Raw genomic sequence first — 57198 nt, 5'->3', positions numbered from 1 at the left:
CCTTGTACGACAGCACGGGCAGGTCCTCGATGCAGTGGCCCGCCGTGACGAGGTACTGCTTGCCGGACGAGTCGCTGGCGCCGTAACCGACCGAGCAGACATAGCCGTTGAACGACATCTCGTCGCCCGGGCTGACCACGGCCTGGGTGCTGAGCTTCTGCTGGTCCTCCACCACTCGGACGGCGTCGCCGTGGGCACGGGCGGCCTTGAGGAACGACGTGGCCGCCGCGCTCCTGGCGTCGTTGACCTCCACCGTGACGGTGTCGGAGGCGAGATCCACCGACCAGGCGTTGACGCCGGCCGGAGCCTGCTTGAGCGCCTTGGCGTCCAGCTCGGCCTTGATCCGGTCGAGCGCGGTCTGTCCGTGGTCGGCCACACGCGGGGTCAGACCGGAGTCCTCGATGCGCTGCTCGGCCTTGGCGCCGGTCGCGTTGACGACGAGCGTGCCCGCCTTGTCGAAGAAGGCGCCGTCCGTCGGGACGCCGCTCTTGTCCAGCGCGGCGAGTCTGTCCTGCTGCGCCGCCTGGCGGTCGAGCCGCGCGGCGGCCGCCTGCTCGCTGACCCCGAGGGTGGTGGCCAGGGCCTTGACCATCGCCGGATCGTAGCGGTCGGCGGACCGACCGGCGGCCTGAGCGCCGGAGGCGGCGGTGACGGCGAGGAGAGCGCCGACGGCCGTGGCTGCGAGAATGTTCCGCGATATTCGCACGGTATTCCTTCCGTTCACAGAGCGGACGGCCGTGCATGGGGGGAGTGCGCTGGCCCGGAAAAGCCGATCGCACAGGGTGGCCGCCGTCTGGCGGTGCCGGGTTTCCCCGGCGCCGCAACGGAACTCTGACGCATTTTCATTGGCCGGTTCAAGAGCATCCGTTGCCAAACATTCAACAGAGTTACCACTCGCTGTTGAAAATCGGCGAAGAATTCTCGGCAAAGTCATTTCATGCGCGGAGATTGAGCGATTGGTCCTGGTGGCCCGGATGGTCCGGTTCCCGGGCATGGCCGCGCCCCCTTCCCGGGAGGAAGGGGGCGCGGTCGCCGCCGGCTCACCCGGCGGGGCACTTCTCGCGGTCCGGTACGGCCTCGGCCGCGGACCGGAGTTCACCCCGCGCGGTGCGGCTGACCCGGTCGTTCAGGACTGGGGGCGGCTGCCGTGGTTGGCGCCGTTCTTGCGACGTGCCTTCTTCTTACGGCGACGCTTCGATGACATGCCGTCTCCTTTCCGGTGGTGCGTGAGCTGATTCACCGGACGCCGGGCGCCTCGCGGTGCCCCGCGTCCGGTCATCACCGTACCCCTTACGCCGTCGCGATGCGGTCGGTGCCCGCCCATTCAACGGACCGGCGGGCGGTGGGGCCGGCGGCGCCGCTGTGCCGTTCCTCCGGAAGTGTGAAAAGCCGATCTTTAATCCCGCTGCTCTGTCGGTCGGCCCGGCCCGCGGCCCGGACACCGCCATGATGGAGGGACGGGGGAAAAGCGGTGGGAAGGGAGCAGGATGACGGCCCTTCAGGTATCAGTCGTCGTGCCGTGTTTCAACGAGGCGGAGGTGATCGAGACCTTCCACGCCGCACTGCTCCAGGCCATGGAACCCACCCGCCAGACGTTCGAGATCTGCTACGTGGACGACGGCAGCGGCGACCGGACGAGAGAGCTGCTGAGCCGGCTCGCCGCGGCGGACGGGCGTGTCCGGTATCTCGCCTTCAGCCGGAATTTCGGCAAGGAAGCGGCCATGCTCGCCGGGCTGCGGATGTCCGCGGGAGGCGCGGTGATCCTCATGGACGCCGACCTCCAGCACCCGCCCGAACTCCTTCCCCGCATGATCGAGCTGCACCGGCACGGCTACGACCAGGTGATCGCCCGGCGGGACCGTACGGGCGAGGGCGCGCTGCGCTCCGTACTCAGCCGCACCTACTACCGGGTGGTACGGCACTGCGTGGACGTCGAAGTCATCGACGGATCAGGGGATTTCCGGCTGCTGTCCCGGCGCGCGGTGGACAGCGTGCTCGCACTGCCCGAGAGCAACCGCTTCTCCAAGGGCATCTTCTCCTGGATCGGCTTCGACACGATCGGCTTCACCTACCGGAGCCGTGAACGGGCGGCCGGGGCGTCGAAGTGGGGCGGCAGAAGGCTGCTCAACTACGGAATCGACGGAGTGCTCTCCTTCAACAGCCGTCCGCTGCGTCTGGCCATCCACGCCGGCCTCTGGTTCGTCCTGTCGGCGCTCGCCTACGCGCTGTGGATCATCGTGGACGTCGCGCTGAACGGAGCCGCCGTCCCCGGCTACGCGACCCTGCTGACGGCCGTCGTCGCACTCGCCGGAATCCAGCTCGCCACACTCGGTGTCGTCGGCGAATACGTGGGGCGCATCTACCACGAGACCAAACACCGGCCGCACTACGTGGTCCGGGAGACCGAAGCGTCCCGTCCGTCGCTCCCGCTCCGGCCGGTGACACCACGCCTCGGCGGGCTGAGGGCACTCGGAGCGGGCCGCGCCCGAGGCGGCGCTTTCCGCCGGCGCCGGACGCCCGCGCGTACCCGTACCCTGCGGCAGTTCGCCTTCTTCGTGTCCGTCGGATTCGTCAACACGGCCGTCTATCTGCTGGTCTACGCCTCGCTGAACACGTCGGTCCCGTACCTGGCAGCCCACTGTCTGGGCTATCTGGTGAGCGTGGTGGTGTCCTTCTTCCTCAACACGTACATCACCTGCCGGACCAGGCCGACCTGGCGCGCCTTCCTGCGCTATCCGCTCTCCAGCGTCTTCAATCTCGTCGCCGCCGGCGGCCTTCTCTACCTCGGCGTCAGCGCGCTCGGCATGGACAAGAACCTCGCCGCCGTGGCCGCCGGGGTTCTCGTCACCCCCTTCTCGTTCCTGCTCGCCCGCTGGGCCATCACCTCCGGTGCGCTCGCCGCCGCTCCGGCCGCCGGGGCCGCCCCGGACCGTCCCGTACAGCCGGCGGACGAATCCGATGCCGTCTGAGCGGCGGGCGCGGGACCGGACGGCGTCCTGGCCGGCGGCGCTCGCGCTCCTGCCGCTCGGCCTGCTGGGTGCGGCCGCGTGGTACGGGCGCTGGGTACGCCCTGGCGCGGACGACTGGTGCTTCCTGCCCGTGGTGCGTGACGAAGGTGTCTCCGGGCTGGTGGGGAAGTTCTACCTCACGGACAACGGACGGATCGCCAACGGTGTGCTGACCGGCCTCTACGCGAAGTTCGGCGTCGCGGGGCACCAGTGGTACGCGCTGATCAGCGCCGTGCTCGTGCTGGGCGTGCTGTGGGCCGTGACCGTCGCGGCGCTGGACAGGGCCCGGCTGACAGCCCCGCGCGGGGTACCGCTGCTCGTGGCGGCCATGGTCGCCGCGGTGTTCCTCCTCGCGACGCCCAACACGTACAAGACGTTCTACTGGCCCGCCTCGTCCGTCTCGCACACCGTCGCTCCCGCGCTCGCCTGCGCGGCGCTGATCCCCCTGCTGCGGGCCCGCTCACGGGCGGCCGGGAAGTGGGCCGTGGCGGCGGTGTTCGTGGCGGGAGCGGTGACGGGCACCCTCTCCGAAGGCGTCTCGGTCGTCGTGTGCGTGACCCTCGTGTGCGCCCTCGCGGTCGGCCACCTGCTTCTCACCGGGCGCCGCAGGGCCCACGTACGGATCTGGTGCGCGGCCGGCGTGCTCGGCACCGCGGCCGGCGCTCTCGTGCTCCTGACCTCCCCCGGCTCACGGATCCGCCGCGAACGCTACGGGGCGCGGGGCGCGTCCCTGCTCGCGCCGGAGTCGCTGGCCGAATCCCTGCGTGCCTTCGCACACATCCTCGCCACCCTGCTCACCACCTGGCAGTACCTGGGTGCGGTCGCCGCGGGCCTGCTGCTCGGCCTGCTCGCCCGGGGAGCCGACGGCCGTCCGCCGGCCGGACCCCCGCGCCGGGCCCTGCTGTTCGGGGCCGGCGTCCTCGCCCTGCTGGTCTCCGGCTGGCTCTGCACTCTCCTGGCCCACCCCGTCTTCGGCGCCGAGGTGGCGGGCGTCAGCCGGACGTGGAACGACTACCTCCTGCTGTACATCGCGCTGCTCGTCGGCGCCGGCGCCGTGCTCGGCGGGGTGCCGCGCCGGCGGGAGCGGCGTACGGCAGCGCTGCGGGCGACCGGCGCCGTGGTGTGCGGTGTCGTGTGCGTGGCCCTCGCCGTCCCCCTGGTCCGCCTGGGAGGGGAGATGCGGACGAGGGCGCACGACTGGGACCGCCAGGACCGGTGGCTGCGGTCCCGTGCGGCGCTCGGCGCGCGGGTCCTCCCGTACCGGCCGCTGCCGATCAGCGGGATGGGGGAGCCGTTCGCCGACCACGGGCGCAAGGAGTGGCCGGCGAAGTGTGTCGCGCGCTACTACCGGATCGACCGGATCACGGACGCCACGCGACACCCCGACCGGGCCCCCGCGCGCCCGTGAACACAACGACCGAGCCGCGAACACAACGATCAATAAGAGCGCTACCTGCGCAAGAGTGACCCGGCTCACTTCCTTCGGCGAGAGTCTGTGCGCGTGCGGGTCCGGTCGTTCAGTGAACGCCCTTCCCCGAATCACCGACTTCCGTGGGAAGGCGACACCACCGAACATGAAGACCGAAGAAGTGCAGTCCACCCTGGGCACACTGCCGCTCCTGCTGATAGCGGGGGTCGCCGTTCTGGCCCTGTTGTTCCTCATCATCAGGGTGAGGATCCATCCGCTGATCGTCCTGCCGCTGGTGAGTCTGGCGACCGCGTTCGCCGCGCGCGTACCCACGGACGAGATAGTCGACGTCCTGATCGACGGGTTCGGCGGGACCCTGGGCGAAGTCGCCCTGCTGGTCGGATTCGGTGTGATGTTCGCCCGGATCGTCGAGATCAGCGGCGGTGCCCAGGCCCTGTCCGACACCATGATCCGGCTGTTCGGCGAGAAACGGGCGCCCCTGGCTCTGGGGGTGGCGTCGCTGCTGTTCGGCTTCCCCATCTTCTTCGACGCGGCGATGATGGTCATGCTGCCCATCGTCTTCGCGGTGGCCCGGCGCCTCGGTGGCGGTGTGCTGCGCTACGCGCTGCCCGCCGCTGCGGCGCTGTCGACGGCGCACATCTTCCTGCCGCCGCATCCGGGCGCGGTGGCGGCCACGGTCTTCCTCGGCGCTGATGTCGGCCTCGTGGTGCTGCTGGGTGTGCTCATCGCCGGCCCCACCTGGTACATATCGGGCTATCTGTACGGGATCTGGATCGGCGGCCGGATCGTCCTGCCGGTGCCCGAACTCCTCACCGGAGGACCGCGGAAGGAATCCGACGGCGACACCGACGACACCGTCCCGCCGAAGGCGACGACCGTCCTGCTCCTGCTGCTGCTCCCGCTCGCACTGATCTTCCTCAACACCGGCCTGCGTACGGCGGTGGACACCGGGGCGCTGGCCGGGGACCTCGGGTGGGTCGACGTGCTGCGCGTGCTGGGCAGCACCCCGGTGGCCCTGCTGATCACCGTGATCACCGCGTCGTACGTGCTCGGCACCCGGCGCGGACGCGGCAGGGACTTCCTGGAGGACCTGTACGACAACGCCCTCAAACCGATCGCGCCGGTCATCCTGATCACCGGGGCCGGCGGCATGTTCGGCAGTGTGCTGGTGACCAGCGGCATCGGCGACGCGCTGGCGGACACCCTGCGCGACACCGGACTGCCCCTGATCGCCTCGACGTTCGTCGTCGCCGCGATCCTGCGGATCGCGCTGGGCACCGCCACCGTCGCCATCACCACCTCGGCCGGGCTGCTCAGCGCCTCGGTCCTCGCGGCCGGACTCAATCCCGTGCAGACGGCCGCGACGGTGCTCGCCCTGGCCGGCGGTTCGGCGGTCGTTCCGCATGTCAACGACGCCAGCTTCTGGCTCTTCGGCAAGCTGCTCGGGATGGACATCCCCACCACGTTCCGCACCTGGACGGTGATCAAGACGCTGATCGGTGTGGTCGGATTCCTCTTCTCGTGGGTCGTCTTCGCCCTGGCCTCCTGAGCCGGGCGAGGGGGCTCACGACATCAGTCCGAGCCGGGACAGGATCTCCGCGGTGGCCCTGTCCTGCTCGGCCAGATAGTCGGCGAACCGGTCGCCGGTCAGGAACGCGTCGCTCCAGCCGTGCCTGGCCAGCTCCGTCCGCCACCGCGCCGACCGGCGCATCCGGTCCAGCGCGTCGGTCCAGCGCTCGCGCTCACGGGCGCTGATCCCCGGCGGCGCCACGATGCCCCGCCAGTTGGCGAAGACCAGATCGATACCGGACGCCTTCAGCGTGGGCACCTCCTCCAGGACGCCCACCGGCTCCGTACCGGTCACCGCGAGGACCCGCAACTGGCCCGCCGCGACCTGGTCGAGGAACTCCCCGTACCCGCTGGCACCGAACGTCACACTGCCGTCCATGACAGCGGTCAACAGCTCGCCGCCGCCCTCGTACGCGCGGTAGCCGACCGACCGGGGATCGATCCCGACGGCCTTGGCGAGCCGCATCGGCAGCAGATGGTCGGGCCCGCCGGGTGACGAGCCACCGCCGACCGTCACCTTCTCCGGGTCCGCCCGCCACGCCTTCACCAGCGCGCCGATCGAGGTGTACGGGGAGTCCCGCGCCACGACGACGGCGCCCGCCTCCTCGATCAGCCGGGCGATCGGTGTGGTCTGAGCCAGTGTCACCCGCGAACCCGAGACGTACGAAGCCCCGACGGTCCCGAGCCCCATCTGCATGGCCAGCGCGCCGTTGCCCCGTTCGTCGACCACACGCTGAAGGCCGACGGTGCCTCCGGCGCCCGGCAGATTGAACACCTGGACGCCCGGCGCGATCCCGGTCTCCTCCATCACCCGGGCCACCGTCCGCGCGGTGGTGTCGTACCCGCCGCCGGGAGCGTTCGGAGCCATGATGCGCGGCTCGGCCGCCCAACCGCCGCTCCCGGCCGACCGGTCCCACGGCGCCTCCGCGCAGCCGGCCACGGTGAGTATCGGGACGATGACCAGCAGACTCAGCAACGCGGTGATCCGAACCGTCACCATCCGCCCCTTTCGTTTCCGGATCCCCGGCGCCATGATTGTCCGACGCGGCGGGCATCGCCGTGTCCTTGTGCTGTCGGAGAAGATTGAATCCATTGTGTTCGCGAGATTCCGCCGGCTGACCCTGGCGGGTGAGCTGCTCGTCCTCCAACTCGCCCTCATCGTGGTGGTCGTGGCGGCCGTGGGCGCGGTCTCGCTGGCACAGTCCGAAGCCACCTTCGACCGGGTCGAGGGGCGCCGGGTGACGGCGCTCGCCGAGCAGCTGGCCTGGAATCCGCTGGTCCGCGGCAGACTCGGGAAGCCCGCTCCCGGCGAGGTGCTCGCCCCGCTGGTGCACAGTACACAGGCCCAGTCCGGAGTGACATCGGTGACCGTGGCCGACGCCGAGGGACGGGCCGTCGCCTCCACCGACCCCACCCTGGTCGGCACACCGCTGCCGCTCGTGGACGGCCGGACCGCCGACGACCGCAGCGGATGGTCCGGCCATATCCGGGTCGGCGGAGCCCAGGAACTGGCGGCGCGGGCCCCGGTCCTCGGCGCCTCACCGGCGGACCGGGGCAGCCACCTCGGCACGGTGATGATCGGTGTCGCCGCGCCGACGGTCTGGCAGCGGCTGGCCGGAGCCTCCTCGTACCTGGTGCTCTATCTGGGGATCGCCGTCGTCCTCGGGGTCCTCGGCTCGTGGTTGCTGGCCCGGCGCATCAAACGACAGACTCTCGGCATGGAGCCACGCGAGATCGCCGGCCTCGCCGAGCACCGGGAAGCCATGCTCTACGGCATCGCCGAGGGCGTGATCGCCCTCGATCCGGCGCTGCGCGTCACGCTGGTGAACGAGGTGGGGCGACGGCTGCTGGACCTGCCCGAGCGCTGCGTCGGCATGAGCCTGACGGAGCTGGGCATCGAGGAACGCCTCTACGACGTGCTGGCGGGCAAGGACGGGCAGGGCGGCAAGGGTGTCCCGACCGGCAAGAGCGGTTCCGCCGGCCGGAGGGAGGGCCCCGGCACCGCCGGGCGGGACGCGGGCGACGCGATCGCCATCCGGGGCGGCCGGGTGCTGGTGATGAACCGGATGACCGTCGTCAAGGACGGCCGCTCCCTCGGCTCGGTGACCACGCTGCGGGACCGTACCGAACTGGCCAGGCTCGAACGCGAACTGGGCTCCTTCCGCTCCACCACCGAACTGCTCCGCGCGCAGGCGCACGAGTTCGCCAATCAGCTCCACATCATCTCCGGGCTGACCCAGATGGACGAGCCCGAGGAGGTGCTGCGCTACATCCGCGTGCTCAGCGGCCACCGCAAGTCGCTGGGCCTCCAGGTGACCAGCCGGATCGACGACACCGCCGTCGCCGCCCTGGTGATGGCCAAGTCCTCTCTGGCCGCCGAGCGCAAGGTGCGGTTGCGGCTCTCCGAGCGCACGGCGCTGCCGAGGCTGGGGCCCGCTGACTCCGCCGATGTGGCGACGGTGACCGGGAACCTCGTGGACAACGCCATCGACGCCGCAGCCGAGGGGGGCGGGGACGAGGCATGGGTGGAGGTGGAGTTGCGCCACGACGCCTCCGGCGTGGAGATCGTGGTGCGGGACTCGGGTCCCGGGGTGGCGCCGGGACTGGCCCACGAGGTCTTCGCCCGCGGCTTCACCACCAAGGCCGCCCGCGGCGGCGAACGCGGTATCGGACTGGCGCTCACCCAACTGGTCGGCACCCGACGCGGCGGTGAGGTGGCGGTCACCAACACCGACGACGGCGCGGTGTTCACCGCGCACATGCCCGTGGGGCGACTCGCCCACGAGACGATGGAGGCGGTCCGGTGATCGACGTGCTCGTGGTCGACGACGACTTCATGGTCTCGCGGATCAACAGCGGCTTCGTCGGCCGGTGCGAGGGCTTCCGCGTCGTCGGCGAGGCGAACTCCGGGGAGCAGGCGCTCGCGCGGATCGCGGAACGCGCCCCGGACCTGGTGCTGCTCGACCTCTATCTCCCCGATGTCTTCGGACTCGATGTCATCAGCCGGCTCCGGGCGACGGGGCACACCTGCGACTTCCTGGTGGTCAGCGCGGCGCGCGAGCTGGAGACGGTGCGCGGCGCCGTACGCCACGGGGTCGTCGACTACCTTCTGAAACCGTTCGACTTCGACGACCTGCGGGTCCGGCTGGAGCAGTACGCGGCGCAGCGGGCGAGCCTGGACAACGCCGTCATCAGCGGGCAGCGGGACGTCGACCGGCTGCTGACCCGTCCCGGTACGGCGGCACCGGCGGCGGCTCCCGCCGTACCCAAGGGCATGAGCCCCGAGACGGCGGACCTCGTCGTCCGCGCCCTGCGCGACACCGAGGGAACCCTCTCCGCCCGTGAGTGCGCCGTTCTCATCGGCGTCTCCCGGGTCAGCGCGCGCCGCTATCTGGAGCACCTCACCGTCACCGGCGACGTCGACGTCTCCTTGCGCTACGGCGTGGCCGGCCGCCCGGAACGCCGCTACCGCTGGCTGCCCGCCGAGCGCGCCGGGAGCCGGCCCCGGCGCTGAGGCCCCGCCGCCCGACACGGACGAGTACGGAACCTCCATACGAAGAATGTATCGACGAACACGTTCGTCACGGACTTGTCTCTGACGAACGCGTTCGTTACGGTGGGAGGCATGGATCCCCACACCGAACCGCGCAGCCGTCGGGAGCGCCCCGCGAAGCCGGCCCTGAGCCGGGCCGTGATCGTGGCCACCGCCATGGAGATCACCCGGGCCGAGGGCCTGCGGAAAGTCACCATGCGACGGCTGGCGCGCGAGCTGGACACCGGCCCGGCGTCGCTCTACGTCTACGTCAGCAACACCGCCGCACTGCACGCGGCGATCCTCGACGAATTCCTGGGGACGGTCGAGGCCCCGGCCGAGGGGGAGTGGCAGGAGCGGTTGGAAGGGCTGCTCACCGCCTACACCTCCGTACTCCTCGCCCACCCGGGACTGGCCGCTTCGGCACTGGTGGCCCGCCCCGGCGGGCCGCGCTATCTGGCCCTGCTCGAAAGGCTGCTGGGGCTGCTGGACGAGGGCGGGGTGCCCGGCGGACGGGCCGCCTGGGGTGTGGACACCCTGATGCTGCACGCGACCGCGACGGCCGCCGAGCACGCGGGCCGGGACGGCACGGACGGCGAGCGGGAGGACTGGGACGCCCTGGCCCACGCCATCGACACGGTGGACGAGCGCACCCACCCGCGTATCGCGGCCCTCGGCGCCGACCTGATGTCCGGCGCCCCGCACGAGCGGCTGTCCTGGGGCTTCCGCACCCTGATCAACGGCATCGCGCGCACCCCGAACCCGTTCGCCGCCCCGGACGACGACGCGGCCGTCGCGGACCGCTGAACACCACATCCGGCCCGCCGGGCCGGTCCGACACGTCACGGAGAAGCACCATGAACACACACCATCGCATCGCCGTCGTGGGCGCCGGTCTCGGCGGCCTGACACTCGCCCGGGTCCTGCACGTCAACGGCATCGAAGCGGCCGTCTACGACCAGGAGGCGTCCCGGGACGTGCGCCACCAGGGCGGCATGCTCGACATCCACGAGGAATCGGGCCAGGCGGCCCTGAGCGCCGCCGGTCTCCTGGCGGACTTCCGCCGGCTGGTGCTGCCCGGAGGACAGGCCACACGGGTCCTCGACCAACACGCCGAGGTCCGCATGGCCCAGGAGGACGACGGCACGGGCACCCGCCCCGAGGTCGAACGGGGGCAGCTGCGCGACCTGCTGCTCGACGCGCTGCCCGAGGGCACCGTCCGGTGGGGCGCCAAGGCCGCCGGGGTCCGTACCCTCGACGACGGCCGCCACGAGGTGACCCTCGCCGACGGCGCCGTGTTCACCGCCGACCTGCTGGTCGGCGCGGACGGAGCCTGGTCGAGGGTGCGCCCGCTGGTCTCGGACGCCCTCCCGACGTACACCGGCTTCTCGATGGTAGAGGTGAACCTCCGGGACGCGGACACCCGCCACCCCGCCAGCGCCTCGGTCGTCGGCGGCGGGGTCCTCTTCGCACTCGGCGCGGGCAAGGGCTTCCTCGCCCACCGCGAGTCCGACGGCTGCCTGCACACCTACGCCACGCTCGAAGTCCCGGAGAACTGGGTCACCACCATCGACTTCAGCGACACCGCGACCGCCAAGGAAGCCGTGCTGGCGCTCTTTCCCGACTGGGACCCGAGCCTGCGGGCGCTGGTGGCCGACGCGGACGGCGCCCTCGTGCCGCGCGCGATCCACGCGCTGCCCGTCGGCCACCGCTGGGAGCGCGTGCCCGGTGTCACACTGCTCGGGGACGCCGCCCACCTGATGTCCCCCTTCGCCGGGGAGGGCGCCAACCTCGCGATGATCGACGCGGCCGATCTCGGCCTGGCCCTGGCCGCCTCCCCCGACGGCACCGAGGGCGCGCTGGCCGCGTACGAGCGGGGAATGTTCCCGCGCGCCGAGGCGGCCGCCGCCGACTCCGCCGCCGGACTCGCCCTGTGCTTCGCCGACGACGCGCCCCGGGGGCTGCTGGAGATGTTCGCCTCGGCGTGAGCGTCAGTGCGCCGTCACACCGCTCACCTCGTTCACGGCCTTCGGCAGTGTCACCGACGCCGACCGCTCACCGGAGGCGAGGTCGATCGCCAGCAGCTTCCTGTGCGCGGGATCCGACACGTACGCGGTGGTGTCCCGTACGAACAGCGCCGGGCGCGGCTGCTGCCAGTCCAGCGGCTCCTGCCAGGAGCCGAGGGCCGCGATCCGCCGGGTGACCTTGCCCGTCGACGGGTCGATGACATGGATCCTGCCGTCGGTCCCGAGGACGAGCGCCTCACCGTGCGGGCCCCGCGCGAGCGAGCGGAAGGTGTAGCTGGTGCCGAGGTCGATCAGCCGCAGCCTGCCCGTCACCGTGTCGATCAGCGACACCTGCTCGGGGCGCTCCAGCTCCGCGTCCTTGTCCTTCTTGTAGTCGCCCAGCACGACCGGCGAGGCGTCGGAACCGGCCTGGTTGCCGATCCTGCCGTACGCGTCGGGGCTGCTGACCTTCTTGACGGCGCCGTCCCGGTAGATCAGGGCTCCGTCCTCGCAGCCGATGACCACCGCTTCGTCGCGTGCGGTGGCCTCGCCGTGCACCCCGGGGCACTCCTCGCTGCGGACGATCTCCTCGCGGTCCTTGTCCAGCACGGTGATGCCGACCCGCTTCTCCTCCGTGCCGAGCGTCGTCAGGAGTTCTCCGTCGGCCAGCTGGATGGCCACGCCGTGATGCGCGTGGGCGGAGGAGTACGTCTCGGCCTGCGGCTTCGTGTCACCGAGGTCCTTCGGATCGAAGACGGTGACCTCGCCCGTGCCGTCGGCGAAGAGCACCGTACGGCCCGCGTGGCGCACGACGTGGCCCGGCTTGGCGCCCTTGAACTCGACGTCCGTGAGCCGCCGCCCCACCGCGTCCATGACACGGAAGCCGGTGGCGGTGGAGACCATCACATGGCGGTCGTCGCCCGCCGGGTTGACCCGGTTGAACCCGGCCAGCGGTATGTCCTCGGCGACCTTCAGCGTCGTGCCGTCCAGGACGTACAGACCGCCGTCGTACGTGGTGACGATCGGGTTCTCCACCGGCGGCGCCGAGGGGGCCGTCGACCCGCCCGCCTTCGTGGCCGAGGGCTCCGACCGCGCGCCGCCGCACGCGGTGAGCGCGGCGGAGCCCGCCAGCAGCAGGGCGATGGCGGCGGCTGTTCTGGGGCGTGTCATGTTCTTCCTCATGTGTTGTTCCTTTCGACGCCGACGCGCGGCGCGTTGTCCGGAGCGGTCGCTCACGACCGGCGAGGTGCTGGTTCCTCGGGGATCAGGCCCGCGGTGATGGACCTGGTGTTGGCGCGCATCATGTCCAGATAGGTGGCGGCTCCTTCGCCTTCGGCGGTGAGGGACTCGGAGAACAGCGGCACGACGGCGACATCGAGGCCGCTTTCACGTTTGAGCACCTGGGCCAGCCGGTCCGGTTGCGAGGCATCCGCGAAGACCGCCCGGACGCCTGCCTTCTCGACGGCGTCGGCCAGCGATTTCAGATCCGAAGCGCTGGGTGACGCCAGGGTGGTCCCGCTCGGGATCACGGCACCGACGACGCGGAATCCGAACCGCTGCGCCAGATAGCCGAAGACATGGTGATTGGTCACCAACTGCCGCTTGTCCGGCGGTATCCGGTCGAATTCCTTCCGCATCCAGCTGGTGAGTTCCGTGACCTCGGCGGAGTACGCCGCGGCGTTCTTCCGGACGGCCGCCGCGTCGACGCCGGCGATCCGCTCGACGACCTGTTCCGCGATGAGATCGACCGCCTCGGCGACCCGTTCGGGATCGGTCCAGAAGTGCGGGTCCAGGGCGTCCGCGTTCTCGCCCGCCCCGTACCCGAGCGGGTCGACGCCCTCGGCGACGGCCAGGGTGGCGACGCCCGCCGCCCGTGCGGCCTCCACCGGGCGCAGTACGTTCTCCTCCAGGCCGAGCCCGTTGTACACGACGAGGTCGGCCCGTTCCACGGAGGCGGCCTGGGGCGCGGAGATACCGAAGGAGTGCGGATCGGCGTTGGGACGCATCAGGACCGTCACCGCGGCCTCGTCACCGACGACGCGCCGGGTGATGTCACCGAGGATGTTCGTGGTGACCACCACGCTGGGACGGCCGCGCTCCTGCCCGGCGCAGCCGCTCACCCCCAGGACGAGCAGGGCGCAGAGCGACGGCAGCAGCAACGACCGGGCGAGCGCGGAGCGCAGCGGTACGGACCGGGGCGGCGCGGGCCGGCGGGGGTTCGTCATCGTCCGGTCTCCACCATGTACGTGGGCGCGAAGTCGAGCGGGAAGGTACGGGCGAGCCGGAGGTCGTCGTTGTAGTCGATCTCGTAGACCTTCCGCGCGGCGGCGTCATTGACGTACGCGCGGCCGGTGTCGACCTCGATGACGGCGGACGCCGCCCCCTTCGCGGAGAGCAGGGGCACCCGGGCGGTGCGCGCGCCGGTGCCGGTGTCGTACGCGGCGAGCGCGCCGTCCGCGCCGAGCACGAGCAGGGGCGCGCCCTCGCCCGCAGTGTTGACGGCGACGACCGGACCCGTCTCCACCCGGGTCCAGGCGCGGTCGGTGACATCGAGGACCCAGACGGCGTCCTCGCCCGACGGGGCCACGACGGTGGTGCCGCCCGCGCGGTGGCGCAGGTCCACGGCGCGCTCCGAGGCGCTCACCCGGGAGCCGTAGGGGATCTTCTCGGCACGGAACGTGCCCTTCTCCTCGGTGACCAGCAGGGCCCCGTCGGCACATCCGAAGACCACGCCCCGGCGGGTCACGGCTTCGCCCCGGGCGTCGGCGCACGGTTCGTCGAGCACCGCCACATCCGCTCCCTCCCTGCTCAGCACCTGTACGGAGTCGTGATCGGCTCCTGCGGCGGCGACCAGGAGATGTTCCCGATAGGGGACGACCGCTCCTCGCCCCGCGCCGTCCAGGACCCGGCCACGGCCCACGGCGCCGTTCTCCAACTCCGCACGGTCGAGCAGCAGGGCGGTGCCGGTCCCGGAGGAGAGCGCGGTCAGGGCCGGATCGCCGTGGACATGGGCGTCGGCCGTCGCGTCGGCCGTGCCGACGTCACGGATCGTGGTCCGGTAGTAGTGCACATGGTCGCCGTGGTCCACCGTCCAGGCCCCGCTGTCGAGGACGCGGGTCGCGCCGGAGGTGCCGAGGTAGGCGAACCTGCCGTCGGTGCGCAGCTCTTGAACGCCCTCGGCGCGCTTCAGCGGCGTCACCTTCTCACCGATCAGGTCCAGCACGCCGACCGCGCCGGTGTCCGCGTCCGCCAGTACGAGCCGGGACTGCTGTTCCGAGGTCTCCTCGGCTCCCTCGACATAACCGTGCGGGGCGGCCGTGCCGCTCGACCGCGCCTTCGGGTCCGCCCGGTCGGCGCCGTCGCCGCTCCCGCATCCGGTCAGCAGCGCGGGGCCGAGGAGAAGGGCGCAGGACAGCACCGTCAGGGTGCGGGTTCTGCCAGGTGCGCGGGGCACGGGGGGTGTTGGCGATGTCATGACGGATGTCCGTATTCCAGGTGAGGGCGGTCGGTGCCGGGGGCGGGCGTCGCGGAGCGCGCCAACCGGTCGCGGAGACCGGCCGCCAGAGTCGAGAGGGTGAACTGAAGGAGAGCGGTCGCGGCGATGGTCGCTCCGGCGGCCGTGTGGAGGTGCCAGGAGAGCAGCAGCCCGAGGAAGGTCGCGCTCATTCCCAGACCGGCGGCCCCGGCCATGATCACCGGAATGCGACGGGCCCACGGCAGCACGGCGGCCGGGGGAGCGATCAGCAGGCCGAAGACCAGCAGGGTGCCCACGATGTGGAAGGACGCGACGATCGCCAGGGTGAGCAGGCAGAGCAGCGCCGTGTGCGCGGCCCGCGGCCTCAGCCCCAGGGTGTGCGCCTTGCGCTCGTCGAAGGCCAGGGCGACGAACGACCGGTGCCCCGCTACGGATACGGCCAGCGCGACACACGCCGCGATCCCGAGGTGGGCGAGATCGACCGGACGTACGGCGAGCACCTCGCCGAAGAGGAAACCGGTCAGGTCGACGGCGAACGACTGCGAGCGGGAGACGATGATCACGCCCAGCGACAGCATTCCCACGAAGAGCAGCCCGATACTGGTGTCCTGCGACAGCCGGGGCGACCGGCCGACCACACTGACGCCCAGCGCCATGACGGCCGCGCTCACCGCCGCGCCCACCAGCAGATTCGCCCCGAGGAGCGAGGCCAGGGCGATACCGGGAAGCATGCCGTGGGACATGGCGTCGCCGAAGAACGCCATACCGCGCAGCACCACCCAGGTGCCGGCGAGGGCGCAGATCAGCGCCACCAGCATGCCGCTCCACAGGGCCCGTTGAACAAAAGCCACCTCGAAGGGGCCCGTCAGCCATTCCATGAGGCCGCACTCTATAATGAAAATGATTATCAAAACAACAAGGAGAGTGGGAGGCGATCGTGTGAACCCCGGACAAGTGGTGCTCGGCGAGGTGTCGGCCGGCTATGCCAACCGTGTGGTGCTCAGACAACTCACCACGCGCATACCGGCGTTCACCACCACCGCGGTGGTGGGGCCGAACGGCTCGGGCAAATCCACCCTGCTCGGCGTGCTGGCCGGGGTGATCCCGGTGACCGGGGGAACGGTGACGCACCGGACCGGCCGCCGCCCGGCGTTCGTGGTGCAGCGGAGCAAGGCGGCCGACGCGCTGCCGCTCACCGCGCGGGAGACCGTGGCGATGGGGAGATGGGGACATCTCGGACCGTGGAAGCGGCTCTCCCGTGACGACCGGACGAAGGTGGGGGAGTGCATGGAGAGGCTCGGCGTCAGCGCCCTCGCCCACCGGCAGCTGGGCGAGCTGTCCGGCGGCCAGCGTCAACGCGTCCTGGTCGCGCAGGGGTTGGCGCAGGAAGCGGACCTGCTGCTGCTCGACGAGCCCACCACAGGGCTGGACGCGACGGCCCGGAGCCTGATCGCCGATGTGCTCGCCGAGATCACCGCGGACGGGGTCACGGTCGTCCAGGCGACCCACGACCTGGACGCGGCGTCGACGGCGGGGCACGTCCTGCTGCTCCGCGAGGGGGTGTTGTGCGACGCGGGGACACCGGACACGGTGCTGGGCGACCGGCCCGCCGAGCGGCTCCACACCCCGGCCGGGCCCGGATGAACGGCGGACGGCCCCGCCGGGCCGGCGCCTGCCTCGCGCCCGCCGCCGGGAGAACGGGCGCGAGGCAGGCCCCGGCCCGTATCACCCCGGCGCGGCCGTGGTCCCGGCGGTGGTCCTGCCGGGCGCTTCGAGCGGAGCCAGGCCCTGGGCCCGGAGCTGGCGGGCCTCCGCCGCCTCGATACGAGCCGCCTGGGACGGCGTGATGACGTCGCACACCCAGTCCCAGTGCAGCGCCACCAGATCGCCGGGCGCGAGACCAGGGATCAGCGACCGGCCGTCCCGCGACCAGCGCACGGACTCCTGGCGCGGCCGGCCCGGAACCAGATGGGCGCCCGTCCAGCTCAGGGCCCGGCACTCGACGGTGGCCGACTCACCGTGCACCGAACGGACCCGCCCGGTACGGATACGGCACCGGTCGAGGACGGAGAGCGCCGTCGGATGGGCCGAGGCCCGCAGCAGACCGGCCCACGGATACACGTCGAAGACCTGGAAACTGTGGTGGGCCAGGGCCCGGTCCGACGCCTCGCGCCAGGTGCCGCCCAGCTGGCCCCGGAACCGGTCGCGCATCCGGGCCAGCAGATCGGCGGGGTCGGTCAGGTCGAGCAGCTCGTTGCCGATCCAGTACGCCTCGACCACCCGCTCGTCCAGGGGGTCGGGGATGCCGGCGCTCTCGGCGAGCAGTTCGAGATAACACCACGCACCCTCGAACCTCCGGGCATGGCCCTCGATGGCCGCCGTCGCCTCCGCGCGGAACAGGGCGGAGGCGTCGGCGGGCCCGCAGTAGCCCAGTTCGTTGGGCGGATAGGCGTACCGCGCGAAGAGGACCGCGCCGCGCTCGCTCATTCAGCAGATCCTCGGAAGCTGTTCCCCGACCGGCAGGCCGACCACCCGGGAGCCGCCCAGACCGGTCCTGGCGACCACCATGCCCGGATGCTCCGGCACACACGTGCCGATCCGGCGCGCCCCGCGCCCCAGCGGATGGCCCGTCATGGCGGCGAGGACCCGTTCGGCGGCGTCGGCCGGCACGATGGCGATCAGCTTGCCCTCGTTCGCCACCTGGAGCGGGTCGAGCCCCAGCAGGCTGCACGCGTCCCGCACCGTTTCCGGTACGGGCAGCTCCCGCTCGATCAGCTCGACACCGACCCCCGAGGCGGTGGCGATCTCGTTGAGCGAGGCCGCCACGCCTCCGCGGGTGGGATCGCGCAGCACATGTACGTCGGCGCCGGTCGCGATCATCGCGGCGACCAGCCCGTGCAGCGGCGCGGTGTCGCTCTCCACCGTCGTGCCGAACTCCAGGCCCTCCCGGCAGCTCATCACCGCCACGCCGTGCACCCCGATGTCGCCGCTGACCAGCACGGCGTCACCGGGCCGCGCGCGACGCGGGCCGATGTCGACACCGTCGGGGATCACACCGATCCCCGAGGTGTTGACAAACACACCGTCCCCGCTGCCGCTGTCGACGACCTTGGTGTCACCGGTGACCAGCCGGACCCCGGCCGCCCGCGCCGCCGCGCCCATATCCTGGGCGATCCGACCGAGGTCGCCCAGCGCGGTCCCCTCCTGGAGGATGAACGCGCAGGACAGATAGAGCGGTACGGCACCCGACATCGCCAGGTCGTTGACCGTCCCGTTCACCGCCAGGTCACCGGTGGAGCCGCCCGGGAAGAACATCGGCTTGACCACGAACGAGTCCGTGGAGAAGGCGAGTCGGGTGCCCTCGCCGACGGTGAGCACGGCGGAGTCGCCCAACTCCGAGGCCGCCGCCGAGCCGTACGCCGGGAGGAAGAGGTGCTCGACCAGCTCGGCCGACATCGCGCCGCCGCCCCCGTGGCCCATCACCACCGTCGGGGTCTCGCGCAGCGGTACGGGGCAGACCCAGCTCTCGAAGTCCAGCTCGACGCCCCGGACGGGGGAGGGCTGAGCCGTCGTCCCGGCCGTCTCGGTCATCTCTGTCACATCAGTCACTTCGGTCACTTCGCATCGACCAGTTCCAGTCGGCGGTACGTGTAGTAAGCGGCGCACGCCCCCTCGGAGGAGACCATCGTGGCGCCGAGCGGATTCCTCGGTGTGCACTCCTTGCCGAACGCGGCGCACGCGTGCGGCTTGATCAGGCCCTGGAGGACCTCGCCCGACCGGCACAGCGACGACTCGGCCGTCCGGATCGCCGCCACGTCGAACCGGCGCTCGGCGTCGAACTCCGCGTATTTCCCGGCCAGTCGCCATCCACTGAGCGGGATCGTCCCGATGCCGCGCCAGGTCCGGTCGGTGACCTCGAACACGTCCCGCAGCATCTCCATGGCGGGCAGGTTCCCCTCGGCCCGCACGGCGCGCGGATAGGCGTTCTCCATCTCGTACCGGCCCTCTTCGAGCTGGAGAACGGTCCTGCGAACGCCCTCCAGGATGTCGAGCGGCTCGAAACCGGTGACCACGATGGGCACGCGGTACCGCTGCGCCAGCGCCGGGTACTGGGCGGTCCCCATCACACTGCACACATGCCCCGCCGCCAGGAACGCCTGGACGCGACAGGTGGGGGACTCCATGATGGCCGCGATCGCGGGCGGAACGAGGACGTGCGAGACGAGCAGCGAGAAGTTGCGCACTCCGAGGCGCCGGGCCTGATACACCGTCATGGCGTTGGCGGGAGCGGTCGTCTCGAAGCCGATTCCGAAGAAGACGACTTCCCTGTCCGGGTTCTCCCGGGCCAGTTTCAGCGCGTCGAGCGGCGAGTACACGACCCGTACGTCACCGCCCGCGCTCTTCACGGAGAACAGGTCCTGCCCACTGCCCGGCACCCGCAGCATGTCGCCGAAGGAACAGAAGATGACACCGGGGCGTGCGGCGATGGCCAGCGCCCGGTCGATGATCTCCAGTGGGGTCACACAGACCGGGCAGCCGGGACCGTGGATCAACTCGATCTGCTCCGGGAGCAGTTGGTCGATCCCGTGCCGGATGATCGAGTGTGTCTGGCCGCCGCAGACCTCCATCATCGCCATCGGCCGGGTCGTGGCCGCGTGGATCTGGTCGAGCAGCCGCTCGGCCAGCTGGGGGTCGCTGAATTCGTCCAGATACTTCACAGGTCCGCTCCTTCCACCGAGTCCCGCTGCCTCGCCGCCAGTTCGAAGCCGTCCCCGAACTCCTCCTCCAGAAGCCCGAGCCTCTCGAAGTTGGCCAGGGTCTCCAGGGCGGATGCCTCGTCGAGCCGCTGGATGGCGAAGCCGACATGGACGACGACGTATTCACCGACCACCGCGTCGGGGACGTACTGGAGACAGACCTCCTTGCGCACACCCCCGAAGTCGACCTCCGCCATCACGGCGCCGTCGACCTCGGCGGTACGCAGGACGCGTCCCGGGACTGCCAGACACATGGTGCCTTCCTTCTCTGCGGGGGTTGAGCCGCTCTCGGTCTCGGGTCGTCAGCCGCCGGACGCCGCGATCAGCAGCTGTCCGAAGGCGAGGCCGCCGTCGTTGGGCGGCAGCAGACGGGGGCGCAGCACGGTGAACTCCCGCTCCGTCAGGGCGCGGTGAGTCGATTCGAGGAGTACGGCGTTCTGGAAGACCCCGCCGCCCAGCGCCACCACACCGAGTCCGGTGCGCTCCCGGCACCTTTCGGCGAGATCGGCGGTGAGGCCGGCGACGGCCGTGTGGAATCGCGCGGAGACCAGCTCCGGCGCGATCCCCGCCCGTACGTCGGAGACCACCGAGCGGACCACCGGCCCCGCGTCGGCGAGGAACGGCTCGCCCGCGCCCGCACTCTCCCGTACGGCGAAGGCGTAGGCGTTCCCGGCGGGCTCCGGCGGCGCCGCGCGCGCCAGGGCCTCCAGCGCGATCGCCGCCTCCGCCTCGTACGCCACCTCGTGCCGGACGCCCGCCAGCGACGCCACCGCGTCGAAGAGGCGGCCCATGCTGGAGGTCGGAACGCAGCCGAAGTCCGTCGCGAACTGATGCGCCAGCACGGAGCGTTCGGCCGCGGGGCAGGCGGCCACCGGCGGCAGGTCCTCGTCCCAGCCGAGACCGGCGGCGCGCAGCTGGGCGAGCGCCATCCGGTACGGCCGGCGCACACTCGCGTCCCCGCCGGCCAGCGGCACATACGCCAGGTGCGCCGCCCGCTGGTACGACTTGTAGCCCGCGATCAGCACCTCGCCGCCCCACACCGCGCCGTCGGTGCCGTGACCCGTGCCGTCGAAGGCGAAGCCGATGACGCTTTCCCCAGCGCCGAGGCCGTGCTCGCCCATCACGGAGGCGATGTGCGCGTGATGGTGCTGCACGGTGCGCACGGCCCGGCCCCTGGCGTGGGTACGGGCCCAGGTGCCGGAGCGGTAACCCGGGTGCCGGTCGGCCACGAGCTGTTCGGGGGTGACGCCGGTCAGCAGCGAGAGATGGTCCGCCGTACGGGTCAGCGCCTCCACCGTGGACAGGTCGTCCAGGTCGCCGATGTGCTGGCTGACCCAGGCGTAGCCGCCCTCGCCCAGGGCGCAGGTGTTCTTCAGGTCGGCGCCCGCAGCGAGCAGCGGCGGGATCTCGAAGGGCAGCGCGAGGGGCAGCGGCGCGTAACCGCGCGATCTGCGTACGGGCAGTTCGGCGCCGGAGGCGAAGCGGCTCACCGAGTCGTCGCACGGCACCTGGATCGTCCGGTCGTGCCGCAGCCAGGCGTCGGCCAGTGGAGCGAGTTCGGCCAGCGCCTCGGCGTCGCCGGTGACGATCGGCTCGCCGGAGCGGTTGCCGGAGGTCATCACGAGTGCGTCGGGGCCCGGCGCGTCACCGTCGAGACCGAGGAGGAGGACGTGCAACGGGGTGTACGGGAGCATCAGTCCGAGATCCGGACTCCCGGGCGCCACGGCGTCCGCGACACCCGCGCCGGGCGCGAGGACACGGCGGTTCAGCAGCACGATCGGCTTTCGGGCCCCGGTCAGCAGCGCTCTCTCGTCCTCCGTCATGGTCACCAGCTCCTCGGCCGCGCCGAGGTCCGCCACCATCACGGCGAACGGCTTGCCGCCCCGCCCCTTGCGCCGCCGCAGCCGGCTGACGGCGGCCTCGTCGCGGGCGTCGCAGGCCAGGTGGTAGCCGCCGAGTCCCTTGACCGCGACGATCCGGCCCGCGGCGAGGAGGCGTCGCGCGGCGCCCAGCGCCTCCTCGCCGTACAGCGGCGGACCGCCGTCCCCGGCGACCAGTTCGAGCCGCGGACCGCAGGCGTGGCAGGCGATCGGCTGGGCGTGGAAGCGCCGGTCGCGCGGGTCGCCGTACTCCGCCCGGCACTCCGCGCACATCGCGAACGCCGCCATGGTGGTCTGCGCGCGGTCGTAGGGCAGACCGGTGACGATCGTGAACCGGGGGCCGCAGTGGGTGCAGGTGATGAAGGGGTGGCGATGCCGGCGGTCGCCCGGGTCGCGCAGCTCCGCCAGGCAGTCCTGGCAGGTCGCGATGTCGGGGGAGACCAGGGTGCGGGCCCGGTCGCCCCCGCTGGACTCCTCGATGGTGAACCCGGCCCCGCCGAGGGGCGGTTGATCCGTCTCCGTCACGGATTCCACCACCGCGAGCGGGGGCGGCCCCGAGCGCAGCCGGCGGCCGAACTCCGTGACCGCGTCCGCGTCGCCCTCCACCTCCGCGATCACTCCGGCGGCCGTGTTGGCGACCGAACCGGTCAGGGACAGCTCGGCGGCCGTGACATACACGAACGGCCGGAACCCCACGCCCTGGACGACCCCGCACACCTCGAACCTGCGACGGACCCGGCGCTCCCGCGGGGCCCGGCCCGCCTCTTCGGGAGCCCGGTCCGCCTCCGCGCGGGCGCCGCTGCCCATTATCTCCAGCCCCGACAGCGCCTCGGCCGCCTTCGCCTCGTCGATGATCTCCATGGCGAAGCCCATGTGGAGCAGGACCCAGTCCCCGGCGGCCGGAGGCGCGTCGAGCATGCCGATGTTGATACGGCGCCGGGCGCCCTCCACATCGACCAGGGCGAGCTGGTCCGCGTACCCCGGCACGATCTCCACGACGCGTCCGGGAATGCCGAGACACATGATCAGGTCCTCCGGGGCGGGTCGGGCGCGGACATGAGGGCGGGGTCGGGCTCCTGGGACGGGGCGGCCGGCAGTCGGTGGAGCAGCGCGCGCACCGCCGCCACCGCCCGGGGAACGGCCGCGGCGACCGCCTCGCTCAGACCGATGCCCTCCTCGACGCCGGCGGGGGTGCAGCCCACCAGGTGAGTCAGCGGAAGGCTACCGCCCAGATGATCCAGATTTGCCAGCACCGCGACCGGATTCATGCCGTGTGCGTCGAATTCACCCGTACCGAGGTCATCGGGGCCGATCTCCAGCACCGTCAGCTCACCCGGCGGCCCGCCGCCCGGGTAGGCGTCCACCAGCACCAGCGCGTCGTACCCGTCGAGCAGGTCGTACGCGAGGTGCATGCCCCGGATGCCGTAGTCGACGATCCGGACACCGGCCGGGAGCGGCTCCCCGGCACCGGCGGCGAGCCCGCGCACCACCTCCGGTCCGAATCCGTCGTCGCCGAGGAACAGATTGCCGATGCCCGCGACGAGTACGCCTCCCGCACGCTGCCCCTCCGCGGGCCGACCGTGCGCAGCACGGCCCGTCGAGCGCTCGTCCCACTCGTCCCGCGCGCTCACATGGAGCGGATCTTGAGGTACCGGCGGATGTCGGGGATCGACCGCACGCCGACGGCGACGGCGACCGCCACCAGCAATGCGGCCACACCCGTGGTGATCAGTCCGAGGGATCTCACGATGGGTTCTCCTTCCGGAACTCCGGTGTGTCGGGGATGTCCTGGCCGGTGCCCTCGATGGGCAGCGGTTCCAGCTCGTCGGGGGCGAAGTAGAAGTAGCGGCCGTACCAGTCGTGCAGATCGGCCGCCGGGTCGTCGAGGAGTACGAGAGCGACGTGCACGCCACCGTCCACGTCCGAGAGCACGGCCGTCACCCGCGCCACTCTGCCGGCGAAGAACAGGTCCTGCGCGTCGGCGCGACGCGCCGGGTGGACGCGTACGAGACTGCCCTTGGCGACGTGGACCCCGTCGATCACCACGGAGTCGGTCCCCGGCGACACGGCGGCGTCGGCCGCCGGGTCCCACCAGGGAGCCCCGCCGGTGTCGAAGGCGGCGGGAGCGGCGTCCCGCAGATCACCGACCGGGCCCGGCGGGGCCGCCGGGCCCGCGACGGCGGCCGGGGCGTGCGGATCCCGCAGCAGACCGTGCAGCCGTCGCAGATCCTCCGGCTCCATCGCGTCGCAGCGGTCGATGATCTCCCGGGCGCGCGGATCGGTCGCCCGGGCCTCGGCCTTCTCCTGGTCCGTCATCGTCATCACCCGGAGCGTCAGGATCTCGTCGATCTCGGTGGAGTCGAACAGATCGCCCGCGCTCTGCTCGGCGATCTCCGGGTGGTCGTAGAGGATGATCGGCGCGCCGATGACGGTGTCCGTGGAGCCCTTCGGGCCGGCCAGCACCGGCCAGCACCGGCGCTGTTCGCACCGCGCCGCCGCCGCGGCCGCCTCGTCCGGGGGCTCGCGCAGGGAGACGAACCCGGCGCCGTGGGCCTGAAGGATCACATGCGTGCCGATCAGCGAGGCGCGGATCGCCGCGTCCTTGTCGGCCGCCGTCGCGGTGTGTTCGTTCTCCACCGAGACCGTCAGGCGCAGGAAGGCGCCGTCCCGTTCCGTACGGGTACGGATACGCACCGCCAGTGGCTCGCGGCGCCGTACCACGCAGCCGACCGTCACGCCGCGCGTGTCCGTGAGCCACTCGGTCTCCTCGCCCCCGGGGACCACACGGTGGCGATCGGTGGGGCCCGTCAGCGGGACCGGTCCCGGATCGATCTCCCGCTCCACCGCCTCGTCCCAGCTGAGGAACGTCACCCCGTCCACGGTGAGTTGAGCGACGGCCGGGTGGCGGCCGTCCTCGTCGCACCGCCGCACCTCGCGCGTCTGGTGCTGGAGAAAACGCAGCCGCACCGTCACGTCCGCGGTGTCCGCCGTCCCTTCGGGCACGGACAGCAGACACTGCACGGCCATGCCCGGCTCCTCCGCGAAGCTGGTGGGCGCGGCCGAGGGCGGACCGAGCACACCGAACTGCCAGCGGGACCGGTTCTTGGCGGAGCCCGCGCGGTACGGGTAGAGCAAGTAGCCCTCGTAGAGCACCGCGTCGGCGATCTCCCGCACATGGTCGAGCCCCACCGCTGTCGTCCGGGTCACCGCGCCACCTCGTCGAGATCGTCGGCCGCGGCACCGGTGTCCGCGCCCGCCAGCAAGGTCCCCACCGTCTCGTCCCAGCTGATCAGCCCGTGCCGCTCGCGGTACCCGGCGAACCGCGCGAGCACATCGTGATCCAGCCTGATCCAGCCGGAGTGCGGGTAGTGGTACGCGATCAGCCGCCGCCACACCGCGACCGGCAGCTCGTAGCGCGCCTCCCGGTCCCACGGCACCTGCCGTACCCCGAAGCCCGTGCGGCCACCGCCCTTGGTGAAGACGGTGCCGGAGAACAGCAGACTGACCGGCACCGTTCCGTCCGGCCCGAGCGCGTGCAGATAGCGGGAGCCCACCACGTCGAAGTCGTAGGTGCACGGCAGTGCGAGGTCGACCTCGGTGGCGCCGGTGAACCCCTGCACGGTGGTGTTGCACTGCATCCACAGGAACGGCCGCAGTGTGTCCGACCACCGCTCCCGGCCCCCGAACAGCCCCCGCAGGGACTCCTGTTCGGCCTGGTCGTAGGGGCGGCGCTGGGGTTCGATACGGACCTGGCAGCGCAGCACGATGGCGTGGACCGGCTCGCCGGAACCGTCCTCGACACGTAGCCGCGCGGTCAGCTGCGGGGCCGCGCTGTACGGCTCGGCGACGATGTCGCACACGGAGAACTCCGGGCCGGGCGCCGCGGTGCCGCTCACGAGGCGCCCTCCGGGGCCGCCGGTCGCGCGCCCGCCGGCCCGGTCCGGAGTTCCGGCCGTTCGTCTCGGGCCGCCGGCCTGCTGCGCGCCCTGACCCGCTCGAAGAACGCGTCCATCGCCGCGTGCGCCTCCCGGCCGCCGTCGAAGCCGCGCCACACCGTGCGCAGCCGGCCGACCAGTTCGTAGCAGACATCGATCGGCACCAGATGGCACGAGACCGCACGCTCGCGCCCGCCCCCCTCCGTACGGCGCACGAGCAGTGCCTCCACATCGGGCCTGACCACCGCCAGTTCGGGGGCGGCGGCCACCAGATCGGCCCAGGCGTCGAGCGGCAGCTCCGACTCCGTCGCCCCGGCAGGGCCGGGGTAGAACGCGACGGTGCGGTCCTGGACGGAGTTGCGGAACAGGAAGGCCAGCCCCACCGGGATCTGCAACTCGTCCCAGCACCGCGCGTCGAGCGCGGGCCCGTCGAAGGCCAGATACCGGTCGGGCACCGCGCGGTAGCGCAGTCGCGCCCCGTCGTCGGTGAACAGCAGATAGCAGGCCCGGCAGCAGCACATCAGGCTGCGGCTCTCCAGATTCACCACGTGCTGGTGTTCCGCGCCGGTCGCGGCGGCGCACATCTCGCACCGCTCGCCGGTCACCGGGGCGGGACGGTTGCGGGTGACCCGCAGCAGTGTCGCTGCGGGTGAGCCGGAGCGGCCCGCCGGCGCGCTCATGTCGCGACCACCGGTACGGACGGTACGGCCACCGAGACCGAGGCGCCGTCCGCCAGTACGGGCAGCGGGTCCAGATGCGCGGCGCCCGCTTCGGCGTCCAGACAGGCGCCCGCCCGCCGTACGTCGTAGTGCGCGCGGCAGGCCGAACACCGCAGCACACCGTCCCCCGAACCGCCGCCCAGCCTACGGGCCAGGGTTGCGCCCCGCATCGGCTCCTCGCACCGGGCGCACCGGTCGTGGAAGACGAACAGTTCGGCGCCGATCCGGCAGGCCACCAGGGGGAAGCCGCCGACGGTCAGCCGCTCGACCCCGCCCGATTCCAGGCCCAGCAGGGCCGGCACCGGCTGCCAGGCCGCTCCCGCCTCGCCGCCGTCGGCCTCGGCGCCGGCGGCCGGACCCGCCTCGTGCAGCCGGGCGAACAGCGAGTCCACCGGCACCAGCGGCCCCGTCGCCCCGGCCACCGGAGTCGCGGCCTCCACCTCGATCGCGCTGATCTCCGGGGCCGCCGCCTCGACCGCGCCCCGCACCGCGAGGGTGAGCGTCGCCGAGGAGGACGGGCACCCGTCGCAACTGCCCAGCAGCCGCAGCCGCACCACCCCGTCGTCGGTGACCCCGAGCAGCTCCACATCACCACCGTGCGAGCCGAGATACGGCCGTACGCTCTCCAGCGCGTGCTCGACCCGGGTTTCCACACCGTACGGATGCAGCCCGTGCACCAGCAGCACACTGGCCACCAGATCGTCGCCGGCGAGGGCGGCCAGCAGGGTGTCGTCCAGCACCTTGTGCTCATGGACGAGATCGAGCAGCCTTTCGAGTCCCGCCCCGTAGAAGTCGGTGACGAGCCTGACCAGCTCCTCGCTGCGTTCGCGCGCCACCGCGCCGCCCGCCGCGCTCGCGTTGATCAGGGTGTCGATCCGCTCCCCGGTGGCCCGCCAGGTCTCGGACCCGGCGGGCTCACGCGTCTGTCGCTCCGTCATGTCATTCACTGCCGGCGGACTGCGTGGGCGAGTGCAGCAGCTCCAGTTTCCTGCCCTCACCGAGATACATATGCACACCGCAGGGCAGACAGGGGTCGAAGCTGCGCACGGTCCGCATGATGTCGATGCCCTTGAAGTTCTCCCGGTCGTTCTCCTCGAAGATCGGCTGGCCCTGCACCGCGTCCTCGTAGGGCCCGGGGGTTCCGTAGGTGTCGCGCGGGCTCGCGTTCCACGGGGTGGGCGGGTACGGGTGGTAGTTGGCGATCTTGCCGTCCCTGATCACCATGTGGTGCGAGAGCACACCGCGTACGGCCTCGGTGAACCCGCAGCCGACCCCCTCCTCCGGCACTTCGAACTTCTCCCAGGTCCTGGTCCGGCCGGCCCGGATCTCCACCAGCGCCTTCTCGGCGAAGTGCAGCGCGCAGGCCGCCGCGTACGCCTGGAAGTAACTGCGCGCCCGGTTGCGCTCGATGGTGTTGCTCCAGCGCGGGACGTGCCACTCCAGCTCGACCGGGCCCTTGGTGGCGGTCTTCGGGAGGTTGATCTTCACACTGCTGCCGGTGGCCTTGATGTAGCCGATGTCGACCAGGCCCGCCAGCGCGGTGGTCCACAGCCGGGCGAGCGGCCCGCCGCCGGTGTCGAGCGCCAGATAGTCCTTGCCGTCGAACCAGCGGGGCGACATCACCCAGCTGTACTTGTCGCCCAGATCCCGCTTCTGCGGCTGGGGGTTGGTGTGCTGGTTCCACGGGTGCCGCCGGTCGACCGGATTGCCGAGCGGGTCGTGGGTCACGAAGGTCTCCTGCTCGTCCCAGTCGTTGTAGTACGACGAGCCGAGCAGGATGCGGATGCCCAGGTTGATCTTCACCAGGTCGGTGGTGACGAGCTTGCCGTCCACGACGACGCCCGGGGTGACGTACATCTTCCGGCCCCAGTCGGTCATGTCCTTGTAGGCGAAGTTGCAGTGCTCCGGGTCCTGGAAGGAGCCCCAGCAGCCCAGCAGGATACGGCGGTTGCCGACCTGCTCGTAGCCGGGCAGCGCCTCGTAGAAGAAGTCGAAGAGGTCGTCGTGCATGGGCACGACCTTCTTCATGAACTCCACATAGCGCTGGAGACGGGTGATGTAGTCCGTCATGAGCTGGATGGTGGCCACGGTGCCCACACCGCCGGGGTAGAGCGTGGAGGGGTGGACGTGCCGCCCCTCCATCAGGCAGAACATCTCCCGGGTGAGCCGGCTGACCTGGAGGGCCTCGCGGTAGAACTCGCCGGTGAACGGGTTCAGCGAGCGCATGATGTCGCCGATGGTCCGGTAGCCGTGGGCGTCGGCGTGCGGCGAAGGGGTGCGATTGGCCTGTTCGAGGACGCCGGGGTTGGTCTCGGCGACCATCTTCTCGCAGTAGTCGACCCCGACCAGGTTCTCCTGGAAGATGTTGTGGTCGAACATGTACTCGGCGGCCTCGCCGAGGTTCACGATCCACTCGGCGATGTGTGGCGGCTTCACTCCGTACGCCATGTTCTGCGCGTAGCAGGAGCAGGTGGCGTGGTTGTCACCGCAGATGCCGCAGATCCGGCTGGTGATGAAGTGGGCGTCGCGCGGGTCCTTGCCCTTCATGAAGACCGAGTAGCCGCGGAAGATCGAGCTGGTGCTGTGGCACTCGGCCACGATCCTCTGCTTGAAATCGATCTTCGTGTAGATGCCCAGACTCCCGACGATACGGGTGATGGGATCCCACGCCATCTCGACCAGTTCGTCTTTTCCCTGGCTCGTCGTCGTCATGAGGCCGCCTCTTCTTTCCGGTCAGGTCGGTGCGTCACCAGGTACGGGTGGCGCCGCTGGTCAGCTGTTTGCCGCGCCTGCGCCATTTGGGTTCGCGATCGAGGGTGTGCGTGGTGATGTGGCGAAGGCGCCGCATCGTCGATCCGTACAGCCCGACGGCGTTCGTGGAGAGCTTTCCGCCCGGCGGCTCGTCCATGAACGGCATGAACTTGTCGGGGAATCCGGGCATGGTGCAGCCGATGCAGATTCCGCCGACGTTCGGGCAGCCGCCGATTCCGTTCATCCAGCCGCGCTTGGGCACATTGCATTTCACGGTCGGTCCCCAGCAGCCCAGCTTGACGATGCACTCGGGCGTGCCGTACTCCGTCGCGAAGTCGCCCTGCTCGTAGTAGCCGGCCCGGTCGCACCCCTCGTGCACCGTTTTGCCGAACAGCCAGGTGGGGCGCAGCTCCTCGTCGAGAGGGATCATCGGGGCCTGGTCGGTGGCCATGTAGAGCAGATAGGTCAGCGTCTCCGACAGGTTGTCCGGCTGAATGGGGCAGCCGGGCACACACACGATCGGGATTCCGGCCTTGGACTTCCAGTCCCAGCCCAGATAGTCCGGCACCCCCATGGCGCCGGTGGGGTTGCCCGCCATGGCGTGGATGCCGCCGTACGTGGCGCAGGTGCCGACGGCGACGATCGCGGTGGCTTTCGGCGCCAGCCGGTCGAGCCACTCGCTGGTGGTCATCGGCTGGCCGGTCGCCGGGTCGTTGCCGAAGCCCGACCAGTACCCCTCGTCGTGCAGCTTCTCGTTCGGGATCGATCCCTCGACGACCAGCACGAACGGGTCCAGCTCCCCCCGGTCGGCCTTGAAGAACCATGCGAGGAAGTCGTCGGCCCCGCCGGTCGGTCCGCACTCGAAGTCGATCAGCGGCCAGTGCATGGCGATCCGCGGCAGACCGGGCAGGGCACCGAGCGCGATCTCCTCGATGCTGGGCTGGGTCGCGGCGGTGAGTGCGACGGAATCCCCGTCGCAGCTCAGTCCGGCGTTGATCCACAGCACATGGATGAGTGTGTCCTCGGCTTTTATCGCTGCTTCTGTCGGCATAGTCCGCGGCCTTTCGGGATCGAACCGCCCGATACCAGTGGGTGTGCGCGTGGTGTCACTCGCATTGCTACCATCTAGAATCCGCCGGGAATTTCTGTCAACACGAGTTTTCCGTGCGGCGGTCGATTTCCCCCTCGGACGGCCGGGGCCACACGGGTGAGTACGGAGAGTCGGCAGTAAATGCATGAATTATCAATTACCCAGAGCGTTGTCGACGCGGTGTGCGAGCGCGCTGCCGGGAGACCCGTACACGCCGTCAGAATCCGGGTGGGAATGCTGACCGCCGTGGTGCCCGACTCGATGCGTTTCTGCTTCGATCTGACCACCGCGGGCACGGTCGCCGAAGGCGCGCTGCTGGAGATCGACCGGCCGCCGGGAACAGGACACTGCCGGGCGTGTGCGACGGACTTCGACCTGACCGATCTTGTATTGCTTTGTCCGTGCGGCAGCGCCGACGTGGACATCACGTCGGGGCGGGAGTTGCAGATCGTCTCGATGAGAGTGGGCTGACCACATGTGCGGTACCTGCGGTTGCGACGACGGGAGCGGTGCCGGTGGCGGCGGGACGAGAATCGCCGTCCCGCACGGACACCCGCACGGCCACGGCCGGATTCACGACGGGGACGGCCACGGCCATGGCCACGGTCACGGTCACGAACCCAGCCACGGTCACGACGACATCCCGGGCCGCTCACCGGCCGGTGCGGACGGCAGTGGGGAGACGCTCACCCTCGAACAGAAGGTCCTGGGCAAGAACGAGGAGCTGGCCGCCCGCAACCGCTCCTGGCTCGCCGCGCGGGACATCGTGCTGGTGAACCTGATGAGTTCGCCCGGCGCCGGCAAGACCACCCTCCTGGAGCGCACCATCAGGGACTTCGCCGGTCACCGCCCGGTGGCCGTCATCGAGGGCGACCAGGAGACGATGCTCGACGCCGAGCGGATCGAACGGGCCGGCAGCGCCGTCGTCCAGGTCAACACCGGCGCGGGGTGCCACCTCGACGCGGAGATGGTGCGGGGCGCGCTGACCACCCTGGACCCGCCGGACGGATCGCTGATCCTGGTCGAGAACGTGGGAAACCTGGTCTGCCCCGCCCTCTTCGACCTCGGCGAACGCAGCCGGACCGTGATCATCTCGGTCACCGAGGGAACGGACAAGCCGCTCAAGTACCCGTACATGTTCGCCGCGGCTGACCTGGTGATCATCAACAAGGTCGACCTGCTGCCGTACGTCGACTTCGACGTCGAGCAGTGCGAGAAGTACGCCCGCTCCGTCAACCCGGACGTGCGGGTGCTGACCGTTTCCGCGACCACCGGCGAGGGGATGCGGGCCTGGTACGACTGGGTGGCCGGGCGGCGGAACGATCCGGTCCCCCGGCCACCGGTCGGCTCCGTCTGACGGCGCGGGCCGGGTCAGCCGCCGCCGGGCGCCGGGCGGGGCGTCGCGTACCGGGTCCAGTAGAGCCCGGGCTGCATCTGCTCGTCGCAGCCGATGAGACCGAGCCGGGGATGCTGCTCCGTGCGGACGTCCCAGCGGGGCGGCAGCGGACGATCGTCCTGGTAGAGGCACCTGTTCCCCCGGCCCGCGATCCGCCATGCCGCGCGTTTCCAGGTGGCGCTCCTCCACGGCCGAGGCGTCCACCGCTGCGCGGCGCGCGACGGGGAGCAGCGGGTCAGTCCGGCGCCCCCGGACAGCTCGGTCAGACAGTGGCTCCCGTGGAGCAGCGAGCGGATCGTGCCGTCGCTCCTGATGTCCCAACGCTGCGCGCGGGTCCCGTCGCAGCCGTTGATCCGTACGGCCCCGTCCTTCGCCCGCGCGGTCACCGCCTCAAGGCACTGCTCGGGCGCGCGGTCGCCGAACGCGGTGGTCCTTCCGATGTCCGCCATGATCTCGCCCGGCCGGGGAGCGCGGTGGGTCTGCCGGTACTGGCGGTGGATCCACTTCGCGGAATCGGGCGGCAGCCGCCCCTTGTAGACGCCTGCCGCGGCGCAGCCGCTCCCGTGGCGGCAGGCGGCTCCGGCGATGTACCGCCTGACCGCCGCCTCCTTGGGCGGAACCTGTCCCTGGGGGAGGTTCGGCCTCAGCGACGACATCGTGTAGCCGAGATAGGCGGAGACGGGGATTCCCGCCAGATATCCCGCTCGCCTGATGTATCGCGCCCCGATGCCGTGGTCGCTGTGGTCGACCCCCCCGCTCAGGCCGTAGGCGAAGGAGGCGTTGTCGTGGTCGAGCGTGAGGATGCGCTGGGCCCTGTCCTGCCGGGCCAGGTCGGACAGGGTCGTCACGAGCTGTTCGGCGGTGAAGGTCTCCCGGCTCCCGAAAAGCGGGATGCGCTCGCGGACCCCGCGGAACAGCTTGAGCATGCTGTTCTCGCCCTGTCCCCGGGGCAGCCCGTCGTGCACGCCCAGGAACAGCAGCCGTACGGCGGGCCCCGAGGGGCGGTCGAGGGTGAACGATCTGATGGCGCGGCCGTTCACCCGTACCGTGCCCTCCGTCCAGCGGTCGGGCGCGCCGGCCAGTGACGCGTACGCCGCGCGGACGCCCTGTTCCCGTTTCTCGACATAGTCCAGAGCGACCCGTCGCGGTGTCTTCCCGTCGTCGCCCGCCGTGAGGTACACGGTGGTGACCTGGCAGCCGGCCCGGATGGTCGCGCCGATCTCCGGGTCGAGGAAGTAGAGGTCGTCGTCGGGGTGCGCGACACCCACCAGGGTGCGGCGGCACTCGGGCGGCTCCGCCCCCGGCGAGGCGGCGACCGCCTGCGCGTCCGCCGCGCCCGGCCTCGTGGTGGGGGCGTCCCGCTCACCGGGCGAGCAGGACATCCCGGCGAGGGCGCACAGCGCCAGCGCGCCGGCCACAGCCCACCGGTATCCGGGAGGGGCCGCCCTTCCGGTGTGTCGGTGACTCACGGAACCGTCCCCTCCTCCCGGCCCCGGCACCGATGGGCGGGGCGCCGGACGGGCGCCGCCGGGGCAGTGGGGTCCAGTTCATACGCGGCGGGCACGTCGCGCACGCCGTCGGGGCCGGGTGGGGGAGGGGCGTCATGGCCCCGTCACTCGTGGACGGCCACCAACCGGCCGATCACCTCGCCGCGTTCGAGCCTGCCGATGCCGTCGGCGATGTCGTCGAAGCCGATGCGCGTGACGCGGGACGTCACCTTGCCGGCGGCGACGAGGTCGAGCACGGCGCGGCAGTCCTCGGCCGTGCCCGCCTGCGAGCCGATGAGCGTGACCTGATTGAGCGTGAGGGTCTGGAGGTTGACGGTCCCCTCACTGACCCCCAGCCCCACCTGGACGACCCGCCCGTCGCGCCGTACGGTCTCCACCGCCGCCGCGGTGGTGGTGCCGAACCCGGCGAAGTCCACGATCACATCGAGCCGCTCACCGGCGAACGCGGTGATGTCCGTCGCCACGTCAGCCGCGCCGAGTTCGCGCGCGAAGGCGTGCACCTTCTCGTTCTTCTCCGCCACGTAGACCTCGGCACCCACCGCCAGCGCCACCTGGGCGCCCAGCGAGCCGAGCCCGCCGAAGCCGATGACGCCGACCTTGGTGCCCGAGGTCACCGCGCCCTGCACGACCATCGCGTGGTACGAGGTGAGCCCGGCGTCGGTCGCCGCGGCGGCCTGGTCCCAGGCGATGCCGTCCGGCAGGGGGATCACGAGGTCCTCGCGCACCGCGACCTTCGGCTGGAAGCCGCCGTCGGAGGAGGTGCCGGGCCCCTCGATGGCCGCCGGGACCACGACGCGGTCGCCCACGGCGAAGCGCGTGACGCCGGGGCCCGCGGCCGCGACGACGCCCGCGATCTCATGGCCCAGGGTGATCGGGCGGTAGGGGAGGAGCGAGGTCAGGGTGCCGTCCAGGAAACCGACATCGCTGTGGCACAGGCCCGCCGCCCTCACCTCGATGACGATCGAGCCCGGCCCCGCGTCGGGCTCCGGGATCTCGTTGCGGGTGAGGGGCTTTCCGACCTCGGTGAACTGCCATGCCTTCATTGCGGTTCAGTCTTTCTTTGCGTGCTCAGCGGGCGTCGTGCTTGGCGGCGGCCGAGAAGCTGGGGCGATGTCCGTCGGACCGAGGGCCGGGAAGGCGTCGCCTTCGGGACGGCGGACACTGTTGACCTGATGCGCGACCGGGCCCGTACGACCCCGCGCACGGAATAATGGTACTCGGTTCCGAAAAGATTCGGCCAAGGAGGATCGGTCCGTATGAGCGAAGCCGGACGAGGGCGGGGGCGGCCCCCCGTCTCCTCACGGGAGGAGGTCGAGGCGGTGGCCGTCGGTCTGTTCCTGGAGCACGGGTACGCCGGTACGAGCCTCGCGGCGATCACGGGAGCGGCCGGGGTCAGCAGGACGACGTTCTTCCGCTACTTCCCGTCGAAGTCGGGCATCATCTGGTCGGCGTTCGAGGAGCACACGGCCAGACTGCGCGGGTTGCTGGCGGCGGCGGGTACGGACGCGGACGAGCCGGTCATGACGGTGGTCCGGTCCTGTGTGGTCGAGGCGCTGCGCGCCTCCGTGGACGACCGGGGGATCTGGATGAAGCGGTTCGTCATCCTCGACGAGTCGCCCGAACTGCGCGCGGAGGAGTCGGCGCAGTGGATCAGCTGGGCCGAGGCGGTCGCCGCGTACGTGGCGGCACGTCTGGGCAGTGACAGGGACGCTCTGCGACCCGCGAGTATCGGCGGCGCGGTCCAGGCGGCTTTCCTCGCCACACTGCGCGGCTGGAAGGACTCCTCGGCCCCGGCGCCCGAACTGATCCGTGCTCTGGACAGCGAGCTGGCGGCGCTGTGCGAGGTGCTCCAGAGGTGGATCGACCAGGAGTGAGGAGCCACCGGCCGTCCGGCGCCTCCCCGCAGGCCCGCTGCCGCCGGGGAGGTGACGGGGGCCGTGCCTACCGCACGGAGTACGAGTGCGCGCCCGCCAGCCCGCCGGCGTCGGCGATCAGGTACTCCTCGCGGATCGGCGTCCCCGCGAACCAGGACTCCAGGATCTCCCTGGTCCCGGCGGCGTAGCGGGCCTGGGCGGAGAGCGAGGAGCCGGAGATGTGCGGGGTCATCCCGTGGTGCGGCATGGTCCGCCAGGGGTGGTCGGCGGGAGCGGGCTGCGGGTACCAGACGTCGCCCGCGTAGCCGGCGAGCCTGCCGGAACGCAGCGCGCGTACGACGGCGTCACGCTCCACGATCTTCGCGCGGGCGGTGTTGATCAGATAGGCGCCCCGCTTCATCCCGCCGATCAGCTTGTCGTCGAACATCCCCTCCGTCTCGGGGTGCAGCGGCGCGTGGATGGTGACGATGTCGCAGTGCGGCACCATGTCGGCGGCGTCGGCGTGGAACGTCAGACCGAGTTCGCGCTCCACCGGCTCCGGGAGCCGGTGCCGGTCCGTGTAATGGAGCGTGACGTCGAACGGGGCGAGGCGGCGCAGGACGGCCAGCCCGATCCGGCCCGCCGCGACCGTACCGAAGTGCATGCCCTCGATGTCGTAGGAGCGGGCCACGCAGTCGGCGATGTTCCAGCCGCCGTCCAGCACGACCTGGTGCGAGGGAAGGTAGTTGCGCACGAGGGACAGCGTCATCATCACCACGTGCTCGGCCACGCTGATGCTGTTGCAGTACGTGACCTCGGCGACGGTGACGCCGTGCGCGATGGCGGCTTCGAGGTCGACGTGGTCGGAGCCGATCCCGGCGGTGACGGCGAGTTTGAGGTTCCTGGCCGCCGCGATCCGTTCGGGAGTGAGGTACGCGGGCCAGAAGGGCTGGGAGATCACGATGTCGGCGTCCGGCAGCTCACGGTCGAAGACCGAGTCGGCGCCCTCCTTGTCGGAGGTCACGACCAGCGTGTGACCGAGGCCCTCCAGGAAGCGGCGCAGGCCCAGCTCGCCGGAGACACTGCCGAGCAGCTGACCGGGGGTGAAGTCGGTGCCGCTCGGGGTGGGCGTGGTCTGCCCGCCGGGGTAGTGGTCGATGCGGGGCAGGTCGTCGCGGGCGTACGACGTCGGATATCCGTCGGTCGGGTCGTCGTACAGAACGCAGAGCACTTTGGCCATGGTCACGGCTCCTCATCCGTCGAAGGTGACGCCCACGCTCCTCGCGGCCGATCGGTACGGTCGAAGCGACGGCGGCTGTCCACGCACGCCCGCGCCCCTCGACCTGCCGGTGCGCGACTCGCCTGCCGGCCCTGCCCGTGCAGGTGGGAAGTGAGCAGCTGGTCCGGGGCGTCCCGGACCGGCCCGGCTTTCCGCGCCGCGTCCGGCGGGGCCCCGGCCGGTAGCGAGCGAGGCTCGTGGCCGCCACCACCGGTTCCACCCTAGGTCCGTGCGCCGGTCCCCGCATCGGCACCACCCGGTGGCGCCCAGCATCCCGGGGGGCCACGCGACATGTCCCGGTCCCTCCACGTGATGCGCCCGGCGCCCCGGGGTGCGACGTTGGAAGCCGGTCGGGACGGCCGAGCCTCGGATCCGGCACGCCGGCCGGGCGTCCAAGCGGGCGGGTGCTGCCGCGCCCGGCCGGTTCCGTCAGTCCCCGCGCAGAGAGACCGGTGCCCGTCATGTCGTTCGTCACCGTCGGCCAGGAGAACACGAACTCCATCGACATCCACTACGAGGACCACGGCACCGGCCGGCCGGTCGTTCTCATCCACGGCTACCCCCTCGACGGCCACTCGTGGGAGAAGCAGGAACGCGTCCTCCTGGAAGCCGGGTACCGCGTCATCACCTACGACCGCCGCGGCTTCGGCCGATCCAGCCAGCCGGCCATCGGCTACGACTACGACACCTTCGCCGCCGACCTCGACGCCCTGCTCACCCACCTGGACCTGCCCGAGGTGGTCCTCGTCGGCTTCTCCATGGGGACCGGAGAGGTCACCCGCTACCTGGGCACCTACGGATCCGGCCGGGTCGCCAAGGCGGTGCTCCTGGGCGCCATCCCGCCGTTCCTGCTCAAGACCGACGACAATCCCGAAGGTGTCGACCGGTCCGTCTTCGACGGCATCAAGGAAGCCGTCGTCGCCGACCGGCCCGCCTACTTCAAGGACTTCCTCGACAATTTCTACAACGTGGACCAGTACGCGGGTACCCGCATCAGCGACCAGGCGTGGAACGCCAGCTTCAACACGGCCGTCGCCGCGTCCGCCACCGCCGCCCACGCCTGCGTGGACGCCTGGCTCACCGACTTCCGCGCCGACCTGCCCAGGATCGACGTTCCGACTCTCCTCCTCCACGGGAACGCGGACCGCATCCTGCCCTACGAGAGCACCGCCGAGCGGCTGCCGGGGCTGATCGAGGACCTGACCTTCGTCACGGTCGAAGGCGGCCCGCACAACATCGCCTGGACCCATCCGGAAGTGGTCAACAGCGCGCTCCTGGAGTTTCTGGCGAAGTAGGGCATCCGGGCGCCGCTTCTCCCTTCGTCGCCGGCGCCCGGCGGCACACCGCGGCTCTCGTGGCGGTGTGCCGCGAAAGCCCGGGGGCGTGCGGTGCCAGGCGGTCGCGAAGCCGGCGGATGCCCGCGTGCGGGAGCACCAGCCGGTCCCGCTGTGAAAACGGATACGATAAGGCCGAAAATCCCGTTCGGATACGCGCCCGAACAAGATCCGGCCGAGAGGTGACCGCGCCATGGCGTCGGAGGTTCAGCCCGTTCCGGGCAGTCCTGCCTGGTGGGCAGGGCGGGCGCCCGCCCCCGAGTACCGGAGAGGACGTCCTCCGATGGACGCCGGGCGGATCATCGACACCGCCCTGAAGCTCATCGACGAGGTCGGAATCCAGGCGCTGACCCTGCGCATGCTCGCGGATGCCCTGAACTCGGGCACGGCCACGCTCTACCGGCACTTCAAGGGCAAGGACGAACTCCTTGCCCTCGTCGCGGACAGGGTTCTGGGCGAAGTCAGCGTCCGGCCCGAAGAGTTGGAGGGTCTGTCCTGGCGGGAAGCGGCGACCGTGTCTGCGGAGGCGTTCTACGGCACGCTGCGACGGCATCCCCACGCGCTTCCCCTGCTGGCGGCCCAGGTTCCTGTCGGCCCCAACGGGCTGCGCGGCAGGGAACGGCTCATCACACTCTTCCTGAGCCACGGGTTCTCCGTCGGCCTGGCCGCCCGCGCCTTCACGGCCATCGGGCACTACGTGATCGGCTTCGCCATCCAGCAGCACGGCCCCGGGACACCGGGCCCCGACGACCACGTGCATCTGCGGAACTACTACAACTCCCTTGATCCGGACGTCTATCCGAGCACGACGGCTGCGTCCCACAGCTTGACCTCCGTACCCGCGCACGAGGAGTTCCGGTTCGGTTTGGACCTGCTCCTCGACGGGCTGGAACGGGCCGGGCTCACCTTGTCGCGGGAGCCCGGAGAAGTCGTGGGGCGCTGAGCCGAGCGGCATGGTGGTCTCCGGCGTCCGCACGTCCCGCGCGGGTGGGACGACCCGGTCGGACGCGCCCCGCCTCACCTCGGGGTGACGGCTTCGGTCGCGGCGGCGAAGGCGGCCGTCCAGTCGGTGGTGATGATGCCGCCGATGTATCCGTCCGGCCGGATCAGGATCAGAGTGTCGCGGTCGACGCCGTAGACGCCGGTCAGCAGGCCGGTGTCGTCGGTGATGCGGCCATGGTCGATTCCGTGCCCGCCGTGCCCGCCGTGCCCGCCGTGCCCGCCGTGCCCGCCGTGGACGGCGTGGCGGCGCAGTTCGGCGCCCGCGGCCGGCCATGTCAGGTCGGGCAGGGCCTCGATGGCGTCGGGGCCGAAGGCGAGCAGGGTGAAGTGTGGTCCTTGGCAGATGTCGAAGAGACGCCTGGTGCCGCCGGCTGCGGTGCACGGGGCGTCCGGCGCCCGGTCACCCACGTGCAGGGTCCTGGTGGCCGGAGCGTCGACGGGGGCGAGCGGGCCGCCGTGGTAGGTGAGCCCGAGCTGCCGCTCCTCGTCTCCGCGCTTCAGGCCGGCGACACGGTGCTCGGTGAGGCTCTGGTACAGCTCGCTGGACCTGCCGAGGACGCCGGCGGCGATCGGGAGCCGTTCGGCCTCGTAGCTGTCGAGCAGGCTGTCCGGCGCGCCGGCGATCACCTGGCCGAGCTTCCAGCCCAGGTTGTAGGCGTCCTGCACACCGGTGTTGAGGCCCTGAGCGCCGGCCGGTGTGTGCACATGGGCGGCGTCGCCCGCCAGGAAGACCCGCCCCTGACGGTAGTGCTCGACGAGTCGGACGTTGGGCCGGAACACCGAAGTCCAGGTGACGTCGCGGAGCTTGAGGCCGGTGAGCGTGTGGAACCGGTCGGCCAGCGCGGCATGGTCGAGGTTCGGCGTGTCGTCGGGCTTCAGCCGGATCATCACCTGGAACTGATCGGAGTGCGGCAGCGGGCACGCTCCCGCGGACGCGCGGGGCCACATGTGCCATCGGTCGCGGGACAGCCCGTCGATCGCGCAGTCGATGATGAGGGTCTTGTCGGAGTCGTCGGTCTCCCCGGCGAAACCGAGGCCGGTGGCCACCCGCACGGCGCTCGCGCCGCCGTCGGCACCGACGAGGTAGCTGCCGCGTACCCGCTCGCCGGAGGAGAGTGTCGCCGTGACACCGTCGGCGTCCTGCTCGAATCCTTCCAGGGCGACCCCGTACTCGATACGCAGTCCCAGGCGTTCGAGCAGGCGGTGCAGGATGGCGTCGGTGCGGTGCTGCGGCAGCAGCAGGATGTTCGGGTAGGGGACGTCCGGGGACGGCTTGTTCCGTCGCCGCATCCTCCACGGCGCGGTGACGGGTCCGAGATGGAGTCCCGCGAGGGGGTAGGGGCCGCCCTCTGCCCGCGCCTCGGGAAGCACACCGAGATCCTCGAGGATTTCCTGGGTACGAGGTTGGATCCCCTTGGCGCGGGAGCCCGCGAAGGAGTGCGGCGCCTTGTCGACGACGCGGACGCGGAGGCCGCGGCGCAGCAGGTCGGCCGCAAGGGTGGAGCCTGTCGGGCCGGCTCCGGCGATGAGGACGTCGATGTCCTGGGGTTCTGTCATGGCGATCGACCTCAATCGATTCTCGGAGCGTGAGGTGCCCGCCCCGACTGGACCGTGCCCGCTCCGGGAGACCGGGCGTCGCCCCGCCTCCCCGGTATCGGCTACGACGTATCCGATAATGTTGGCTACAAGGTAACCGTCTACCGAGGGCGGGGCAAGCCCGGCGGGTCGGGGACCTGGGACGGCGCAGATCCGGACCCCGTCTTTGTCTAGGTCCCTGCCCCCGTTCCCGTCCCCTTCCGTGCCTCCGTCTCCACCGCCGCGTCCTGATGGATCCGCAGAAGGTAGGTGTCCATGATCCATCCGTGCCGTTCGCGGGCTTCGCCGCGCGCCCGGCTGATCCGGTCGCGGACCTCGTCCAGCGGCCCGGCGATGAGGATCTCGTCCGGTGTACCGATGTAGGCGCCCCAGTAGATCCAGGTGTCCGCCCCCGCGATATGCCGGAACGACTCGTGGGCGTCGAGCATGACGACGATGTCGCCGTCGTCGTTCGGGAGGCTCTCGGCGAGGCGTCGTCCGGGAGTGATGTGGACGGACCCGCCGATCCGGTTGAGGTTGACGCGGTGCCGCGCGGCCAGTGCGGAGACGCTGCTGATGCCGGGGATCACCTCGTGGTCGAACGCCACCGTGCCACGGGCCTTGATGTCTTCGAGGATGCCGAGGGTGCTGTCGTACAGCGAGGGGTCGCCCCACACCAGGAACGCCCCGCACTGTCCCGGAGCCAGCTCCTCGCGGATCAGCCGCTCGCAGACGTCGGCGCGCCGGCGGCGCCAGTCGAGCACGGCCGTCGTGTATCCGGCCCGTTCGTCCCGGGTTCGGTCGCGCCAGGGATCGTCGGCCTCGACGACGCGGTACGGCCCCGGCAGGTGCTCGTCGAGGATGTCCCGCCGCAACCGTGTCAGGTCGGACTTCTCCCGGCCTTTGCCGAGTACGAAGAAGACGTCGGCCCGGCGCATCGCCTTCACGGCGGCCAGCGTCACATGGTCGGGGTCACCGGCGCCGATGCCGATGACCAGCAGGTGCCGTAGTTCGGTGGTCATGTGGGGTCGGTCTCCTCGTGTGGGTGCTGCCGGGGCGGGGCCGGGCCGGTGCGGCCCCGGCCGGGCCGGCCGGACGCGGTGAGGTGTCCGGCCGGCCCGCCCGCTGGTCAGGAGTGCTCGGCGCCCGCCAGTTCGGCGCGGATCTCCCGGGCGGCGCTGACCAGGTTCTCCAGGGAGGCCCGCGTCTCGGGCCAGCCGCGGGTCTTCAGGCCGCAGTCCGGGTTGACCCACAGCCGCTCGGCCGGGATGGCCTCCAGCCCCTTGCGCAGCAGGGACGCGGCCTCCTCGGCGCTCGGCACGCGCGGGGAGTGGATGTCGTAGACGCCGGGTCCGGCTTCGCGCGGGTAGCCGTGCTCGGCCAGTTCCCTGGCGACCTGCATGTGCGAACGGGCCGCCTCCAGGCTGATGACATCGGCGTCCAGGTCGTCGATGGCCTGGACGATGTCCCCGAACTCCGCGTAGCACATGTGGGTGTGGATCTGGGTGGCGGGACGTACTCCACCGGTGGTGAGCCGGAACGACTCGGTCGCCCAGGCCAGGTAGGCGGCGCGGTCGGCGGCGCGCAGCGGCAACGTCTCGCGCAGGGCCGGTTCGTCGACCTGGATGACCGAGGTGCCCGCGGCCTCGAGATCGCCCACCTCGTCGCGCAGCGCGAGCGCCACCTGGCGCGCCGTGTCACCGAGCGGCTGGTCGTCGCGGACGAAGGACCAGGCGAGCATGGTGACGGGGCCGGTGAGCATGCCCTTGACGGGGCGTTCGGTCAGCGACTGCGCGTACGTGGTCCAGCGCACCGTCATCGGCCCGGGGCGGGAGATGTCCCCGGCGAGCACCGGGGGCCTGACGTAGCGGGTGCCGTAGGACTGGACCCAGCCGTGCCGGGTGGCGAGGTAGCCGGTGAGCTGCTCGGCGAAGTACTGTACCATGTCGTTGCGTTCGGGTTCGCCGTGGACCAGGACGTCGATGCCGGCCTTCTCCTGGAAGGAGAGGACCTCCCGGATCTCGTCCCTGATCCGCTCCTCGTACCCGGCGACATCGATCCGCCCCTTGCGCAGGTCGGACCGGGCGGCGCGCACTTCGGCGGTCTGCGGGAACGAGCCGATCGTCGTCACCGGCAGCACCGGGAGTCCGAGGTGCGCGCGCTGGGCGGCGGTCCGCTGGGTGTACGGCTGCGTGCGCCGGCCGTCCGCGTCGGTGACGGCGGCGGTCCGGGCCCTGACCGCGGGATCGTGGGTCAGTACGGATCCGGCCCGGGACGCCAAATCGGCCCGGTTCGCGGCGAGTTCGGCCGCGACGGCCCCGGTGCCCTGGCCGAGACCGCGCGCCAGGACAGCGATCTCCCGTGTCTTCTGCCGGGCGAAGGCGAGCCACCGGGCGATCCGCGGGTCGATGTCGCGTTCGGCCGCGGCGTCCAGCGGTACGTGCAGCAGCGAGCAGGACGCGGCGACGTCCACGCGGTCGGCGAGGCCGAGGAGCGTGCCGAGGGTGGCGAGGGACTTCGCGTGGTCGTTGATCCAGATGTTGCGACCGTCCACGACGCCCGCGACCAGCCGTTTGCCGGGCACTCCGCCGACCGCCGCGAGGCCGTCGAGGTTGGCGGCGGCCGCGCCGGTGAAGTCGAGGGCCAGACCCTCGATTGGCGCCTCGGCCAGGACGGGCAGCGCCTCGCCGAGCCGGTCGAAGTAGGAGGCGACCAGCAGCTTCGGCCGGTCGGCCGCACCGCCGAGGTCGCGGTAGGCGCGGGCGACCGCGTTCAGCTCGGCCGGGGTGCGGTCCTGCACCAGCGCGGGTTCGTCGAGCTGCGCCCACGCGGCGCCGGCCGCTCGCAGATCGGCGAGCACCTCGGCGTACACCGGCAGCAGCCGGTCCAGCAGGGTCAGCGGCTCGAAGTCCGCCGGGACGCCCGGAGCGGGCTTGGCCAGCAGCAGGTAGGTGACGGGGCCGACGAGGACCGGGCGGGCGGAGTGTCCCAGGGAGAGGGCTTCCGTGACCTCGGCGACCTGCTTGGCGGAGTCGGCGGTGAAGACGGTGTCGGGGCTCAGCTCCGGCACCAGATAGTGGTAGTTCGTGTCGAACCACTTCGTCATTTCCAGCGGGGCGGTGTCCCGGGTTCCCCTGGCCATCGCGAAGTAGCCGTCCAGCGCGTCGGCCGCGACCGCCGCGCGGTGCCGCTCGGGGACGGCGCCGACCATGACGCTGGTGTCCAGAACGTGGTCGTAGTACGAGAAATCACCGGACGGCACTTCATGGATGCCGGCGTCGGCCAGCTGCCGCCAGTTGGAGCGCCGGATGTCCGCCGCGGTCTCCCGGAGGGCGGCGGCGGTGACTTCGCCCTTCCAGTAGCCCTCGACGGCCTTCTTCAGCTCACGCTTCTGACCCTGGCGGGGGTAGCCGTACACGGTGGCCTGTGCTGCCGCGGTCGCGGGCTCGGCTGTCACGGAACTCTCCTTCGCGAGACGTGTCCTGGTATCCCGGGGACGGGACCGAGGACGCGAAGGGACGACCGACCGGGCGGCCCACGACGCGTATCGTCGCGTGTGCCGCTCGATATGTACGCCGACCCGCCCACGAGGTCACCGGGATATCCGCACGCGATCGGTCGCGCGCGGGCAACGGGCAGGTCTTCGGACTCGTGGGCCCGTCCCGTGTCGCGTGTCGCGCACGGGGCACCTACTGGCCGTCGCTTCCCGGAACCGGTCGGATCCAGTGCTTGTATGACGGCGGTCGTTCCCACTCACCGCTGCGGGGCAGTCCCGGATTCCCACCGGGTTCCCTCTTGCGACACCCCGCCTGGCGGACAGGGCGAACCAGCTGCACGTCCACCTTAGAGGCAGAGACGGCGGGCGCGCACTCCTGCCCGAATCCCGGAACGTGACCCGGGCCCCTTATCGCCCCCTGTTCGGGCGTCCGGGGTTTGCCGGGTCGGGCCGGTGACCGGACAACGCCGGACACCGGCGCTCCTCAGACGCCCTCCGTGCGCGCCGCCTTCAGCTCGACGCCCCCGGCGAGCAACGCCTCACGGACGGCCGGGGTGAGCGCGTCGTCGGTGATCACGGTGTCGAACGCGGTCAGGGCGGCGACGCGGTACATGCCGAAGGTGTCGTACTTGGCGCTGCCCGCCAGCAGCACCGAGCGGGAGGCGCTGCTCATCGCCGCCTGTTTGACCTCCACCTTGGGCGCCGACGGCGTGGTCACCCCGCGTCGGACGTCCCAGGAACTGGTGGAGATGAAGGCCATGTCCAGGGCGAGTTGCTGGAGGGTCAGCGCCGCCAGCCGGCCCACGGTGGAGCGATTGGCGTGCTCGGTGCGCCCGCCGGTGTGGATCACCTCGATGTCGGGATTGCCGATCAGCGCGTTGGCGGTGGTGAAGTCGTTGGTGACGACGGTCATTCCCTTCCGCCGCATCAGATGGGGCACCAGGCCCTGACAGGTGGTGCCGGCGTCCAGGTACACCGTGGTGTGGTCCCGCAGCAGCTCGCCCGCCTCGCGGGTGATGGCCAGCTTGGCGGGCTGATCCATCATCGACTTGTCGACCCTGCTGGGTTCGTGGTGCAGCTGCCGGCCGGCGATCCGCACCCCGCCGGTCACCGAGACGGCGCGGCCCTGTGCCTCCAGCGCGGCGATGTCCCGGCGTACGGTCATGTGGGAGACGCCCAGCATCTCGGTGAGTTGGTGGACGCTGAGCACCGAATGCCCCCGCAGCAGCTCGATCAGCAGCTCCCGGCGCTGGTCCGGGATGAGGGGGGTGTCGTCGGTGGTCACCCGGGTCTCCTTCACTCGTGTCTCCCTGATGCGTCTCGGGCCTGGTTCCCGCGGCACGGGCCGCCCGCCCGGAGTGGCGCCGGAGTGTGACGGTACCCCGGACGAGCGGCGCGTCGGCCCGGTCAGACCAGCCCCATCGCGTACAGGACGTAGAGGACGGCGAACCCGGTCGTCCCGGAGATGGCGGAGGCCACCCCGATGGACCGGATTCCCTGCCCCACCGTCATGTTGGAGAGGGTGGTGGTCACCCAGAAGCCCGACGAGTTCGCGTGCTTCATGATCTGCGCGCCGGTGCCGCACGCCAGATAGACGGCGAGCGCGGAGATACCGAGTCCCGCCATCAGCGGTTCCATGATCGCGGCGGCGGTCATCACCCCGAGGATGTTCGAGCCGGTGATCGTGCAGATGGCCGCGGCCACCAGGAACGGCACGATGATGGGCGAGAGCCCCAAGTCCCGGATCATGTCGGCGGCGCCGTCGGCGACCTCGGTGTCCCGGATGATCAGGGCCAGCGCTCCGCCGACTCCGGTGAGGGCGAGCGGGAGGGCGGCGAGCTTCAGCCCGGCCTCGAAGAGGTCGTTGAGAGTGCTCTTGCGCCGCCATTCCCGGCCGAACAGCGGCAGGGCCGTGAGGCAGCCGATGAACAGGGCCATCAGCGGTGCGCCGAGGAAGCGCAGCACCCCGCCCAGCCAGGACTTCTCGCCGACCGCGTCCACGGCGTAGGAGTCGAGCATGATGAGCAGGATCGGCGTGAAGATCGGTATCAGCGACAGGGCCAGGCTCGGCAGCCGTACGGCCTCGGGGTCGGTACCGGCCGCCTTGTCGGTACCGGCGGTGTCGGTACCCGCGGTGCCGTTCGCGCTGTTCGTGTCGCCCGAACCGGCCGCGCTGCCCGAACCGCTCGTGCTGCCCGAACCGCTCGTGCTGCCCGATCCGGCCGCGATGTCCGCACCGCCCGCCGCGCCGACGGCGACCGGGGCGGGCAGGTGGTCGACGTACTCCGCCTTCGGCGCGACGTACGTCTTGATGGTCAGCAGATACACGGTGGCGGCGATGATGCCGGGGATGCCGACGAGCGCGCCGTAGAGCATCGCCTCACCGAGGTCCACGCCCAGCAGGGCGGAGGCGGCCAGTGGGCCGGGACCCGGCGGGACCAGCGAGGTCATCACATACGCGCCGATGTAGAGGACGGGACCGAGCCGCATCATCGACATGCCGCTGCGCATCGCGATGGCGGAGACCACCGGGATCAGCATCAGCACCACGGTGTCGGCGATCAACGGAATACCGACGACGGCCGAGGCCAGCGCGATCGCCCAGGGGATCTTCCGGCCGGAGAACCAGCGCAGCGCCTCCTCGGTGATGCGCAGCGCGGCGCCGCTCAGCTCCAGCATCTTGCCGAGCACACAGCCGAAGATGATCAGCAGCCCGACACTCGACATGGTCGAGCCGAACCCGTCGGTGACCAGCTTCAGTGTCTTCTCGCCGCCCAGCCCGAGGACCAGCCCGAGCGTGGTGACGATGACGAAGAGGGTGGCGACCGGATGGACCTTGAACTTGGCGATCAGCAGCACCAGCGCGACGATCGCTCCGCCGAACGCGAGCAGCGTGTAGGCGTCGGACATGGAATACCTCTTTGTACTCGGTCGGAGCCGTTCAGTGTGTCCGGGGCGCGGGGACCGCGTCCGTGTTCCAGGCGGCCAGCAGGTCGGGGTCGTGGCCGCCGATGTCGGACAGCGTGATCAGGGCCCCCTTCGGGACGTCCCGGACGAGCCGGGCGTGGGCGGCCAGATAGAAGGGAGCGGTGTCGGAGGGCGCCTCGGCCGCGGGCAGCAGGACGGGAGCGACACCGTCGATCTCGTGGTGGTGCCCGCCCATGGTGAGGACCGTCCCGGCGGGCAGGTCGCGGTCGGCGCGCCCCGCGAGCACGGCGTGCCGGCCGGGTACGGCCGCGCCGGTCGGCACGCCGTCGCGGACGGCTGCCAGCAGGGTGAGCGGCGTCTCCACGCCCATCAGGTGGTAGGGCAGGTACAGGCAGGCGTAGCGGCCGTCGCGGCTGACGACATGGCCCTTCTGGGCGAGGGTGCGCCAGGTGACCGGGTCGTGGGTGCGGACGACGGCGAAGACACCGCCCGCGAAGCTGGCCTCCTCCGGCAGCCGGAGCACACTGAAGACATCGATCACACCGGACCTGCCGAGCACACCGCCGTCCTCGCGCAGGGCGTAGACATCGGCGAGTTCGGCGGTGCGCGCGACCGGGTAGTGCATGGCCTCGCGGTCGGGTACGAAGCCGGTGCCCGCCGCCACCACGGCCATCTCGCAGTAGTCGGCGGCGGCGGCGCGCTTGAGCGGGGCGACAGCCCGGGCGCGGGCCGCGAGCGTGGCCGGCACATCGTCGCCGAGCCGCAGCAGCGCGCCCAGTTCGGGGGCGTGCAGGGACTGGTCGAGCTGGCGCACCTCGCCGGTGGCCGGGTCGAAGACCAGGTCGTACTCGCCGGACTTGCCGATGGCGACGATGTCGAGGCCCAGCGCGCGGAGCCGGTCGTACCACTCGATCAGGTTGGCGGGCTGGTCCCCGGCGGCGGGGGTGTAGACGACGCCGTGCAGACGGGCGAGCCGGTCCAGCTCGACCCCGGCGACGGAGTCGACCTCCTTGCTGACCATCGCCACGTGGTGGCGGCCCTCGATGGCCTGCCGAGCGGCCCGGAACCCGGCCGAGGGGCTGCCGGTGGCCTCCACGAGAATGTCGTACGCCGCGTCGGCCAGCAGTGCCATGTCGGCCACGACGGCGGTGTGTCCGGCGGCGCGGGCCGCGCGCAGCCCGTCCGCGTCCGCCACGGTGACCACGGTGGCCGGGTCGTAGCCCAGCTCCGCGCAGAGGGCCAGAACCGCGTCGGGGTCCAGGTCGCACAGCACGGCCGGATGGAGACCGGGGAGCAGCAGCGACTGCGCGAGCAGGGTGCGGGCGAAGCCGCCGCCCGCACCGGTGAGCGCGTAGGTCACGGGGCCCGCCGTGAGCGGATCGCCCGGCGTGTTGGCGTTCATGAGCCCTCCTGGGAAAGCGGCCCGCGCGGGGCCGGAATGGTGCCATGCGGTTTCCCGCTTCGCAGCGTGAACGTAACGTGGATTAACATAAGCGTCAACGTACGTAACATTGATTCACATATCTCGATCGTGTGACAGTCGGGATGACCGGATGGTCCGGAGCGGGCCGGGAGACGCGGCTCGCCCGGGCGTATTCACGACACAAGGACGGGTGGCAGACGGTGCGCAGAGCACACACAGCACTCCGATGGGGCGGAATCGCCGACGACTTCACCGGCGCCACCGATCTCGCGACGAACTGGGTGGCCAGGGGGGTACGGACCAGTGTCACACTCGGTGTGCCCACCGAGGACGAGCTGGCGGAGCTGGCGGACATGGACGCCGTGGTGGTCGCGCTGAAGTCCCGTACGGCGCCGGTCGCCGAGGCCGTCGGCGAGAGCGTGGCCGCGCTCGCGGCCCTGCGCGGGCTGGGCTGTGAGCGGATCTACGACAAATACTGCTCGACCTTCGACTCCACACCGCGCGGGAACATCGGCCCCGTCGCCGACGCGCTGATGGCCGAGCTGGACACCGGGGTCGCGGTGGTGGTGCCGTCCTTCCCGGACACCGGACGCACCGTCTACCGCGGCCATCTGTTCGTCGGCGACCAACTGCTCGGCGAGAGCCCCATGCGCCACCACCCGCTGACCCCGATGACCGACTCCCACCTGGTCCGGCTGCTCTCCCCGCAGACCGCCCACCCCGTCTCCGCCGTCGGTCTGGACGTGGTCCGCGGCGATCCGCGCGCCCTGCGCGCGGCCCTGGACGGCGGAGGGGACGACGGGCGGCGCTATGTGGTGGTCGACGCCATCGACGGTGAGGACCTCACCCGGATCGCCGCGGCCACCGCACACCACCCGCTGGTCACCGGAGGTTCCGGGCTCGCCCTCGGCCTGCCCGCGCGCGGCGCCCCGGCCACCGGAGCCATGCCCGTGATCCCCGGACACCGCGCGGTACTGGCCGGCAGCGCTTCGGCGGCCACCCGCGCCCAGATCGAGGCCGCGCGGCAGAGCCTGCCCAGCCGGCGGCTCGACCTGGCCGCCCTGCGCGCCGACCCGGCGGCCGAGGTCGCCCGGCTGACCGACTGGGCCCGTACGAACTGGTCCACGGCGCCCGACACACCGGTCCTCGTCTACGCCGTCGGATCGCTGTCGGACATCGAACGGCAGCCACCCGAGGGCGAGCGGCCCGCGGCCGAGCTGGTGGAGGAGGCGCTCGCGGGCTGCGCCGCCGCCTTCGCCGGAGCGGGCGCCCGGCAGTTCGTCGTGGCGGGCGGCGAGACCTCGGGCAGTGTGGTGCGCGCCCTGGGCGTACGCCGCCTGGAACTCGGCCCGGCCCTGGCCCCCGGAGTCTCCTGGGCACGGGGCGCGGCACCGGACGGGGCGTCCTACAACCTCGCGCTGAAGTCGGGGAACTTCGGCGGCCGGTCCCTGTTCACCAGCGCCTGGGAGGAGCTGGCATGAGCGACGCCCGCAGTGAACTCGTCGCGGCCGGACGTGAACTGTCGGCCGCCGGGCTGAGCCCGGGAGCGTCCGGCAACCTCAGTGTGCGCGTCGGCGATCGGATATACATGACCCCGACCGGGGCCCGGCTGGAAGCCCTGGACCCCGAGCAGCTGGCCGTGCTGGACGCACGGGCGCCCCTGCACGAGGGCCATACGGCAGGGCCACCACCGTCCAAGGAGTTCCCGCTGCACCGGGCCTTCTACCGCCGTGACCCCGCCACCCGCGCCGTGGTCCACCTGCACAGCGCCCACGCCGCCGCCTGCTCCTGCCTGCCCGCGTGGTCCCGCCGCAGCGCGCTGGCACCCCTCACGCCGTACTTCGTGATGCGGGTGGGCCAGACACCGCTGGTCCCGTACGCGGCCCCCGGCGACCTGGACCAGGCGCGGCGGCTGGAGGCCCTCGGCTTCCCGTTCCGCGCCGCCCTGCTCCAGAACCACGGCCCCATCACGGCCGGTACCACCCTCGCGCGCGCCGTGGACGCCGCCGTCGAGCTGGAGGAGGTCGCACGTCTCACCCTGCTCCTCAAGGACACCGCTCCCCGGCTGCTCACCACCGAGGAGGCGACCGCGCTCGCCCACCGCTACGGCAGCTCCTGGGAGGGCGGGACGGACTGACACGGCGCGCGACCGACCGGACGGGGGTCCGGCAGGGGCGGTACGCGTGTGCCGCCGCCCGGGCGGGGGAGCGCCGACACCGCCGACGCGTACCGCTCCGCCCGCTCTCCCCGGCGGGCGGAGCGGTACGCGTCGCCGTGCGCGGGGCCGCCATGAACGCGCCCCCCGGAAACCGGGCATTGCGCGGGGCAGACGGCGCGCGTAACGTTCGGTTCGGTTCACGAGTGTCGGCGTCGAGCCCGGCCTGCCGGCCGGCAGGCCCCACCGCTGTGGGGTGCTCGGGGCGACGACCGGGCGGAGTCCGCCCGGATTCCGCGGGCGTTGGGCGGGCGAGGCCCTCGGGTCCGCCGGAGACGAAAGAGCGGAGGCGGACATGAGGTCACCCCTCACCCTTCCGCCTGCCAGGGTTCTCTCCCCGCGACGAAGCGTCCACCTGTACTCCCGGCCGCACATCGACCTCCAGCGCGTGGCCGGCGCGCTCTGTCGGGCCTGACCTGTTCCGCCGCGCCCGCCCCTCCCGATGAGGGGCGGCGATCACCCACGGTCGATCAGGAAGGCACCCTTCCGTGTCCTCGTCCTCTCCGCTGCCCTCTTCCCCGCCCTCCCCGCCCTCCCCGCTCCACCTCGCCGTCGCCCTCGACGGCGCCGGCTGGCACCCGGCCGCCTGGCGCGAGCCGGGAGCCCGGCCCCGGGACCTGTTCACCGCCGCCTACTGGGCCGGCCTCGTCACGGAGGCGGAGCGCGGCCTGCTCGACTTCGTGACCATCGAGGACGGACTCGGGCTCCAGTCCTCGGACTTCACGCGACCCGACGGACGCACCGACCAGGTGCGCGGGCGGCTGGACGCGGTGCTCGTCGCCGCACGCGTCGCCCCGCTGACCCGGCACATCGGGATCGTACCGACCGTGGTCGCCACTCATACGGAGCCGTTCCACATCTCCAAGGCCGTCGCCACCCTCGACTACGCGAGCACCGGCCGCGCGGGCCTGCGGGTCCAGGTCTCGACCCGGCAGAACGAGGCGGCGCACTTCGGCCGCCGTGCGATCCCGCCCATCCGCTTCGGGGAACAGTCCACACCGGGCACCCGGGAAGCGCTCGCCGAACTCTTCGACGAGGCCGCCGACCACATCGAGGTGGTGCGCCGCCTCTGGGACAGCTGGGAGGACGACGCCGAGATCCGCTCCGCGTCCACCGGCCGCTTCATCGACCGCGACAAACTCCACTACATCGACTTCACGGGGCGGCACTTCAACGTCAAGGGCCCCTCCATCACCCCCCGCCCGCCGCAGGGCCAGCCCGTCGTCACCGCCCTGGGACACGACACCGTCCCCTACCGGCTGATCGCGCGCTCGGCCGACCTCGGTTACGTCACCCCGCACGACGCCGACCAGGCCCGCGCCATCGTCGCCGAGATCCGCTCCGAGCGCGCCACGACCGCGCGGGCCCGGGAGCCCCTGCACCTCTTCGGCGATCTGGTGGTGTTCCTCGACGACGACCCCGGCGCCGCCGCGGCCCGCCGGGACCGGCTGGACGGACTCGCGGGACGCCCCTTCACCAGCGACGCCAAGGTCTTCACCGGCACTCCGGCACAACTGGCCGACCTGCTCCTGGAGTGGCAGCGGGCCGGGCTGTCGGGCTACCGGCTGCGCCCCGCCGTGATCCCCCACGACCTGGCGGCGATCACCCGCGGTCTGGTGCCGGAACTTCGGCGCCGCGGCGCCTTCCGGGACGCCTACGAGGCCGGCACCCTGCGCGGGCTGCTCGGTCTCGCCCGCCCCGCCAACCGCTACGCCACCGCCTGAGCCGGAGGGAACACCGACCATGAGCAAGCCGCTCAAGCAGATACATCTCGCGGCCCACTTCCCCGGCGTCAACAACACCACGGTGTGGAGCGACCCCGAGGCCGGCAGCCATATCGAGTTCAGCTCCTTCGCGCACTTCGCGCAGACCGCCGAACGCGCCAAATTCGACTTCCTGTTCCTCGCCGAAGGGCTGCGCCTTCGCGAACAGGGAGGAAAAATATACGACTTGGACGTGGTGGGACGCCCCGACACCTTCACCGTGCTGTCCGCCCTCGCCGCCGTCACCGAACGCCTCGGTCTGGCCGGGACCATCAACTCCACCTTCAACGAGCCCTACGAGGTGGCCCGCCAGTTCGCCAGCCTCGACCACCTCTCGGACGGGCGCGCCGCCTGGAACGTCGTCACGTCGTGGGACGCCTTCACCGGCGAGAACTTCCGCCGCGGCGGCTTCCTCCCGCAGGAGGAGCGCTACTCCCGCGCCGAGGAGTTCCTCTCCACCGCGAACGAACTGTTCGACTCGTGGCGCGGGGACGAGATCGTCGCCGACCCGGCCACCGGCGCCTTCCTCCGGGACGCCAGGGCCGGAGCCTTCGTGCACAAGGGACAGCACTTCGACATCGAGGGGCGGTTCAACGTCCCGCGCAGCCCGCAGGGCCGCCCCGTGATCTTCCAGGCCGGCGACTCCGAGGAGGGAAGGGAGTTCGCCGCCTCCGGCGCCGACGCGATCTTCAGCCGGTACAGCACGCTGAAGGAGGGCCAGGCGTTCTACGCGGACGTCAAGGGACGCCTGGCCCGCCACGGCCGTACCCCCGACCAGCTGCTGATCCTGCCCGCGGCGACCTTCGTCCTCGGCGACACGGACGACGAGGCACGGGAGGCGGCCCGCGAGGTGCGCCGACAGCAGGTCAGCGGCGCCACGGCCATCAAACACCTGGAGTTCGTCTGGAACCGCGACCTCTCCGGGTACGACCCGGACGGCCCGCTGCCCGACATCGACCCGGACCCCGGCGCGCACACCATCGCCCGCGGCCGGGCCCAGGTGCGGATGTACCGCGACCCGCTGGCCACCGCGCGGGAGTGGCGGGAGCGCGCCGCCGCCAACAACTGGTCGATCCGGGACCTGGTCATCGAGACCGGCAGCCGTCAGACCTTCGTCGGCTCCCCGGCGACAGTCGCCAGAACCGTCAACGACTTCGTGCAGTCCGATGTCAGCGACGGCTTCATCCTCGCCCCGCACATCATCCCCGGCGGCCTGGACGTCTTCGCCGACACCGTGGTTCCGCTGCTCCAGGAGCGCGGTGTGTTCCGTACGGAGTACGAGGGCACCACCCTGCGCGACCACCTCGGCCTGGCCTACCCAGAAGCGCGGCCGACGGGGGAGCGGGTGGCCTCGTGAAGTTCCTGGCCATCACCCTGATCGCACACACTCCACACCCGGTGACCGGGGTCCGCAAGCCGACCGGGGAGCGCTTCCGCGAGGTCCTGGACAACGCGCTGCTCGCCGAGGAGCTGGGGTTCGACGGCTTCGGCGTGGGGGAGCGGCACGAGCGGCCGTTCCTCTCCTCCTCACCGCCGGTCGTGCTCAGCCATATCGCCGCCCTCACCTCCAGGATCCGGCTGTTCACCGCCGTGACCACGCTCAGTCTGCTGGACCCGGTGCGCGCTTACGAGGACTACGCGACCCTGGACCATCTGTCCGGCGGCCGACTGGAGTTGATCGTCGGCAAGGGCAACGGCACCGCTCAGCGGGAGCTGTTCCACGTCACGCCCGAGGACCAGTGGGAGCGCAACGCCGAGAGCTATGAGGTGTTCCGCGACATCTGGCGGCAGGACAAGGTGACGGCCGCGACGCGCTTCCGCCCCGGGCTCAAGGACGCGGAGGTGTGGCCCAGACCCCTCCAGCAGCCCATCAGGGTCTGGCACGGCAGCGCCACCAGTAAGGAGTCGGTCGACCTGGCCGCCCGTCACGGGGACCCGCTGTTCTCCGCGAACGTCAGCAACACCATCGAACCGTACGCGGAGTTGATCCGCCACTACCGCGAACGCTGGCAGCACTACGGCCACGACCCGGCGCGCATCGCGGTCGGCGCGGGGACGGCCGGCTACTACGCGGCACGTACCTCCCAGGAGGCGACCGCCGCCTACCGGCCGGTCTTCGAGGGCTCTCTCGCCTTCCAGAAACGCCTGGGCGTCGCCCCGGTCTTCCCCACCCTGGAGGACTTCACCGAGCGCAGCTCGGCGCTGATCGGCAGCCCCCAGCAGATCATCGAGAAGGTCCACCGGTACCACGAGCGGTTCGGACACACCGTGATGCACCTGCACGCCGACGCGGGCGGTCTCACCGACACCCAGCACCGTGACGCGCTCGAACTCTTCCAGTCCGACATCGCCCCCGTACTGCGACGGGAGATCCCCGACCCGCCGTTCGGCTGGGGCCCGGTGCTCGCCGAGCCCGAGCGCGGCCCCGCCGGCGCCGCCTCCGGGGCCGCGGCCGATCCCGTACCCGCGCCCCCCGCCCCCGCCTCCGACCACTGAGGAGAACCCCGACCGTGTCCCGCATCCCCCTCGGGGTCCTCGACCTCGTTCCGGTCCTGTCCGGCTCCACCGCCGCCGACGCGCTGCGCAACACCATCGACCTGGCCCAGCGGGCCGAGCGGTTCGGCTACGCCCGCTACTGGGTCGCCGAACACCACCTCAACCCCGGTGTGGCGGGCACCTCGCCGGCCGTCGTGCTGGCCCTGACCGCCTCCGCGACCTCCACGATCAGGCTCGGCTCCGGGGCGGCGCAGCTCGGCCATCGCACCGCGCTGTCCACCGTGGAGGAGTTCGGCCTGATCGACGCCCTGCACCCGGGACGGCTCGACCTCGGGCTGGGCCGCTCGGGAGGCCGGCCCACCGGACCCACCGGCTCGGCCGGCCCCACCGCGAAGTCCTCGCCGGCCACGGCCCCCGTCGTCGACGGACGAGCCCCCAACGGGCTGAGAATCCCGCCGAGGTTCTCCTTCGAGCGGCTGCTCGGCTCCCCCCGGATCGCCCTCCAGCAACAGCTGCTCCACCAACCGGGCGCCCGGGCGCAGGACTACGGGGAGCAGATAGACGACATCCTCGCGCTGCTGCGGGGCACCTACCGTTCCGCCGACGGCGTCGAGGCGCACGTCGTCCCCGGTGAGGGGGCCGACGTACAGGTGTGGATCCTCGGCAGCAGCGGCGGACAGAGCGCTGATGTCGCGGGTCGAAACGGTCTGCGCTTCGCCGCGAATTACCACGTCAGCCCGGCCACCGTGCTGGAGGCGGCCGAGGGCTATCGCGCCGCGTTCAAGCCCTCCGTAGTGCTCGACGAGCCGTATGTCAGTGTCTCCGCCGATGTCGTCGTCGCCGAGGACGACGAGACGGCCCGCGAACTCGCCACCGGCTACGCCCCCTGGGTCCGCAGCATCCGCACCGCCGAGGGGGCCATCGAGTTCCCCACCCCCGAACAGGCCCGGGCCCACGCCTGGACCGACGCGGACCGGGAGCTGGTCGCGGACCGCGTCGACACCCAGTTCGTCGGATCGCCGGGACGCGTGGCGGACCAGCTCGAACAGCTCCAGGAGGCCACCGGCGCCGACGAGTTGCTCATCACCACGATCACTCACGGCCACGCCGACCGGGTCCGCTCCTACGAACTGCTGGCACGGGAGTGGCAACGCCGGTAGCCCCGTATCGGGAGGACGGGAGCCCGCGTCCGAGCGGTCTCCCGTCGTCCCGGTCGACGGCTCTCGGCGCCGACGAGAGGTGAGAGGAAGCGGTTCGGGATTTCTCCCCCGGACCCTGGAGCGGCACCATGGACCCCGCCGGCGAAGTCCGCCGGAGCGGTTACGCCGGCTGGCCCAGTGCGACGAGTGCGTCCGGCCGGCGCGAGGAGAATCGGAACCGCGGACACACCCGCGAAGCGAAGCCCGCTCCCGGGGCATGGAGTCGTCGCCCGCACTCGATGAAGAAGAAGGACACGGATGGAGTTCGTCGGGCCGCAGCCCACGGCCTAGGCCCCGGAGGAGTGGTTCGCGGGTCCACGACCTGCCTGTCGCCCGTGGTGCCATCGGCAGGAACAGTTCTCTTGATCATTCAGAAAGCGAGATGTCCTCATGCGGGCAACGTTCATGCACCAAGCGGGCGACGTGCGCGTCCAGGACGCCCCTGACCCGGTTGTCGAGCAGCCCACCGACGCGGTCGTGCGCATCGTGCGCTCCTGCGTCTGCGGCAGTGACCTGCACCCTTATCACAGCCTGTCCGCCGAGGACGGGCCCGCTCCGATGGGCCACGAGTTCATCGGCGTCGTCGAGGAACTCGGTTCGGAGGTGTCCGGCCTCAGCCGCGGCGATCTGGTGGTCTCGCCGTTCGCCTTCGCCGACAACACCTGCGCGTACTGTCGCGAGGGCCTGCAGACCTCCTGTCCGCAGGGCGGCTTCTTCGCCGCCGGCGTCGGCGGCGCCCAGGCCGAGGCCATCCGCGTCCCCCAGGCGCAGGGCACCCTGGTCAAGCTCCCCAAGGACGTGGACTCCGCGCTGCTGCCGTCGCTGCTGACCCTGGCGGATGTGTACGGAACCGGCTACCACGCGGCCCATCAGGCCCGCGTCCGGCAGGGGGACAGCGTGACCGTCATCGGTGACGGCGCCGTCGGTCTGCTCGCCGTCCTCTCGGCCAGGCAGCTCGGCGCCGAGCGGATCATCCTCATGGGGCGCCACAAGAACCGCACCGATCTGGGCCGCTTCTTCGGCGCCACCGATGTCGTCGCCGAGCGCGGCGAGGAGGGCATCGCCAAGGTCCACGAGCTGACCGGCGGCCAGGGCACCCGAGCGGTGCTGGAGGCCGTCGGCCACCTGCCCGCCTACGAGATGGCCATCGGCGCGGTCCGGGCCGGCGGTGTGATCAGCCGGGTCGGCGTCCCGCAGTACGAGGAGGCCCCGGTCGGCTTCGGCAGCCTGTTCGGGCCGAACGTCACACTCACCGGCGGACCGGCCCCGGTGCGCGCCTACATCGACGAGCTGATGCCCGCGGTCCTCGACGGCACCGTCGATCCGGGCCGGGTCTTCGACCGCACCGTCTCCCTGGAGGAGACCCCGGAGGGCTACCGGGCGATGGACCGGCGCGAGGCGCTCAAGGTCCTGATCACTCTCTGATCCACGAGCCCACGGGGGCGGGGGGGGGGGGGGGGGGGGGGGGCGCCCCCCCCCCCCCGCGGGCGGGGGGGGGGGGGGGGGGCCCCCGGCGCCCCCCCCCGCGCCCGGCGTCACGGCCAGAGCAGTTCCCGTACCCAGCCGTCCCTCTCTCCCGT

Annotated in this window: 50 protein-coding genes and 2 riboswitches (1 of these 52 only partly in view); of the genes, 21 read left to right on the top strand and 29 right to left on the bottom strand. The window is 71.6% G+C overall.

Annotated elements, in window-relative coordinates; all coding sequences use genetic code 11:
• Positions 1-706: the 5' portion of a S1 family peptidase gene (locus ACFY6S_RS01915; protein ID WP_388829400.1), read on the bottom strand. 482 nt of this gene lie to the left of the window's left edge; 706 of the gene's 1188 nt are visible here — the first part of the coding sequence; its start codon is at positions 704-706; the stop codon falls past the left edge of the window.
• 420 nt (positions 707-1126) lie between these two features.
• Positions 1127-1204, bottom strand: a complete 78-nt coding sequence (locus ACFY6S_RS01910; RefSeq protein ID WP_370443954.1) for a 50S ribosomal protein bL37 — start codon at positions 1202-1204, stop codon at positions 1127-1129.
• Positions 1205-1487: 283 nt separating this feature from the next.
• On the opposite strand from ACFY6S_RS01910, the gene ACFY6S_RS01905 reads away from it, so the two are divergent.
• From ACFY6S_RS01905 to ACFY6S_RS01895, 3 genes are all read left to right on the top strand, one after another.
• The gene (locus ACFY6S_RS01905) at positions 1488-2969 is read left to right on the top strand and encodes a glycosyltransferase (protein ID WP_388829397.1); all 1482 of its coding nucleotides are present in this window, start codon (positions 1488-1490) and stop codon (positions 2967-2969) included.
• Positions 2959-4416, top strand: coding sequence for a DUF6056 family protein (locus ACFY6S_RS01900; protein WP_388829394.1), 1458 nt, complete (start codon positions 2959-2961; stop codon positions 4414-4416). Before ACFY6S_RS01905 ends, ACFY6S_RS01900 begins: the two co-directional genes overlap by 11 nt.
• Positions 4417-4582: 166 nt before the next feature.
• Positions 4583-5986, top strand: a complete 1404-nt coding sequence (locus tag ACFY6S_RS01895) for a GntP family permease (RefSeq protein ID WP_388829391.1) — start codon at positions 4583-4585, stop codon at positions 5984-5986.
• A 15-nt stretch (positions 5987-6001) separates the two neighbouring features.
• Here ACFY6S_RS01895 and ACFY6S_RS01890 read toward each other — a convergent pair whose 3' ends face one another.
• A complete protein-coding gene (locus ACFY6S_RS01890) occupies positions 6002-7006 on the bottom strand; it encodes a Bug family tripartite tricarboxylate transporter substrate binding protein (protein ID WP_388829388.1) in 1005 nt (334 codons plus the stop codon).
• Between the two features lie 94 nt (positions 7007-7100).
• Here ACFY6S_RS01890 and ACFY6S_RS01885 point away from each other — a divergent pair, with 94 nt between their 5' ends.
• The 4 genes from ACFY6S_RS01885 to ACFY6S_RS01870 all read left to right on the top strand — a co-directional run bounded on the left by ACFY6S_RS01885 (position 7101) and on the right by ACFY6S_RS01870 (position 11526).
• Positions 7101-8813, top strand: a complete 1713-nt coding sequence (locus tag ACFY6S_RS01885) for an ATP-binding protein (protein WP_388829385.1) — start codon at positions 7101-7103, stop codon at positions 8811-8813.
• Positions 8810-9520 (top strand): response regulator, encoded by a 711-nt coding sequence (locus ACFY6S_RS01880; protein ID WP_388829382.1) that lies wholly within the window; start codon positions 8810-8812, stop codon positions 9518-9520. The genes ACFY6S_RS01885 and ACFY6S_RS01880 overlap by 4 nt, the downstream gene beginning before the upstream one ends.
• A gap of 111 nt (positions 9521-9631) precedes the next feature.
• On the top strand, positions 9632-10345 hold the full coding sequence (locus tag ACFY6S_RS01875; RefSeq protein ID WP_388829379.1) for a TetR/AcrR family transcriptional regulator: 714 nt from the start codon (positions 9632-9634) through the stop codon (positions 10343-10345).
• A 50-nt stretch (positions 10346-10395) separates the two neighbouring features.
• Entirely contained in the window at positions 10396-11526 is a 1131-nt protein-coding gene (locus ACFY6S_RS01870; RefSeq protein ID WP_388829376.1) for an FAD-dependent oxidoreductase, read from the top strand.
• Positions 11527-11529: 3 nt separating this feature from the next.
• Here ACFY6S_RS01870 and aztD read toward each other — a convergent pair whose 3' ends face one another.
• Genes aztD through aztB form a run of 4 tightly spaced genes read right to left on the bottom strand, consistent with a single transcriptional unit; the run spans position 11530 to position 15897 of the window.
• A complete protein-coding gene (gene aztD / locus ACFY6S_RS01865) occupies positions 11530-12726 on the bottom strand; it encodes a zinc metallochaperone AztD (RefSeq protein ID WP_388829373.1) in 1197 nt (398 codons plus the stop codon).
• Between the two features lie 50 nt (positions 12727-12776).
• A complete protein-coding gene (gene aztC, locus ACFY6S_RS01860; RefSeq protein WP_388829370.1) occupies positions 12777-13769 on the bottom strand; it encodes a zinc ABC transporter substrate-binding protein AztC in 993 nt (330 codons plus the stop codon).
• On the bottom strand, positions 13766-15019 hold the full coding sequence (locus ACFY6S_RS01855; protein ID WP_388829367.1) for a hypothetical protein: 1254 nt from the start codon (positions 15017-15019) through the stop codon (positions 13766-13768). Before ACFY6S_RS01855 ends, aztC begins: the two co-directional genes overlap by 4 nt.
• Complete coding sequence (gene aztB / locus ACFY6S_RS01850; RefSeq protein WP_388829364.1) at positions 15016-15897, bottom strand: zinc ABC transporter permease AztB; 882 nt, start codon at positions 15895-15897, stop codon at positions 15016-15018. Before aztB ends, ACFY6S_RS01855 begins: the two co-directional genes overlap by 4 nt.
• Positions 15898-15913: 16 nt before the next feature.
• On the opposite strand from aztB, the gene aztA reads away from it, so the two are divergent.
• A complete protein-coding gene (gene aztA, locus ACFY6S_RS01845) occupies positions 15914-16663 on the top strand; it encodes a zinc ABC transporter ATP-binding protein AztA (protein ID WP_388829361.1) in 750 nt (249 codons plus the stop codon).
• Positions 16664-16744: 81 nt separating this feature from the next.
• Here aztA and ACFY6S_RS01840 read toward each other — a convergent pair whose 3' ends face one another.
• From ACFY6S_RS01840 to ACFY6S_RS01780, 13 genes are read right to left on the bottom strand one after another with little or no spacing between them, the layout of a single operon-like run.
• Positions 16745-17506 (bottom strand): DUF6390 family protein, encoded by a 762-nt coding sequence (locus ACFY6S_RS01840; protein ID WP_388829358.1) that lies wholly within the window; start codon positions 17504-17506, stop codon positions 16745-16747.
• Positions 17507-18610 carry a hydrogenase expression/formation protein HypE gene (gene hypE, locus ACFY6S_RS01835; protein WP_388829724.1) on the bottom strand — a complete coding sequence of 368 codons (1104 nt, stop codon included), beginning with the start codon at positions 18608-18610 and terminating at the stop codon, positions 17507-17509. It lies immediately after the preceding gene.
• A 23-nt stretch (positions 18611-18633) separates the two neighbouring features.
• A complete protein-coding gene (gene hypD, locus ACFY6S_RS01830; RefSeq protein ID WP_388829355.1) occupies positions 18634-19737 on the bottom strand; it encodes a hydrogenase formation protein HypD in 1104 nt (367 codons plus the stop codon).
• Positions 19734-20030, bottom strand: coding sequence for a HypC/HybG/HupF family hydrogenase formation chaperone (locus tag ACFY6S_RS01825; RefSeq protein WP_388829352.1), 297 nt, complete (start codon positions 20028-20030; stop codon positions 19734-19736). Before ACFY6S_RS01825 ends, hypD begins: the two co-directional genes overlap by 4 nt.
• A gap of 48 nt (positions 20031-20078) precedes the next feature.
• Entirely contained in the window at positions 20079-22679 is a 2601-nt protein-coding gene (gene hypF / locus ACFY6S_RS01820; RefSeq protein WP_388829349.1) for a carbamoyltransferase HypF, read from the bottom strand.
• Between the two features lie 2 nt (positions 22680-22681).
• Positions 22682-23287: a hydrogenase maturation protease gene (locus ACFY6S_RS01815; protein ID WP_388829346.1), complete on the bottom strand. Its 606-nt coding sequence runs from the start codon at positions 23285-23287 to the stop codon at positions 22682-22684.
• Positions 23284-23403, bottom strand: a complete 120-nt coding sequence (locus ACFY6S_RS01810; RefSeq protein WP_388829343.1) for a DUF6893 family small protein — start codon at positions 23401-23403, stop codon at positions 23284-23286. The genes ACFY6S_RS01815 and ACFY6S_RS01810 overlap by 4 nt, the downstream gene beginning before the upstream one ends.
• Complete coding sequence (locus ACFY6S_RS01805) at positions 23400-24863, bottom strand: hypothetical protein (RefSeq protein ID WP_388829340.1); 1464 nt, start codon at positions 24861-24863, stop codon at positions 23400-23402. Before ACFY6S_RS01805 ends, ACFY6S_RS01810 begins: the two co-directional genes overlap by 4 nt.
• On the bottom strand, positions 24860-25552 hold the full coding sequence (locus tag ACFY6S_RS01800; RefSeq protein WP_388829337.1) for a DUF6084 family protein: 693 nt from the start codon (positions 25550-25552) through the stop codon (positions 24860-24862). The genes ACFY6S_RS01805 and ACFY6S_RS01800 overlap by 4 nt, the downstream gene beginning before the upstream one ends.
• Positions 25549-26271 (bottom strand): DUF5947 family protein, encoded by a 723-nt coding sequence (locus tag ACFY6S_RS01795; protein ID WP_388829334.1) that lies wholly within the window; start codon positions 26269-26271, stop codon positions 25549-25551. Before ACFY6S_RS01795 ends, ACFY6S_RS01800 begins: the two co-directional genes overlap by 4 nt.
• Positions 26268-27248 (bottom strand): NifU family protein, encoded by a 981-nt coding sequence (locus ACFY6S_RS01790; protein ID WP_388829331.1) that lies wholly within the window; start codon positions 27246-27248, stop codon positions 26268-26270. Before ACFY6S_RS01790 ends, ACFY6S_RS01795 begins: the two co-directional genes overlap by 4 nt.
• A gap of 1 nt (position 27249) precedes the next feature.
• Entirely contained in the window at positions 27250-29022 is a 1773-nt protein-coding gene (locus ACFY6S_RS01785) for a nickel-dependent hydrogenase large subunit (protein WP_388829328.1), read from the bottom strand.
• Positions 29023-29056: 34 nt separating this feature from the next.
• Positions 29057-30112: a hydrogenase expression protein HypE gene (locus tag ACFY6S_RS01780; RefSeq protein ID WP_388829325.1), complete on the bottom strand. Its 1056-nt coding sequence runs from the start codon at positions 30110-30112 to the stop codon at positions 29057-29059.
• A gap of 180 nt (positions 30113-30292) precedes the next feature.
• On the opposite strand from ACFY6S_RS01780, the gene ACFY6S_RS01775 reads away from it, so the two are divergent.
• Together ACFY6S_RS01775 and hypB are read left to right on the top strand one after the other, a co-directional pair.
• Complete coding sequence (locus ACFY6S_RS01775; RefSeq protein ID WP_388829322.1) at positions 30293-30622, top strand: hydrogenase maturation nickel metallochaperone HypA; 330 nt, start codon at positions 30293-30295, stop codon at positions 30620-30622.
• A 4-nt stretch (positions 30623-30626) separates the two neighbouring features.
• Positions 30627-31508 (top strand): hydrogenase nickel incorporation protein HypB, encoded by an 882-nt coding sequence (gene hypB, locus ACFY6S_RS01770; RefSeq protein WP_388829319.1) that lies wholly within the window; start codon positions 30627-30629, stop codon positions 31506-31508.
• 14 nt (positions 31509-31522) lie between these two features.
• Here the strand turns inward: hypB and ACFY6S_RS01765 are convergent, their stop codons facing one another.
• Together ACFY6S_RS01765 and ACFY6S_RS01760 are read right to left on the bottom strand one after the other, a co-directional pair.
• The gene (locus tag ACFY6S_RS01765) at positions 31523-32965 is read right to left on the bottom strand and encodes a ricin-type beta-trefoil lectin domain protein (protein ID WP_388829316.1); all 1443 of its coding nucleotides are present in this window, start codon (positions 32963-32965) and stop codon (positions 31523-31525) included.
• Positions 32966-33159: 194 nt separating this feature from the next.
• A complete protein-coding gene (locus ACFY6S_RS01760) occupies positions 33160-34098 on the bottom strand; it encodes a zinc-binding dehydrogenase (protein ID WP_388829313.1) in 939 nt (312 codons plus the stop codon).
• 213 nt (positions 34099-34311) lie between these two features.
• Between ACFY6S_RS01760 and ACFY6S_RS01755 the strand changes: the two genes are divergently transcribed.
• Positions 34312-34929, top strand: a complete 618-nt coding sequence (locus ACFY6S_RS01755; protein ID WP_388829310.1) for a TetR family transcriptional regulator — start codon at positions 34312-34314, stop codon at positions 34927-34929.
• Positions 34930-34996: 67 nt separating this feature from the next.
• On the opposite strand, the gene ACFY6S_RS01750 is transcribed toward ACFY6S_RS01755, so the two are convergent.
• On the bottom strand, positions 34997-36148 hold the full coding sequence (locus ACFY6S_RS01750) for an NAD-dependent formate dehydrogenase (RefSeq protein ID WP_388829307.1): 1152 nt from the start codon (positions 36146-36148) through the stop codon (positions 34997-34999).
• A gap of 500 nt (positions 36149-36648) precedes the next feature.
• Here ACFY6S_RS01750 and ACFY6S_RS01745 point away from each other — a divergent pair, with 500 nt between their 5' ends.
• Together ACFY6S_RS01745 and ACFY6S_RS01740 are read left to right on the top strand one after the other, a co-directional pair.
• Positions 36649-37482, top strand: coding sequence for an alpha/beta fold hydrolase (locus tag ACFY6S_RS01745; protein ID WP_388829304.1), 834 nt, complete (start codon positions 36649-36651; stop codon positions 37480-37482).
• Positions 37483-37804: 322 nt separating this feature from the next.
• Positions 37805-38464: a TetR/AcrR family transcriptional regulator gene (locus tag ACFY6S_RS01740; protein ID WP_388829301.1), complete on the top strand. Its 660-nt coding sequence runs from the start codon at positions 37805-37807 to the stop codon at positions 38462-38464.
• 74 nt (positions 38465-38538) lie between these two features.
• On the opposite strand, the gene ACFY6S_RS01735 is transcribed toward ACFY6S_RS01740, so the two are convergent.
• From ACFY6S_RS01735 to ACFY6S_RS01710, 6 genes are all read right to left on the bottom strand, one after another.
• Positions 38539-40080: an FAD-dependent monooxygenase gene (locus ACFY6S_RS01735; RefSeq protein WP_388829298.1), complete on the bottom strand. Its 1542-nt coding sequence runs from the start codon at positions 40078-40080 to the stop codon at positions 38539-38541.
• 209 nt (positions 40081-40289) lie between these two features.
• Entirely contained in the window at positions 40290-41120 is an 831-nt protein-coding gene (cobF, locus tag ACFY6S_RS01730; RefSeq protein ID WP_388829295.1) for a precorrin-6A synthase (deacetylating), read from the bottom strand.
• Positions 41121-41227: 107 nt separating this feature from the next.
• A complete protein-coding gene (gene metE / locus ACFY6S_RS01725; protein WP_388829292.1) occupies positions 41228-43555 on the bottom strand; it encodes a 5-methyltetrahydropteroyltriglutamate--homocysteine S-methyltransferase in 2328 nt (775 codons plus the stop codon).
• A gap of 159 nt (positions 43556-43714) precedes the next feature.
• Positions 43715-43944: riboswitch (cobalamin riboswitch) on the bottom strand.
• A 134-nt stretch (positions 43945-44078) separates the two neighbouring features.
• Positions 44079-44879, bottom strand: coding sequence for a DeoR/GlpR family DNA-binding transcription regulator (locus ACFY6S_RS01720; RefSeq protein WP_388829289.1), 801 nt, complete (start codon positions 44877-44879; stop codon positions 44079-44081).
• Positions 44880-45001: 122 nt separating this feature from the next.
• On the bottom strand, positions 45002-46504 hold the full coding sequence (locus ACFY6S_RS01715; protein ID WP_388829286.1) for a GntP family permease: 1503 nt from the start codon (positions 46502-46504) through the stop codon (positions 45002-45004).
• A gap of 31 nt (positions 46505-46535) precedes the next feature.
• Complete coding sequence (locus tag ACFY6S_RS01710; RefSeq protein ID WP_388829283.1) at positions 46536-47924, bottom strand: homoserine dehydrogenase; 1389 nt, start codon at positions 47922-47924, stop codon at positions 46536-46538.
• A gap of 221 nt (positions 47925-48145) precedes the next feature.
• Here ACFY6S_RS01710 and otnK point away from each other — a divergent pair, with 221 nt between their 5' ends.
• From otnK to ACFY6S_RS01670, 8 genes are all read left to right on the top strand, one after another.
• The gene (otnK, locus tag ACFY6S_RS01705) at positions 48146-49426 is read left to right on the top strand and encodes a 3-oxo-tetronate kinase (protein ID WP_388829280.1); all 1281 of its coding nucleotides are present in this window, start codon (positions 48146-48148) and stop codon (positions 49424-49426) included.
• The gene (locus ACFY6S_RS01700; RefSeq protein WP_388829277.1) at positions 49423-50082 is read left to right on the top strand and encodes a class II aldolase/adducin family protein; all 660 of its coding nucleotides are present in this window, start codon (positions 49423-49425) and stop codon (positions 50080-50082) included. The genes otnK and ACFY6S_RS01700 overlap by 4 nt, the downstream gene beginning before the upstream one ends.
• 216 nt (positions 50083-50298) lie before the next feature.
• A riboswitch (SAM riboswitch) is annotated at positions 50299-50409 on the top strand.
• Between the two features lie 46 nt (positions 50410-50455).
• A complete protein-coding gene (locus tag ACFY6S_RS01695; protein ID WP_388829274.1) occupies positions 50456-50575 on the top strand; it encodes a putative leader peptide in 120 nt (39 codons plus the stop codon).
• 73 nt (positions 50576-50648) lie between these two features.
• A complete protein-coding gene (locus tag ACFY6S_RS01690; protein WP_388829271.1) occupies positions 50649-51884 on the top strand; it encodes an LLM class flavin-dependent oxidoreductase in 1236 nt (411 codons plus the stop codon).
• Between the two features lie 19 nt (positions 51885-51903).
• Positions 51904-53280, top strand: a complete 1377-nt coding sequence (locus ACFY6S_RS01685) for an NtaA/DmoA family FMN-dependent monooxygenase (protein ID WP_388829268.1) — start codon at positions 51904-51906, stop codon at positions 53278-53280.
• Positions 53277-54419 carry an LLM class flavin-dependent oxidoreductase gene (locus ACFY6S_RS01680; protein ID WP_388829265.1) on the top strand — a complete coding sequence of 381 codons (1143 nt, stop codon included), beginning with the start codon at positions 53277-53279 and terminating at the stop codon, positions 54417-54419. The genes ACFY6S_RS01685 and ACFY6S_RS01680 overlap by 4 nt, the downstream gene beginning before the upstream one ends.
• 14 nt (positions 54420-54433) lie before the next feature.
• Positions 54434-55579: an LLM class flavin-dependent oxidoreductase gene (locus ACFY6S_RS01675; protein WP_388829262.1), complete on the top strand. Its 1146-nt coding sequence runs from the start codon at positions 54434-54436 to the stop codon at positions 55577-55579.
• Between the two features lie 429 nt (positions 55580-56008).
• Positions 56009-57043, top strand: a complete 1035-nt coding sequence (locus ACFY6S_RS01670; protein WP_388829259.1) for an alcohol dehydrogenase catalytic domain-containing protein — start codon at positions 56009-56011, stop codon at positions 57041-57043.
• Positions 57044-57198: the final 155 nt, after the last annotated feature.

It is taken from the genome of Streptomyces sp. NPDC012835, from assembly GCF_042900885.1.
GTDB lineage: Bacteria > Actinomycetota > Actinomycetes > Streptomycetales > Streptomycetaceae > Streptomyces.
Note: the sequence above shows the minus strand (reverse complement) of the source record. Positions and strands in the feature narration are given on the sequence as shown.

Excerpts from the sequence above, each read along its gene's own strand:
- ACFY6S_RS01905 (WP_388829397.1), top strand. The coding sequence starts at position 1,488 with ATGACGGCCCTTCAGGTATCAGTCGTCGTGCCGTGTTTCAACGAGGCG.
- ACFY6S_RS01855 (WP_388829367.1), bottom strand. The coding sequence starts at position 15,019 with ATGACATCGCCAACACCCCCCGTGCCCCGCGCACCTGGCAGAACCCGC.
- aztC (WP_388829370.1), bottom strand. The coding sequence starts at position 13,769 with ATGACGAACCCCCGCCGGCCCGCGCCGCCCCGGTCCGTACCGCTGCGC.
- ACFY6S_RS01870 (WP_388829376.1), top strand. The coding sequence starts at position 10,396 with ATGAACACACACCATCGCATCGCCGTCGTGGGCGCCGGTCTCGGCGGC.
- ACFY6S_RS01780 (WP_388829325.1), bottom strand. The coding sequence starts at position 30,112 with ATGCCGACAGAAGCAGCGATAAAAGCCGAGGACACACTCATCCATGTG.
- ACFY6S_RS01685 (WP_388829268.1), top strand. The coding sequence starts at position 51,904 with ATGAGCAAGCCGCTCAAGCAGATACATCTCGCGGCCCACTTCCCCGGC.
- ACFY6S_RS01790 (WP_388829331.1), bottom strand. The coding sequence starts at position 27,248 with ATGACGGAGCGACAGACGCGTGAGCCCGCCGGGTCCGAGACCTGGCGG.
- ACFY6S_RS01875 (WP_388829379.1), top strand. The coding sequence starts at position 9,632 with ATGGATCCCCACACCGAACCGCGCAGCCGTCGGGAGCGCCCCGCGAAG.
- ACFY6S_RS01715 (WP_388829286.1), bottom strand. The coding sequence starts at position 46,504 with ATGTCCGACGCCTACACGCTGCTCGCGTTCGGCGGAGCGATCGTCGCG.
- ACFY6S_RS01775 (WP_388829322.1), top strand. The coding sequence starts at position 30,293 with ATGCATGAATTATCAATTACCCAGAGCGTTGTCGACGCGGTGTGCGAG.
- ACFY6S_RS01895 (WP_388829391.1), top strand. The coding sequence starts at position 4,583 with ATGAAGACCGAAGAAGTGCAGTCCACCCTGGGCACACTGCCGCTCCTG.
- ACFY6S_RS01795 (WP_388829334.1), bottom strand. The coding sequence starts at position 26,271 with ATGAGCGCGCCGGCGGGCCGCTCCGGCTCACCCGCAGCGACACTGCTG.
- aztD (WP_388829373.1), bottom strand. The coding sequence starts at position 12,726 with ATGAGGAAGAACATGACACGCCCCAGAACAGCCGCCGCCATCGCCCTG.
- ACFY6S_RS01735 (WP_388829298.1), bottom strand. The coding sequence starts at position 40,080 with ATGACAGAACCCCAGGACATCGACGTCCTCATCGCCGGAGCCGGCCCG.
- ACFY6S_RS01840 (WP_388829358.1), bottom strand. The coding sequence starts at position 17,506 with ATGAGCGAGCGCGGCGCGGTCCTCTTCGCGCGGTACGCCTATCCGCCC.
- ACFY6S_RS01700 (WP_388829277.1), top strand. The coding sequence starts at position 49,423 with ATGAGCGACGCCCGCAGTGAACTCGTCGCGGCCGGACGTGAACTGTCG.
- hypE (WP_388829724.1), bottom strand. The coding sequence starts at position 18,610 with ATGACCGAGACGGCCGGGACGACGGCTCAGCCCTCCCCCGTCCGGGGC.
- ACFY6S_RS01910 (WP_370443954.1), bottom strand. The coding sequence starts at position 1,204 with ATGTCATCGAAGCGTCGCCGTAAGAAGAAGGCACGTCGCAAGAACGGC.
- cobF (WP_388829295.1), bottom strand. The coding sequence starts at position 41,120 with ATGACCACCGAACTACGGCACCTGCTGGTCATCGGCATCGGCGCCGGT.
- ACFY6S_RS01900 (WP_388829394.1), top strand. The coding sequence starts at position 2,959 with ATGCCGTCTGAGCGGCGGGCGCGGGACCGGACGGCGTCCTGGCCGGCG.
- ACFY6S_RS01670 (WP_388829259.1), top strand. The coding sequence starts at position 56,009 with ATGCGGGCAACGTTCATGCACCAAGCGGGCGACGTGCGCGTCCAGGAC.
- ACFY6S_RS01890 (WP_388829388.1), bottom strand. The coding sequence starts at position 7,006 with ATGGTGACGGTTCGGATCACCGCGTTGCTGAGTCTGCTGGTCATCGTC.
- hypF (WP_388829349.1), bottom strand. The coding sequence starts at position 22,679 with ATGTGTCTCGGCATTCCCGGACGCGTCGTGGAGATCGTGCCGGGGTAC.
- ACFY6S_RS01740 (WP_388829301.1), top strand. The coding sequence starts at position 37,805 with ATGGACGCCGGGCGGATCATCGACACCGCCCTGAAGCTCATCGACGAG.
- ACFY6S_RS01695 (WP_388829274.1), top strand. The coding sequence starts at position 50,456 with ATGAGGTCACCCCTCACCCTTCCGCCTGCCAGGGTTCTCTCCCCGCGA.
- ACFY6S_RS01745 (WP_388829304.1), top strand. The coding sequence starts at position 36,649 with ATGTCGTTCGTCACCGTCGGCCAGGAGAACACGAACTCCATCGACATC.
- ACFY6S_RS01710 (WP_388829283.1), bottom strand. The coding sequence starts at position 47,924 with ATGAACGCCAACACGCCGGGCGATCCGCTCACGGCGGGCCCCGTGACC.
- ACFY6S_RS01825 (WP_388829352.1), bottom strand. The coding sequence starts at position 20,030 with ATGTGTCTGGCAGTCCCGGGACGCGTCCTGCGTACCGCCGAGGTCGAC.
- aztA (WP_388829361.1), top strand. The coding sequence starts at position 15,914 with ATGAAAATGATTATCAAAACAACAAGGAGAGTGGGAGGCGATCGTGTG.
- ACFY6S_RS01750 (WP_388829307.1), bottom strand. The coding sequence starts at position 36,148 with ATGGCCAAAGTGCTCTGCGTTCTGTACGACGACCCGACCGACGGATAT.
- hypB (WP_388829319.1), top strand. The coding sequence starts at position 30,627 with ATGTGCGGTACCTGCGGTTGCGACGACGGGAGCGGTGCCGGTGGCGGC.
- ACFY6S_RS01760 (WP_388829313.1), bottom strand. The coding sequence starts at position 34,098 with ATGAAGGCATGGCAGTTCACCGAGGTCGGAAAGCCCCTCACCCGCAAC.
- ACFY6S_RS01785 (WP_388829328.1), bottom strand. The coding sequence starts at position 29,022 with ATGACGACGACGAGCCAGGGAAAAGACGAACTGGTCGAGATGGCGTGG.
- aztB (WP_388829364.1), bottom strand. The coding sequence starts at position 15,897 with ATGGAATGGCTGACGGGCCCCTTCGAGGTGGCTTTTGTTCAACGGGCC.
- ACFY6S_RS01755 (WP_388829310.1), top strand. The coding sequence starts at position 34,312 with ATGAGCGAAGCCGGACGAGGGCGGGGGCGGCCCCCCGTCTCCTCACGG.